Genomic DNA, 57,671 nt, shown 5'->3' on the forward strand with positions numbered 1-57,671 from the left:
CGTGATCGTCCTGAAAAACAGCTACATAGCCGATCACATTCAGACCGACATCAATGGTCTGGTGGCAGAGGACGAATACCAGTACCGAGCCATGCTCGAAAGCCTGTCAGCCCAACCAGAGGCTTATAAAAAGCTATCAGACAGTACGTTGCAGTATACACGAAGCCAGTATAAACGTACCGACCATGTATCTTCGCTTATTGATTTTTATACGCGAATGAATCAAAAGCTCCCTACATCAGCCGATAGGGCCTGCATGCCTGATCAGCCGTCTGAAGCAGCGCTGGATGGGATGGGAAACTGGAAACAGCGACTGGCTGACGCCCCCTGGTCGCTCTCGTCCGATGAGCTAAATTACGCGTTGCGCTGTGAAGGTGGCCTGATTCACTTTTATAAAGCTTATCCTGACGACGCTGCACTACGTACACGGATAACTCAACTGCTGGCCCTTGAAAACTCCCTGGCTTCATGAAATTGACTATCCGATTCTGGAGACAGCATACGCATCTTCAACCTGGCCAATCTGTTGCGTTACTCGCCACGGGGATCGCGCAGGCCGTTGTGCTGCATCTGCTGATCAACCAGCATCAAGAAAGTTATAAAGGTATATTTATCCGGGGCATTTCGCTGATTGTACTGCCTTTTGCAGCCGCTTTCATAGCCAGCCGGATGGCCGCCTATACGACCAGCCAGTTGCAGTTAAAGGTACTGGATACGTTTTCCGGCACCCGGACAAATGATCTGGAACAGGTGCACACCAACGTATTTGGCAAAGCGGTAATCATTGACATGGAACATCTGTTTCAGTTCTGGCGCGAGCTTTTCGTCAACGTTGGATTTAATATCCCTGTCCTTCTTTACCTTCTATGGGCTTTACTGACAAAGAATCGAGTCGCTGAAATTAGTGGCCTGGTTGGCATAGCCGTATGCCTATTTGGATTTGCCTATACGGTAAATCGGTGGGTAAAACGCTACCAGCGCATACACAGTGACGCTTTTCTTAACCTGCTCGACCGCCTGCAGAATTATGTAGATAACGTGTTGCAGTTTCGTCTGTACCACAGCGAATCGAAGTACATCGATAGCCTCCGGAGCAACCTCACGAGTTTCAGTCGATTAACCGCCCAATTGAGTCAATATCGTCAGATGTATGCCACAGCAGTAGCTTCGGTCTTACTGGCTACCATCTGGGGTGGCTTATGGTTCCTGCAAACCAAAGCCGACCTATCCACTGCGGATCTGGCTGTTGCCACCCTGATTCTGTTGGAAACCAAGCGAATCACGGCAGAAGTTCTTGCCATTTTATATACCTTTCAGAAGGCCAGCGAAAGTGCGGAACGAATCCGTTATTGGTCGGATATGCCCCCCTCAACTGCGCCAGCGCCCCCAAAGGCTATGCCATTTACCGCCACTCACATTCAAAATCTAACCTTTTCCTATCAGGATCAGGCGCATACCATTCAGTATCCGGACCTTGCGATTCAGCCCGGCGACAAGGTGTGGCTGCAAGGCCATAACGGACGCGGAAAATCCACACTCTGGAAAATCCTGACGGGCCTGTACACCAACTCCGAAACAACCGTCTGGCTCGATAAGGCTCCCCGGCAAAGTGATGGTCGTACCCCATTCTGGCGTCATGTGGCTGCGGTTACCGAACCGCCACGTTGCTACAGCGGCTCACTCTGGGAAATCATCGGTAACTTCTCGGCCAACAGGGAAGAGGTCGTATGCTGGCTTTCTGACCACAGGCTTTTAGATTTCTTTCACACGTACCCAAACCAGTTGGACACGTATTATGATTCGGTCACGCGCAATTTATCGGCGGGTCAGTTAAAATGGCTGCTACTGGTTCAGGCTCTTTTCCAAGCGCCCGACTTACTGATTTTAGATGAACCCTTCTCTTCTCTGGATGCCAGTCGGCAGCAGGTTGCCCTTTTTCTGCTGGAGCAACTACCCGCTCAAATGACGTTGATTGTCATAAGCCACCATAAAATCCCAATTGACTTCACGAAAACTATCCCGTTGTAACCATGCACTGTTTGCCTAATCCGTCCCAGCAAGTACTCGTAAAGGCTGCTCTATGTGCTGACCCCGTCGCGGGGTATGACGATTTTCTGGCCTGGCAGGCAACAACCGACTTTCAGGGTGTTTTGCCTAAATCGGTGATTCGGTTGTTGCCTCAGATCTGGCATACCTACAAAGCGCAGTTGAAAACCAATCCGTACCGAGATCGACTGGGTGGGCTTTACAAAAAAAGTTTGTACAATAATTCGCGGCTCTTTCAGCAACTGGGTCACCTCGTAGACGTTCTCGAACAAGGTCAATTTACCTATGCGTTTACCAAGGGCATTGCGCTCCATGCGTACGTATACCATGACCTCGGTTCTCGTCCGATGAATGATATCGACATTCTGATCGCCCCCAGCGACTTTAAACCGGCTCTCGATGCCCTGCTAGAACTCGGTTATGAACTCAAATACCCCAATTTATCCGTCGATACGTACATACGGGGGGAAATGCATGCCTGTACCCTAACGCATGATACCCTGAAAGACATCGACTTACATTATTACCCAGCTCCCTACCACACCACTCAGCTAACGAACGATATTTTTCTGAACGACGCCCAAATCCAGGCATTCAGAGGAATCCAGCTCCGGTTAGTATCTCCCCAAAAACTGGCGCTGTTTCTGTTGCTGAACTATCAGTTTCTGGATGAATGGCATTGGACCGTCGATTTTGTCCGGCTCTATCGATCCTACCCCATTTCACTGAACGACCTACGCCCGATAACCCAGCAAACCGGCCTCTACCAGGTCACCCAGGAACAGCTATCCTTTCTGTCAACTCTCTGCCCAATAGAGGTTTCAGAAATAGATTTTTACGCAAGTCAGCCGGTATCTTTAACCAATCGGTTTCTGGTTCAAACGAAAACCTTTCGTGATTTGAAATGGCGATTAGGGGTTATAACAAACGCTAGCGGCCTTTCCCACCAGCAATCCCTGTCGATGGCCTTTTTGTACGCTAGCGTCCGCTGGTATTATCGCTCCCTTCTGCGAACGCCCCCCGCTGAGTTGGCAGGGAAAACCGTTCGATTTTTCCGCGATGTTCTGAATCTTTCCTGACGCAGCCTTCTTTCAGGAGGCTACAACCCCAGGGAGTCAACCCGAGCCTATTAGCTCGTTCAGGTAGGCATAGTTTTCTGCCCCATTTGGGGTTAGATTTACCTGGACGACGGGCAACGTTCGAACCATAGTACGAATTGCCTGCACACACAGCTGGCTGGTAGCCCGGTGCTGTACCGCAAAGGCGATGGACGAGGCCAGATAGGCAAAGCCAACTTGTGGCCCCACATGGGTGTGCGACAAGGTTCGATTGTGAAGAGTCAGGCAGAAAATAGACCGGATCGATGCCTGAGGCACAAACCGATCCGGACAGTGGGTCAGGGTGCTGAAAAAATATTTTGAATCCCCTTTTTGTTGCAACTGGCTGGCTGACAGATAGGGCGATAGAAACGAGAGTGCCTCTTTACGAATGCGAAACGAGGGGTAAAATCCATACACAGTGGTTGGATCGTTGGCCTGCAGAAAGCAAAAATCATCTGTAACGAATTGTCCTCCCTGCATCACCCAGGTAGCTGCCGTGGTCGATTTACCCGTATTTTGCTTACCTGGCAGGAGTACAAATTGATCGTTTTTTCCAATTACCGCAGCGTGTAGTGGTGTATATCCCTGTCGATTTAATACCTGAATGAGGAGGTTAAGAAATGGATAGCTGTACGTAAATACATCATCTTCCCATGCTGGCTGGGCAAAAAATCGGGCCGAATCCGTAGTTTGCGAATAGGCCAGAAAAAAACCGGCTCCCAAAAACAACCAATCTTCCCCGCGCTGAGACCAGATAACCTCCTCCTGCGTAAAATGAGCCTGCCAGTAAATAGCCCGGTACTGTATATACTCGGCTTCTGCCCAGTCGACCCAGACCGTACGTACTGCCTGCCTGGAAGGCCGCTGTTGCCAGTGGATGCCCGCAACTAGGCGCTGCACGACCGATTGTGGTGCTCGTATAGCCAGTTGAATTTGCCCGGGAAGTACCCAGAAGCCCTCTGTCATTTATTTCTTGTTCGGCCAGCCCAGATCAGAAACATCATGAATTGGGTCTAGCTTGATTAAATCACTGACATCATCGAATTTTTCAAGAATGGGCATCTCCTGCATTGTTAATGAACTCAGGTCAGGCTGAACTGAAGGGAGCATGTCTGTTGGAATAAGGATATCCTCGGCAAGGAGCTGCGCCAAAAAATCGTCTACGTTCCGGCTCCATTCAGGATTAGCCCTGCTTACCAGAAAATCCTTTATATCTTCCGTTGAGCATCCGTTCTGGAATACCCGCAAAATAGCTGGTCCCGAGCCTTTCAGCGTGTAGTAGACCCCACTCTGCATATGAATCAGCACAATCTCTTCGTCGAAATCCTCAAAATCAAATGTCGTATTATTAAAAATAGCTACCATAAAAAGAGGCAAATGGAGTAGGGTATGTATGAACAAATGCCCCGAAACTAGCCATAAATCTGGACTTACCCAAAATCTATGACCCGTCAAGACCTATCCGGCTATGCGTCTGTACCTATGATCTGTATCCGATGATGGCTGTTGTCAATCCATCAGGTATGGAGATCAAATAATTTGATTAAGTTTACACAAAAAACCTAAGGATTTATACTCAATTTGTCCATATGAATGGCAGACATCTGGTTAGCCTTCTAACGACAATTTTATTCATAGCCGTCGTTCTCGAAGCTTGTACGAACCCAGATCCCAACTCCGGTATCGATCCCCTACTGAGTACGCCGACCCTGCCGGATATAACCACGGCACCCGTCAGCAACACCCTAACCAACGACACCGCGTTGCTCGGCCAGGCTTTGTTTTGGGACCCCATTTTATCGGGCAGCAAGGATGTGGCCTGCGCTACTTGTCATCATCCTCACAATGCCTATACGGATGGCTTAGACCTCTCCTTGGGAACGAATGCGACTGGCTTTGGCCAAAACCGACAGTTTCGGTCGCCCAACGACATACCCGTTAGCAAACGTAATGCACCTACCCTGCTCAATGCGGCCTTCAACGGCATGGACAGTAACGGCAATTATGACCCTTTAACAGCCCCTATGTTCTGGGACTCCCGTACGCAAAGCCTGGAAAACCAGGTAAAAGGCCCTTTATCGACCTTCGAGGAAATGCGTGGACACGCGTATAGTGAAACCCTCTCGCTCGACAGTCTGGTAGCGCGGCTGTCAGCCATTCCGGAATATCAGCAACTATTCCAGAAGGCTTTTGGCAATGGCCCAACCATTACCCCCTCCAAAATCGGCAAGGCAATTGCAACCTTTGAACGTACGTTAACGGCCATGAATTCGCCCTACGACCGCTACCTGAGAGGAGAGAAAACGGCTCTGAACGACCAGCAACTTCAGGGTATGCTCATTTTCAAGGACGAAGGCTGCCACCTGTGCCATGCAGGCCCCATGTTTTCGGACTACAAGCTGCACATATTATCGGTACCCGATAACCCCAAACTGGCCAGTACGGATGCAGGTGCGGGAGGTACGTATGCCTTTCGGACGCCCTCGCTGCGAAACGTTGGGCAGACGGCGCCGTATATGCACAATGGTGTCTTTCAGACCCTAAAGCAGGTGCTCAAATTTTATGATGACATCGGCGAGCCCATTTCCCAGAATCCGCATGTACCCGTACAACAATTAGACCCTAAAATACAGCGAATTGCTCTACGCGATGCCGAGCAGGATCAACTGATTGCCTTCCTGAACGCACTGTCCGATCCCGGATTCGACAAGTTCATCCCCACCCGCGTTCCCAGTGGCCTCCAGCCGGGTGGCACGATCAAATAACCCTCACGACTTTCTTCAGTAAACGATCCGTCTCGAATCTGGCTACCTCCCAACGACGCATCGATTCATAGGAATTTCTAGCCGCTTAGTTTATCATTTTTTCTGTTTCACCTAAACAAATCGGCACCATTCAAAAAAACTCATTTCCTTTGGGCATTCATTCGCTACGCCCATGAAACGGCTCATTTTCATTTACTTACTTATTTACTCAATCACCAGTCAGGGACAAACCGTAGTCGCGTCGGTGCAGGAAGCGCTGGCGTTGGCCCGACGAAACAACCCTGATCTGGTTAACGCTCGGCAGAATCGACTGGTACAAGGGCAACAGCCATCGGCAACTCGGGCTGCGCTGCTTCCTCAGGCGCGGTTTTTCACCAATTTCGATTATAATTTTTCGCTACCTGTTCAACTTATTCCGCTCGTTCTCCTTGGAGGGCCTGCGGGAGAGTACCGTAGTGTGCAGTTCGGACTACCCTATGTGCTCTCAGCGGGGGCAGAGGTAACAGTTCCCGTCGTCAATCGTCCTGCGCGTGCTGATCTTGGTATCACGGAACAAAACCTACGGATTACCGATCATCAGAATCTGGTTTTGCAGGATGAGGTGTCTACACAAACGGCGCGCGTTTACCATGCTACCCTCCTCACGAGTGCTGCCATTCGGCTCACCCAGCGCAACCTCTCAGCCGCTGACACACTCACCCAGATTGCCCGCGACCGACTCGACAAAGGGCTGATCGAACCCCTGGAATACAATCGCATCCGGTCGGTACAACTGACCACCGCCGATGTATTGTACCAGAATCAACTGGCCTACATCCGCAACCGGAATCAACTTAAGCTCATACTGGGATTGTCTCTTTCTGATAGCCTGATTTTGTCGGAAGATTTAGCCAATCGCCCAGCCAGTATACCCGTACCAGCTACAGCACTATCGTTTATGGAACGGCCTCAACTGACCTTACAACAGGCACGGGTCGAGTTATCAAAGTTGCAGCTCACCCGCGAAAAGCTGCAACGATGGCCAACGCTATCGGCTTATGGACGCTATACGCAACAGGCACAACGAAACGAGATCAATTTCCTGAACTTTAGCCAGCCCTGGTACGAGATCGGGGTAGCCGGGCTCCAGTTCAACTGGCCGATTTATTCGGGTGGACTGCGTACCAGCAACCTGACCCGTGCCCGCCTACAACTCAAAGCGGCTGAACTGGCTCTTGATTATGAGCGGAACAAACAGCAGACCGATAACGAAGACATTCGCAATAGCTATAACCAGGCCGCCCGTTCGCTGGACCTGAATCGACAAAACTATGAACTCAGTACTCAGAATGTGCAGATTGCCCTGATCAAATATCGTTCCGGCCTGTTCGCTTATGATCAGTATCTGAATGTGTTCAACGAAGCTCTGACTGCCCAGAACCGCTATCTGAACAACCTCTCGAACGTATTCATTAACCAAACCATCCTTCAAATACGAAGTGGACAATAAACGGGTTTACTACCTGCTCTTTTCAGGGTTTTCGGTCTGCCCTAGCCCCATTACTCGCTTAGCCCTGTAAACCCGAATCGGTGACTTGTAAACCACCCAAACCCCATGAAAACTACACGTTCCCTGTTGGTATCTTTCGTTATACTCACCGCCTGCAAACACGGTACGGATGGCCTCTCGCCCACCTATCGGGATTTGACCGAAGCGGTGTATGCGTCGGGCAATATCTACCCACGCAATGAATACACCGTTACGGCCGATGCGGCTGGTATTTTGCAGAAGAGGCTCGTCAATGAAGGCGATTCCATTCAGCAGAACCAACTCTTGTTCGTTCTCGAAAGCGCAACGGAAGATGCCCGTCAGCAGGCGGCTGCCAACGCGTACCGACAGGCTCGCGCCAACCTGGGGCCCAATTCGCCCGTACTGGCCGAACTGGAAGCACAGGTACGCAATGCCCGTACCCGGCTCACCAATGATTCGATCAACTACAACCGCTTTCGGGAATTATACAGCCAGAATGCGACTTCAAAAGCGGAACTCGAACGGGCTGAACTGAATTATACCCTATCAAAAAATAACTTTCGGGCTCAACTCAACACCTTACAGCGAAGCCGGGATCAAATTCAGCTCGATGTGGCCAATAACCGCAGTCAGCTGGTTTCGTCGGAAGAAGCTGGCCGGAATACCCGCATTCGGAGTCTGCTGAATGGGAAAGTGTACGAAGTCTACAAAGATCCGGGCGAGGTGGTTCGGGTTGGTGATCAGTTGGCGCTGGTTGGTAGTGGCAATCATTTGTACGCACAATTAGCCGTTGACGAGAGTGACTTCGGTCGGATGCGCATCGGGCAGGAGGTGATTCTAAAAGCAGATGTGTACCCCGACAAGGTATTCAAAGCCCGCGTCAGTAAAATTTACCCCAAACTCAACCGAAGTGACCAGTCGTTCCGGGTCGATGCAGAATTTATAGGGGATCGTCCAGATGCCTATTACGGCCTGACTCTCGAAGCAAATATCATCATCAGCCAGAACAAGCATGTACTGACCATTCCTAAGTCGTACGTGGTTGGTACCGACAGTGTATGGATCGAGCAGGATGGCAAAAAGCAAAAAATTAAATTCCAGAAGGGAGCCGAAAACTTCGATATGGTCGAGGTGAAAGGGGGGCTGACTGAACAATCAAAATTGATTACCAATGAGTGAAGCCGGGAAAGAGTGTAAGAGCGGACTCTCCTCTCGACAGCTTTTCACTCTTTCGCGCATTGACTCTTTCGCTCTTTACTTATGGACATTCGAATTGCTTCCCAGATTGCCCAGACTCACTTACTGGCCAAAAAACGACAAACGCTAGTTGCGATGCTGGGGGTGACCTTTGGCATTGCCATGTTCATTACAATGATTTCATTTATGCAGGGCGTGAATCAGTTTCTGGAAGATTCGGCCCTGGATGCCAGTCCGCACATACGGCTGTATAACGAGGTCAATACGCAGCGTCCGAGTCTGATTGATCAACTCTATCCGGGCAAATTCAATGTTGTCTATCACCAGAAACCGAAAGACGAACTGGCCCGGATAAAGAATGGAATGACCATTGCCGAGCGTATTGAAAAGGAACCGGGCGTGCTGGGTGTATCGCCCCAGGTGGCTACGCAGGCTTTTTACAACAACGGCCCCATTCAACTCTCCGGGACGATTTCGGGGGTAGAGATTGATCGTGAAAATCGATTGTACAAATTAAACACCCGGCTCAAATCGGGCAGTTTACGCGGACTGGAAAGCAACCCGGATGGGCTTATTATGGGGGCCGTACTGGCCCGAAAACTCAATGTCCGGGTTGGCGACAAGGTTACGGTCACCACACCCATTGGTAGCACGCGGGTGTTGCGGGTGGTCGGCACCTTTGGTTTTGGCGTCGGCACGGTCGATAACACCAAAAGTTACGCCAACCTGTCGACGGTACAGGAGATGCTCCAGAAAGACCCCAGTTACATCACCGACATCCATATCAAGATGGTCGATCCACTGCAGGCGATCCCGTTTGGGCAACGGTTACGGGCTACGTACGGCTACTATACCGAAGACTGGGCAACAGCGAACACGGCCATTCTGGCTGGAGAAAAAATACGCAACGTGATGACGTTCGTGGTGTCGATGACGTTGCTGGTAGTAGCCGGATTCGGCATTTACAACATCATGAACATGACGGTGATCAACAAAATCAAAGACATCGCTATCCTGAAAGCTACGGGTTTCGACGGGCGAGACATCATTGCCATCTTTTTGCTCCAGGCCGTGTTTATCGGATTGTCGGGTGGGTTGCTGGGGTTACTGATCGGATTCGGACTGAGCTATATGCTGTCCATTACCCCGTTCGATGCCGGTGATTTCCTGAGTCTTAAAACATTTCCGGTCATTTTCGACCCGAAGTACTACGTCATGGGCATTTTGTTTGGGGTCATCACAACGGTACTGGCCGGCTTCTTCCCTTCCCGAAAAGCGGCCCAAGTCGATCCCGTGGCGATATTAAGAGGCTAATTATAAAGCGAGAAAGAGTGAATGAGCGAAAGGGCGAAAAGCTGACGCGAAGAAATTCACTCTTTCGCCCATTCACTCTTTCATTCTTTAAGTATGAATACGGTTCTTTCGGCCCAGCACGTCAACAAATACTTCTACGATCCGGAGAAATTTCAGGTATTGAAAGAGGTGTCATTCTCGGTTCAACAGGGTGAATTTCTGTCGATTGTGGGTAAGTCGGGCTGTGGCAAATCGACCCTTCTTTACCTGTTGTCAACCATGGATACAGACTACGAAGGTCAGATCGAAATGGCAGGTACGACGCTAAAAGGTCGCAGTCAGGATTTTCTGTCGCACTTCCGGAACGAACACCTTGGGTTTGTATTCCAGTTTCACTTTTTGCTCCCCGAATTTTCGGCTTTACAGAATGTGATGCTTCCGGGCCTAAAACTGGGCAAATACCCTGAAAAGGAAGTAGAAGAACGGGCTATGGAAAAACTGCGTTTGATCGGTATGGCCGATTATGCCCGTAAACCCGCCAGTAAACTTTCGGGAGGACAGCAGCAACGGGTAGCCATTGCCAGGGCGCTCATCAATGATCCGACGATTATTATGGGCGACGAACCTACGGGAAATCTCGACCGGGCCAACACCGAAAACGTATTCGAGATTTTTAGCGGTCTGGCCCAGAAAGGCCAGACCATCATTGCCGTTACACACGACCCCGATTTTGCCGCCCGTACCGACCGCGTTATCGAGATGTCGGACGGAATGATCATCGCCACCCATGAAAATAAAGTTCAATAAATACGTCGAGATCCTCCTGCTTTGGGTGGCTTTGGCGGGGGTTGTAGCTCGTCAGTGGATTATTCCAGAAATTACCTGGCAGCTACAGATGGGGCTTTTCCTGCTCTCGTTTCTGGTATTTAACATCATCTGGGTATTTCATTACTTTTTCAACGAGTGGCTCAACCAACGGTTACCGTTTGAAAAAAATGTTCGCTGGCGAATTGCAATCCAGCTGATTGGTGGTTGGGGGATTGTTAAAACGATCCTTTTCATAACCGGCTATTTCATCGTCAGAAAAGTTATCGGCGACATCCTGCCTGAGATGAATCCGTTTAACCGCTTTTCGGCGATCATCATTGTTGTGACCATTTTTCTGGTCAATACCGTGATTATCCTGGGGTTTATTGCCAGTCATTTGCTAAAACGGTGGCAGGAAAACACCATTCGTACGGCTCAACTGGAGAAAGAAAAAGTTCAGGTTCAGCTCGATAGTCTGAAGAATCAGATCAGTCCGCATTTTCTGTTCAACAGCCTATCGTCGCTCGATAGTTTGATCGATGACAACCCGACCCTGGCCCGGCAGTTCTTGCAGCAATTGTCCAAGGTGTTCCGGTATGTTCTCCAGCACAAAGACAAGTCGCTGGTATCGATCGAAACCGAACTGGCATTCATAACAAATTATGTGTCCCTGCTAAAAACCCGCTTCGACGGGGCGTTCAGGCTGGATTGCCAACTTCCCGACGACACCCTGGACTATCAGATTGTACCCGTTACGCTCCAGATTCTGATCGAGAATGCCATCAAGCACAATACCATCGACGCGAATCGCCCGTTGACGGTTACGATTCGTGCGAATGATGGATACCTGCTTATATCAAATCCAATTCAGCGAAAGCGCCAGGTCGAAACCTCCAATAGGCAGGGGCTGGAAAATCTGAAACTACTCTATAGTTACCTGAGCCCGCATCCAATCGAAATTGACGACGACGGTACAATTTTTCAGGTGAGCGTGCCACTACTTTCGACTGAATAACGATATTTCGGCTTTCAGCCGCGTACTCCATCAACCATGACCATCCTGCTGATCGAAGACGAGCCTCTGATTGCCCGTCAGCTTCAAAAACTGGTACAGCAGCTAGAGCCAACTGCTACCATCGATGGGCCTCTATCGAGTGTGCAGGCCATTTGTGCTTATTTTCAGTCGAATCGGGTTTCGGGACGGCCCTCACCCGATCTGGTCATTTCCGATATACAGCTTTCTGATGGGGTCAGCTTTGAGGCATTTCGTCAGATTCAGCTCGACACGCCGGTTATATTCACAACCGCTTACGACGAATACGCCATACGGGCGTTTAAGCTAAATAGCCTCGACTACCTGCTAAAACCCATCGATCCCGATGACCTGCAGGCAGCCCTGTCGAAATTCCACCGCTGGGCCCTACAGGGGGCATCGGGATTTGAAGACCATTTCCGTCACTTTCTGAATCATCTGTCCGACCAATCCACAACCCCTACCTACAAACGCCGGTTTTCGGGACATTATATCCGGCAGATTGTTTCGGTACCCCAGCAGGAAGTAGCCTGTTTTTGCCGTAATGAACTAATTTACCTTTATACAACCGACGGCCGGAAATTAATAACGGATTACAAAACCCTGGACGAATTGGAGGAACTGGTGGATCCTTCCCAGTTTTTTCGGGCCAATCGCCAGTATCTACTAGCGCTGGAGGCTATAGCTGGCTATAAACCCCTCGATAGCCAGAAGCTACAGATTCTCCTGAAGAGCCCCAACGACAAACTGGAACTGCTTGTCAGTAAAGAGAAGTCTACCCTGTTTCGACATTGGCTCGACGAATAACTCAGCATTTGTCACCTTTTTATTCTTAAAATTTCACAAATTCATTCATTGCATTTGATTTATTAATAACTATACATTTAGTTTGGGTATTCTTTCTATTCTTGCTATTTAAATAGTCCGATTAACAACTTACGAAGCCATCCATTGTATGCAACGGATCTGCTTTAGGGCTGTCTTTCCTGGACAAGGGCGCTAAGTATTTATGACCATTCATCCTTGCTTTTGGCAGGTATATACCAAGACCATTGACATTTTTCTCATTTATCTGTAACTAACCAATTCGTAATTAGAGTACCCTATATAACCGTATGTTTATGCGAAACAACATTACCAAGCCAGTTCTGAGTCAGGCTGGATGGCCCCGTTTGGGATGGTCCCGTGCGGGTTTTCTGGCTGCTGCGCTGCTGGTCGGTAGCCTCACTTCATCATCGGCCCAGGATAAGCTTCCCGAAGGCGTTACCAAAGGCGCATCGGTAGAAGGCATTACCGAATACAACCTGAAAAACGGCCTGAAAGTCCTGCTCTTTCCCGACCCGTCGAAGCCCACCATTACCGTCAACATCACCTATCTGGTCGGTTCGCGGCATGAAGGGCTGGGCGAAACAGGGATGGCCCACCTGTTGGAACACATGGTGTTCAAAGGCTCAACCAAACACACCAACATACCGCAGGAGCTGACCTCACACGGCGCCCGTCCGAACGGGACCACCTGGCTCGACCGTACCAACTATTTCGAAACGTTTGCTGCTTCTGACGAAAACCTGAGATGGGCACTTGACCTGGAATCGGATCGGATGGTCAATTCCTTTATTAAAAAGGAAGACCTGGCTTCTGAATTCTCTGTTGTGCGAAATGAGTTCGAAATGCGCGAAAACTCGCCACAGAATGTGTTGAATGAACGGGTGGTTTCGTCGGCTTACCTCTGGCATAACTATGGCAAATCGACCATCGGAAACCGCTCTGATCTGGAGAAAGTCCCCATTGAGAACCTACAGGCTTTTTATAAAAAATACTACCAGCCCGATAATGCGGTGCTGGTAGTAGCCGGTAAAATCGACGAAGCCAAAACGCTGGCCCTGGTCAACGAGTACTTTAGCGCCATTCCTAAACCAACCCGGCAGTTGCAGCCAACCTATAGCGTTGAACCTACTCAGGATGGCGAACGCGATGTGGTGCTTCGGCGCGTGGGGGATACCAAGGTTGTTTCGGCCCTGTACCACATCATGCCAAGCTCACATCCCGACTATCCTGTAATGGATGTGCTGATCGACCTGTTGACCGACGAACCCAGTGGCCGTTTGTATAAATCCCTGATCGAAACCAAGAAAGCCTCTCAGGAATACGGCTATTCGTTCATGACCAAAGATCCGGGCTATGCCTATTTTGCGGCTGAAATGCTAAAGGATAAATCCATCGACGAAGCCAAAACGGCCTTGTTGGGAACTCTTGATTCAGTAGCGATCAAAACCCCAACCAAAGATGAGGTAGAGCGGTCGAAAGCGAAATTGCTGAAGGATGTCGAACTGAGCTTTAAAGATGTGGAACGGCTGGGCCGTACGCTGAGCGAATACATCGCTACCGGCGACTGGCGTCTGGGCTTCCTGTATCGGGATGCGCTCGAAAAAGTAACCCCAGCCGATGTGCAACGGGTAGCCAAATTCTATTTCAAGCCTTCGAACCGCACCGTCGGCCTGTTCATTCCTGAGCAAAACCCAGATCGGGTCGATGTTCCGGAAGCGCCGAATGTGGAAGCTATGGTGAAGAATTACAAGGGCCGGGCCGCTATTGCCAGTGGTGAAGCGTTCGACCCCTCTCCTGCCAACATCGATGGCCGTACCCGTCGGGTAGAACAACCCAACACCATTGAATTAGCCCTCCTGCCCAAAACAACCCGGGGCAACGAAGTAAACGCCCGGTTGACCTTGCGCTATGGGGATGTAAACAGCCTGAAAAACAAAAGTGCGATCTCGGTATTCACCGCTTCGATGCTCGATAAGGGCACGACGACCCGCTCCCGGCAGCAAATCAAGGATGAATTTGACAAGCTAAAAGCACAGGTCAATATTTTTGGGGGTGGGAATCAGGTAAATGCCATTATCAAAACCAACAAGGAGAATTTACCTGCTGTGATCCGCATTGTGAGCGACATGTTGAAGCACCCCGCATTCGACGCCAACGAATTCGAGAAACTTAAGCAGGAACAACTGGCTCAGATTGAAGCCCAGCGTTCAGAACCACAAGCGCTTGCCTTTACGGCCTTCCAGCGTCAGATGAACCCGTATCCGAAGGATGATGTGCGGTATACCTCAACCCCGGATGAAGATGTCGCTGACGTGAAAGCGCTGAAACTGGACGAACTGAAGCAATTCCATAAGGATTTCTACGGCGCCCAGAATGCAACTCTGGCGGTAGTCGGTGATTTTGATGAAGCCAGCGTTCGGAAAGCCGTTATGGACGAACTGGGCACCTGGAAGTCGAAAAAGCCATTCAGCCGCCTGGTAAGCCCCTTCAACGATATCAAACCTACGCCACAAAGCATCGAAGCCCCCGACAAAGCGAATGCCTTTATGGTAGCGGGTGTGAACCTACCCCTGCGCGACGATGACCCGGATTATCCGGCGCTGGTTTTAGGCAACTACATGCTGGGGGGGGGCTTCCTGAACTCGCGGTTGGCCGTACGCATCCGTCAGAAAGAGGGGATCAGCTATGGGGTCGGCTCACAGCTACAAGCCAATCCGTTCGATAAAACGGGGATGTTTATGACCTACGCCATCTATAATCCTGAAAATGCAGAACGACTGGAAAAAGCGTTTCGGGAAGAAATGGACAAGGTGGTGAAAGAAGGCTTCACGGCCGATGAGATCAAAGCCGCCCGGTCGGGACTTTTACAATCGCGGATGGTAGGCCGGGCGCAGGACCCAAGCCTATCGGCCACACTCAACAATTACCTGTATCTGAACCGGACAATGGCCTGGGATGCCGATTTCGAGAAGAAATTAGAAGCTCTTACGCCCGAGCAGGTTAACGCTGCGATGAAAAAACACATCGACCCGTCGAAAATATCGATCATCAAAGCTGGTGATTTTGCCAAAGCCGCTAAGAAAGCAGCCGAAAAGCAGCCTGCTTCGTCGGTAAGTGGCGGTAAAAACTAGTCAGAACCGGGATTTATATGATTTAACTGACTGACCTTGCTTATGCCTTCAGTGAAGGCTGATAGAAGAAATCAAAGTCAGTCAATCGAATCAAATAAATCCCGGTTCTTTTTTAGACTTTATAACTATAAATTTCGTTATTTACCTAAAAAATCCGTTACACCATGCAAAAGCGCTTTTTACTACTATACTTTGGGCTAATGGGACTGACAGGCTTTGCTCAGCCCCGCGTGGTCTTTGTCCGTGATAAAACGCAATTAGGCGTTTCATTAGCTAATCTAGAGCATACTTTTCCACCGGCTACAGATAAGCTTATTGTCCAGGGAGGGAAGTCGGTACAGGTCAAAGGTGCCTTTACGGGTCGAACCAAACTGTATTTCGATAGTTTAAATGCTCAGCACCAGCAGTTTTTTACCTTTATCGAGCGAAATAAAAAGCGACTACCTGCACTTGGTCTTTTATGTAAAATCCAGGAATTCATTCGGCCTGATGGGTCTTATGACTGGGTATTTTGCCAGATTGAAGGCCCGGTGCTGACGAGTGAGCAGGAAGCCAAATTCATGGAGCTTTTGACGGAATGGTATAGTCAGCATCCATTCTCCCTGAAAACCGAATTAGGCTTTCACCGGGCTAGTTTTACAACGCTAGGCCAACCTCCTCAAAAGCGCACAGTCCGACGAGGACCAGGTATCATCAGTACAATCGAAGCTGCAGAGAAAACGACCCGGCCCGATACCGTAACTATGCTAGCCTTTAACCAGTTGGATCTTAGCACCATTCCCGAAATCGTGTACCGTTTTCCAAAGCTAGAAGAACTCGATTTATCGCGAAACAACCTGCACGAACTTCCAGCCCGACTAACGGCCGACATTCCAACCCTCAAACGATTAAGCGTGCTGTACAATGCCATACCAAACGACAGCGTATTCGTCACGCGCAATAAGCATTTGCGGTCATTAAATATTCAGGGAAACAAGTTGACAAAAATCCCTGAATCCATCCGTCAGAATCGACGCCTGGAAAGCTTGTGGCTGGGATATAATAAACTGAATGCCCTAACCGATGCCGATATTAAAACCCTTCGGCGAATACGTAAACTGACAGACCTGAATCTGTATAGTGTGGGACTGAAGCAACTCCCCGGTTCGATTGGGAAACTCAAGCGGGTTAAAGTGCTGGATTTGTATTACAACAAATTCATTGAGCTACCTCCGCAGATCGGCAAAATGAAGCGCCTGGAACAGTTGGCCGTTGCGCACAATGAACTACGAAACCTACCCATCGCCCTCACTAAACTACGCCGTTTGCAGGTATTATACGCCCACCACAACCACCTAACCCAACTCCCCGACGAATTCAGCCGCCTTCGGCACCTACGGGTACTGGATGTAGGCTATAACTGGTATGTATCGGTGCCAGCCGTGGTCGGTACGCTCTCGGCCTTGCAGGAGCTGTCGTTGAACAACAATAACCTCCACGAATTTCCGTCTATGCTGCTTTCGCTCAAAGGGCTAAAAAAGGTTTTTATGGGTAGCAATCCCTTGTTCGGACAGGAAGCGATGAACAGTCCGTATGCCCCTCAAATCAAGCAGTTAGAAGCAAACAGCACGGAAGTATCGTATTGATTGTCAGGAAGAGGACGCTCCTTTTTTCAGATACCTAAACTGCTATTGTTCATACTAACTTCGTCACATTACAAACCAAATAATATTCTGCTTAGAATTTTCATAATCTATCTCAGAAATACTGAAAATTACATGATTTAACGGAGAGAATTTATCGTTCCGCTTGTTACAGGCATGGTAGTAGTCAATTGTATGCAAGCCGTTACATCTCCTCTTTCAAATGCATCAGATCGTTTTACGCTCTGGGCCAATCTAATCTCCGTTTATATTTTGTGGGGTTCTACGTATCTGTTCATTCATTTTATGACCGAACGGATGCCTCCCCTCTACATGGTTGCGGTTCGGTATCTGATTGCTGGCGGAATTCTGTACGGCTACGCGCGACTTACCGGCACACCCCGCCCAAGCCGTAAAGAATGGCAGTCGGCCGGACTGATCGGCATTCTACTTCTGACGGTTTCGAATGGGTGCCTGGCCATTGGTTTACAGTACATTCCGAGTGGTATGGCCGCCTTACTGGGTGGCTTATTGCCGGTTTACCTGCTTACCCTCAACTGGGTCTCGTTTGGCAAAAAACGGCCGAGCAACCTGGCTCTGGCTGGTCTGGTCGTTGGATTGATTGGTATTTTTCTCCTGGTTAAACCCGATAAACTCCAAAGTACAGCCGGGCTTGATGCCAAATTGATCGGGACAGGCTTCGTTGCATTTGGCAATCTTATCTGGGCTGTTGGTACTTTGCTGACCCCACGTCTCACTTTACCATCCGGTACTATTTCCAGTGGTATTCAGATGATTGTAGGCGGTGTTGCCAGTCTGCTACTAAGTCTGGTACTGGAGCCAGTTACGCCGTTGAGTATTCTGGATGCACCTACCAAAGCCATTGGCTCTATGATTTACCTGATCATTTTTGGTAGCATCATTGGCTTTTCGTCTTATTCGTGGCTAGCCCGAAACGCCCCCCCCCAACTCCTGGCTACCTATGCTTTCGTCAACCCCGTCGTCGCGATGTTCCTGGGCACCTTGTTCGCCGGAGAAATTTTCTCCAGCCAATCCCTGATCGGTGCCCTGGTAGCCATCGTCGGGGTAGTATTGATCACGCTCGGGAGAAAATGATGTTGAATGATAGAATACGCTATCGTATATCCAATTCTATCATTCAAGCATTCTACCATTCAACATTAAACCGGCGGCACGCCCACACTTGTCCAGCCGCCATCCACAATCAGGCTTTGTCCGGTAACGTGTCGGGATGCGGGTGATACCAGAAATAAAGCGGCATGGGTGATATCGTCGACGGTTGCCGGGCGTCCCATGGGTGTAATGCGTGACCAGATAGGAATGTACGTTGGGTCGTCCAGGGTTCGTTCGGTCAGGGTTGCGCCTGGTGCAATGGCATTGACAGTAATGCCCAGTGGCGAAAAATCGATGACCAATTGACGGGCAAGCATTTCCAGCCCCGCCTTCGTCATGCTGTAAACGGGTAGTCCCGGATGCCCCAGATGCCCCACCACCGACGACATAAACAAGACACTCCCCCCCTTTCCCTGCACCCGCATGTGTTGAGCAGCAATCTGGGCCAGAAAAAAGCTCCCCCGCAGGTTCAGATCCACTATTTTCTGGAATGACTCAGGTGTAGTGGTAAAAATATCGCCGAAAATGGTAATCCCTGCATTCGCAATCGCAATGTCCAGCGATCCAAACCGGGTAACCGCCCGATCGATCATCTGGCGAATAAATGCTACATCCGACGCATCACCGGGGCAGGCTTCGCAGATTCCGGCTTCGGGGCTTTGGCATTCTTGCTGAATACGCCGGGCAGCGTCCAGGGCTAATGGCTGGTCATAATCGTTGAGTACGACATTGGCTCCCTGCTGGACTAACGCTTTTGCGATGGCAAAGCCAATTCCAGTGCCAGCCCCCGTAATCACTACCGTCTGTCGGGCAAAATCTGTCATGCAATCAAAGTATTGGGTAAAGGAGAATTTCGAAGCGAAAATAGGACAAATTTCCCGCCTACAGGTAAGGTTAGCCCAGGTTTGCCATTAGCTTCTGAAAGCTTCTACCCAGAACCTAAGCCCTGCTGAACGAATCAGGGGTCAACTTTTACTTTACCCGATGACGAATAGGCTAGTTTTCCTCTCAGATCCAGTGACCGGATCTGCACCAGTTGGCTGAGGGATACGGTATGGTCGGTCGAAATGACCACGTCGTCCCCAGCGATAGGCAGACAATTGCAATTCCAGGTATCCGGGCTGGTCCAGTTCCCTGTTTTGACACTGGCAATCGTTCGTTCAATGACTCGATACAATTTCCCTTCTGCAAACGACAGTACATACAACTCTCCATTTGGGGCCTGACCGAATGATACAGGCATTACCGTTGGCAGATTGAGTTGTGTAATCTGCTGAAAGGTCCCGTCATTGTTTCGTTTTAGTGTCCAGTACGTTCCGCGCTGGTAGTCGCCATACACATACCACCCATATAGTTTGTCGAAAGCCGTACCACGGTATACATAACCGCCGGTAATGGAAGCGCCAGCCCCGTAGTTGTAGCCCGAGTAGTCGAGCAGGGGCATGTGAAACGTACCTGTACCAGAGCAGGTTGCATTATAGGCATGAGTTCCTTCGTAACAGGGCCAGCCGTAGTTTTGAGGGGCGGTAGCATTCGCCCCGGTAAAATTCAACTCCTCCCAACCATCCTGCCCGACATCCCCGATCCACATATCCCCCGTTAGGCGGTCAAAACTCCAGCGCCAGGGATTGCGGAGGCCAAGGGCATAAATTTCATCCGCTATCCCATCGTTCGGGTCCTTAAACGGATTCGTAGCTGGTATAGAATAAGGCGTCCCATGATCTACATCGATGCGAAATATTTTTCCGTAAGGCGTTTGCAGACTTTGCGACACACGATCAGGGTCACCAACCGAGCCACGAAGGCCCGGCCATGAGTCACCAGTGGTTATATAGAGATACCCATCAGGTCCAAACCCCAGGCAGCCCGAACGGTGTGCCCCCTGCGGATTCGGATAAGGCACGACCAGCAAAACAAATTCAGTTGAACTATCCGCCTGATCAGGATTGGCCGTACTGCGCGTAAACCGGGCATATACAGCCGAACGGTCACCCTTTCGGGTATAGTTGACGTAGATGTACCCATTAGTCGCATAATTTGGGTGCAGTGTGATGCCAAATATGCCTTCCCAGGTGGCATCGTGAATTTTTGCCCCCAGATCCAGATAGGGTGTTGCGAGCAAAACCCCGTTTCGAACGACGCGAATCTGTCCATCAGTCTGGGCGATCAGGAATTCTGTGGCACTTAGTGCTACCATATCGGTAGGTCGATTTAACCCAGTCGCTAACTCGGTCAGACGAATTCGGGGTACTTGTGCAATTAATTGGGTAATGCTAAGACCAGCTAATAAAAACAAGTATCGGACAATCATTCAGCTACGGAAATGGTTACCCAAAAAGTAACAATTACTATACCGTTGACACTGATGTACGAATTCCTGTTTTTTTACCTAAAGCCCTATTCAACTTTTAGTTTGATTTATCGGCCTAATTTATTGGATAGGAGCTAGTAGCGCATAGCATAAGAAATAAAAGGAATAAATTCAGCTTTTTTCATTTTTTGAATCGGCGTAAAATTTGTGGGGCAGGCGTACAAATGATTCATAAATTAAAAGTGGGTGTGTAGACGCAAATGCGTCTGCACACCCACTCCAAAAACGGCAGACTGAAAAACGGTCAATGAGAATCCCGCTTCACGACACTCCCAGAGGCACCCCGCAAAAAGTCGAAATCGGCTCCTTCATGCGCCTGGGTCACATGACGAATGTAGAGGTTCACATACCCCCGGTCGTACCCCAGGTTAAGCGGTTTGAAATGGACCATCCGGGCGGCCAGCTCTTCGTCGGATACATGCAGGTGCAAACGACGGTTGTGTACATCGAGGGTAATCAGGTCCCCATTTTGAACCAGAGCCAAGTTCCCGCCAACTGCCGACTCTGGTGAAACGTGTAGCACAACTGTACCGAAGCCCGTTCCACTCATACGTCCATCCGATATACGCACCATATCGTGTACCCCCTGCGCCAGAATCTTAGCCGGAAGCTGCATATTCCCGACTTCGGGCATCCCCGGATACCCTTTGGGCCCAACATTTTTCAGAACCAGCACACAGGAAGGGTCTACGTCCAGCTCTGGATCATCTATACGGGCTTTATAATCGTCGATATCGTCAAACACGACCGCCCGGCCCGTATGCTGCATCAGTTCGGGCGATGCGGCCGATGGCTTCAGTACAGCCCCATTCGGGCATAGATTCCCGCGCAGTACGGCTATACCCGATTCAGGTTTAAATGGCTGATCGACCGACGCAATTACGGCCGGATCGTAACATTGGGCTTCGGCGCAATTTTCGCCAATGGTTCGCCCATTGACGGTCATCGCATCGTTATTCAGATGGTTACGCAACTCCCGAATTACGGCAGGGAGCCCCCCCGCATAGAATAAATCCTCAACAAAATGCTCCCCTGAAGGCTGTAGATTGGTCAACAAGGGAATTTTAGCGGACAAGGTATCAAAATCATCCAGTGACAGATCGACTCCCACCCGCCCCGCAATGGCCGTCAGGTGCAGGATAAAGTTGGTAGAACCGCCAAGAGCCGCGTTGACCATGATGGCATTCTCGAACGCCTGACGCGTCAGAATCTGCGACGGAGTAATGTTTTGCCGAGCCAGTTCCACTGCCCGTACACCCGTCATATGGGCCAGTACTTTCCGGCGCGAATCGGCGGCCGGAATGGTGGCATTGTCGGGCAGGGCCAATCCCAAGGATTCGACCATGGCAGCCATCGTACTGGCGGTTCCCATGACAGCACAGTGCCCCGGCGAACGGGCCATACTGGCTTCAGAAGCTATAAAATCAGCCTGGCTCATCTCGCCCATTTTATAGGCTTCGGCAAACCGCCAGACATCACTGGTTCCGATTTTCTTCCCCCGAAAACGTCCGGCCAGCATCGGCCCACCCGACACAACCAGCGTGGGAATATCGACGCTACAAGCCCCCATGACCAGCGAAGGCGTCGTTTTGTCGCACCCGCACATCAGAATTACGGCATCCAGTGAATTCCCCCGAATGCTTTCTTCCACATCCATACTAGCCAGGTTACGAAACAGCATGGCCGTCGGTTTGATCTGGCATTCACCCAGCGACATCACCGGAAACTCCAGCGGAAAACCACCTGCTTCCCACACCCCTCGTTTTATGGCTTCGGCCAGTTCACGAAAATGAGCGTTACAGGGCGTCAGTTCCGACCAGGTATTACAAATGCCAATAACGGGCTTTCCTTCAAATTCATGATGGGGGAATCCCTGGTTTTTCATCCAGGCCCGGTAAATAAAGCCGTCTTTGCCGGTGCGGCCAAACCAATCTTGCGAGCGTAAAGGCATTTTTCAGTAAATCAGTTAGGTGTAGGTTTACGATATACGTAAACCTAAAGCAACGTATCAGTAAAGACAACAAAGGTCGAACTTTTACTTTTGATTTATCCACATTCCGGCTTTTGGATTAAATCCTACCTACTTGTATGCTCTCTGTTTTTGGTTTTGCCACCATTGGCATTTTTCTTACCCTGATTATTACCAAGCGGCTATCGGTCCTTACCGCCCTCGTACTTGTACCCGTAGGGATTGGTTTGTTGGCTGGTTTTTCCCCTAAAGAACTGGGGGAGATGATTCTGGCAGGTATAAAACAGGTAGCCCCAACGGGCATTCTGCTCATGTTTGCCGTACTCTATTTTGCTACCATGCTCGATGCGGGCCTGTTTGACCCGGTTATTGCCGGTATTATCCGATACGTTCAGGGCGACCCGCTAAAAGTGATTATCGGCACGGCTATCCTCACCATGATTGTCCACCTGGATGGCGATGGAACGGCTACCTTTATGATCGTGATGTCGGCCTTTTTACCGATCTACCGCCAGTTAAAGATTAATAAACTGATATTACCAGGTATTGTGGCCCTAAGCGTTGGTCCCCTGCATCTGGTGCCCTGGTCAGGTACATCGGCCCGGGCCATTTCGACCCTCAAAACCGATGCTACTCAACTTTTCAACCCGAATATTCCGGCCATACTGGCGGGTATCGTTTGGGTGCTGGCTGTAGCGTACTGGCTGGGTCTTCAGGAGCGTAAACGATTGGGCGTTAGTCAGCTTGAGTATAGTCACCATGAAAACCTGACCAACGAGCAGCATTCGCTTCGCCGACCCAGGTTATTCTGGCTCAATGCAGTCCTGACCATTGCCCTCATCACCACCCTCATGAAAGGCTGGGTGCCCGCCCCTGCCCTGTTTGTAGTGGCAGCTACGCTGGCTTTGCTGATTAATTACCCCAAACTACCCGACCAGCAGAAAGTGCTGCGTAGCCATGGGAACAATATTTTCATGGTATCGAGTATGATCTTTGCGGCTGGTGTGTTTTCGGGTATTCTGACAGGGTCTAAAATGATCGACGCGATGGCCACTTCGCTGGTCTCACTCATTCCAGAGCAACATGCCGCCTGGTTACCTACATTGACCGCCCTCACCAGTATGCCCGCGAGCCTGCTCTTTACCCCCGATGCTTATTATTTTGGCGTCGTTCCTATTTTAAGTCAGTCGGCCACCCAGTTCGGTATCGATCCTCTGGAGATTGGGCGGGCGGCTTTACTAGGTCAGATGACAGTAGGATTTCCGGTAAGCCCACTCACGGCCTCCACGTTTTTGCTGGTTGGCCTTGCCGAAGTCGATCTGGGTGAACATCAAAAGTTTACGATCAAATGGGCACTGGGTACTACGCTGGTCATGACCCTGGTTGCCCTGCTGACAGGCTCAATACACGTATAGTCATTTGATAGAACGCAGATTATTATGATGATTAGGATTTAGTAAGATCAGCGTAAATCTTAATCATCATAATAATCTGCGTTCCATAAGTATACAAGCTGACAACCGACTACTTCTTTATGAGAGAACGGATACGAATTGGATGCGGAGCCGGATTTTCTGGCGATCGGCTGGAACCTGGACTGATCTTAGCCGAGCGTGGAAACCTGGATTATCTGGTGCTGGAATGCCTGGCCGAGCGTACCATTGCGCTGGCCCAGAAACGAAAACGGCAAAACCCGTCAGCGGGTTATGACCCGTTGCTGGAACGACGAATAGAATTGCTCCTGCCCGTACTTCTCGCCAACAACGTACGGCTGATCACGAATATGGGAGCGGCAAACCCGCTGGCTGCTGCCCAAAAAGTCATCGAAATTGCCCGGCGGCTCAATCTGACGGTTACCGTAGCCGCGATTACGGGTGATGATGTATTTCATCAGTTGACAGGTGACGAAACAGCGCTGGAAACGGGGCAATCGCTGGCATCTTCAGGACCGTTGGTATCGGCTAATGCTTATCTGGGAGCCGATGCCATTTTGCCCGCACTGGCTACGGATGCTCAGGTCGTCATTACCGGGCGCGTAGCTGACCCTTCATTGTTCGTTGCCCCATTGGTTCATGAACTGGGCTGGTCGTTGGACAATTGGGAGCAGATCGGTCAGGGTACGGTGATTGGCCACCTGATGGAATGCGCAGGGCAACTAACGGGTGGTTATTTTGCCGATCCGGGCCGTAAAGAGGTCACAGATATGGCACACCTTGGGCACCCCTACGTCGATGTACTGGCCGATGGAACGGCTCTGTTTGGAAAAGTGGAAGGAACGGGTGGCACATTAAGTCTGGCTACAGCCAAAGAACAGTTGCTCTATGAGGTGATGGACCCCGGTCGCTATTTTACCCCGGATGTGATTGCCGATTTCACACAGGTACGTCTCCAGCAGGCCGGGCCCAACCAGGTTCAGGCAACGGGTGGGCGCGGGCAAACCCGACCGGAAACGTTGAAGGTCAGTGTTGGGTATGAAGCGGGTTTTATTGGCGAAGGCGAAATCTCCTACGCAGGTTCAAATGCCCTGGGCCGTGCCAAACTGGCGGGTTCAATCATACAGGAGCGTCTTCAGGAGCAATTCACCGACCTTCGTATCGACTACATTGGCAGCACATCCGTCCATCGAACCTCGTTTGGTCATTACCCCGATCCCTATGAAATTCGGCTGCGGGTGGCCGGCAGAGCTACGACATCGCAACAGGCTGCCCTGGTTGGCGAAGAGGTTGAAGCATTGTATACCAACGGGCCATCCGGAGGGGGTGGTGCCCGAAAATACATCCACGAGGTGGTTGGTATTATCTCTACGCTGATCGATCGTAATCAGGTAACTCCTACTATCACCCTTCTTCGCGTATGAAAATTAAACTATACGATATTGCCCACAGCCGCGCGGGCGATAAAGGGAATACTCTTACCCTGTCGCTTATCCCGTATAAGCCAGAACATTTTGCGCTGTTGCAGGAACAGGTAACTGCCAATGCGGTTAAAAACCATCTGAAGGAGATTGTGGCTGGTGAGGTAACCCGTTACGAGTTACTCAACCTGCCTGCTCTTCAATTTGTATGTCAGCAGGCACTGACGGGTGGGGTGACCACCTCCCTGACGATGGACACCCACGGCAAAAGCCTTAGCTTTGCGCTACTGGAAATGGAAGTCGACGTTCCATAGAAACTTATGTAACAGGTCACCTAAATCTCATCCGAGAGAATCTTTTTCCGGTGCAGTTCTCCCCAGTTACGCAACGACTCAATGACCCCTCCTAATGTCTGACTATGCGGAGTTAACGTATACGTAACTTTGACCGGATAGGTATCATACACCGTTCGCTTCACTAAGCCATTCATCTCCATATCCCGTAATTCTTTGGAGAGCATCCGATCGGTAATTCCGTGGACTTCTTTGGCGATTTCGCCAAATCGCTTCTCTCCGAATGTAAGCGCCACGATGATGGGCAGTTTCCATTTACCGTTCAATACATCCAGCGCATCCCGTATCGGGCGTAATAGGCTGACACATTCCTCGTGTTTTAGCTCAGTAGCTTCCATTGTAAATAATCTCGGCGGAAAAGAGACGTTTCGCATTCACTATACTCAAGTATAGGGCTATACCAGAGTATAGTACTTACAAATGTATAGTAAACGAAGTAATTTTGCATCATCAATCCGGGCAAAACTATCAGCTCGATTGCCAACGATGCCATGAATCTTCGTAGAGAAGTAATCAACACCTATACACCACCTGCTCAACCGGGCTTTTTAGGAGCTGGCCATATAGCCAGCCCGGTTATTCAGGTCGACTTTTCCGAGAGTGATCCATTCATTATGCTGATGGATGATCGACTCAACAAACAGGATGGAAAGCCCGTTGGCGGGCCACACCCACATGCAGGTTTTGAAACGGTCTCTTTGCTGCTGGAAGGCGAAATGGGCGACGAGGCTCATCGGTTGAAAGGTGGTGATCTGCAACTCATGACCGCCGGACGTGGTATCATCCACTCGGAAATCATCGATCGGAACACGTCGATGCGGCTGTTACAGCTCTGGCTGAACTTACCTAAAAAGGATCGCTGGACCGAACCACGGGTTCAGGACCTTCCATTTGAGAAAGCTCCCACGCATTCATTGAATGGGGTGACAGTCAGGGTTTACAGCGGTTCGCTGGCGGGTCTCAAATCGCCAATCCAGAACTATACTCCCCTGATTATCGCAGACATTCAGTTAGAATCTGGCGCTACAACTATCCAGCACATTCCGGCCTCCTACACGGCTTTTTTATACGTAATTGACGGAAGCATACAAGTAGGCCACAAAGCCAGCAACATCCAGCAGGATCAGGTAGCGTGGCTGAATCGATCGTCCGATAAGGTGCTCAGTGACCTTATACTTACTGGGGGTGAATCCGGAGGCCGGGTCATTCTGTATGCCGGAGAACCACAGGGCGATGCCATCGTATCGCACGGGCCCTTCATTGCTGATAACCAGGAGGATATCCGACAGCTTTATCAGGCCTATCGGCAAGGAACCCTAAAACACATTGCCACCGTACCGGCCTCCCAACGGATTTTATTTTAGACAATCTCATTTTTAGTCAGGCTGACCTGCCCGACGCAAGTGGTATTATCATCCAGAATGCTAATTTTTTCAACTCTATGACAACGACGAAATGGGTCCTCGACCCCACACACAGCGAATTAGGTTTCAAGATTAAACACCTGATGATCAGCAATATTTCCGGCTCTTTTCAACAATTTGAGGTGGAAGTCGAAACAGAAGGTGACGATTTCAGTACAGCGCAGATACGGGCCACCGCCGAAATCGCTTCTATCCATACCAATAATGAGCAACGCGATCATCACCTTCGCAACTCCGATTTCTTCGAAGCCGAGACCTATCCCCAGTTAAGTTTCCAATCCACAAGCATCGAGAAACTGGATGAGGACAACTTTTTGGTGTATGGCGACTTAACGATGAAAGGGGTTCGGAAGCCCGTCAAATTACAGGTTGAATACAGCGGCATTACCAAAGACCCTTGGGGCGGTGTGCGAGCGGGCTACACCATCACGGGTAAACTAAATCGCAGCGATTGGGGAATAAACTTCAATGGCGTCCTGGAAACGGGCGGACTCGCCCTTAGCGAAGAGGTTAAACTATTCAGTGAAATCCAGTTAGTTAAACAGGTCGAAGCAGTACTGGCTTAAACCAAAGGTCATGATAAGCCGCCTGCTCAGACTCCTGATTCGTTCGGAAGTCTGGGCAGGCGGCTTAGGGTATAGATATCTGGCTACCGAGTTCCTTATTTCCGGTCTGAGTGACCAAGGTCTTTTTCTGGATTGACCACATCCCGCACCAGTTGCTTCAATTCTTTAATATCGGGGAAACGGCCTTCTACTTTCCGGTCGAAAATAACTTGCTCGTTTACCCGAACCGAAAACCGACCACTGAATTCAGAGGGATGCAACAGAACCCCATGCACATCGTCGGTAAAGGTCGTCAGCAGTTCCTGAGCCATCCAGGCAGACCGCAGCAACCAGCCACATTTCGGGCAATATTCAAGCGTGATCGTCGGTTTCATTCCTTCGCACTTCGTTAAACAAAATATTGATCAGGCCAGACTTCCATACTTCCGATTGATCAATTCAGCGACCAATCCCGTCCAGCCGGTTTGGTGGCTGGCTCCTACACCCCGCCCATTATCGCCGTCGAAATATTCATAAAACAACACATAATCCCGGAAGTTTGGGTCCTGGTATTTTGGGTGTTGCCCAAACGTGGCTCGTTTACCGGCTGCATCGGTTGTAAATAGGCTGATGAGTCGGCTGGTGAGTTCGCGGGCAACGTCTTTAAGGGTAATCTGCTGGCCCGACCCGATCGGATATTCGACGGTAAAGCTATCGCCAAAATAGTCATAGAACCGATTCAGGCTTTCGATCAGCAGGTAATTGGTGGGCATCCAGACAGGACCACGCCAGTTACTATTGCCGCCAAACATGTTGCTGTCGCTTTCGGCAGGTGTGTAGGTCAGCCGAAAGGTAGTGTGATCCAGCGTAAACTCATAGGGATGATCACGGTACACTTTCGATACGGCCCGAATACCGTGCGGGCTCAGAAACTCCGTTTCATCCAACATTTTCGCCAGCAGGGCTTTCAGCCGGAAGCCCCGCAGTAAACTAAGCAATCGCTTTTCATCTTTCCCCTTTTCATCATAGCGGGAAACCTGATGATATAGATCGGGTCGGTGGCTCTGAAACCAGACCATTCGGTTCAGAAAAGCCGGATTGGCTTTCATTAAGGCATCATCCAGCACTTCCACGGCAAACATCGGAATGAGTCCTACCAGCGTCCGAACCCGCATCCGCTGAACGCTGCCATCACTCATCCGAAGCTGGTCGTAAAAGAAGGCATCTTCTTCGTCCCAAAGCCCTTCATTGTTTTGACCAATACTGGTCATGGCTCCGGCGATATACAGAAAATGGTCGAAAAATTTGGTCGCCAGTTCGTCATAGATCGACTCCTTGCGAGCGAGTTCAAGGGCAATCCGCATCATGTTCAGGGCATACATGGCCATCCAACTGGTGCCATCGGCCTGCTCCAGATGGCTCCCATCCGGAAAAACCGTATTCCGATCAAATACGCCAATGTTATCCAGCCCCAGAAACCCGCCTTCAAAAATATTGTTACCCACTTCATCCTTTCGGTTCACCCACCAGGTAAAGTTGAGCATCAGCTTATGAAAAATAGCCCTAAGAAAGGTCAGGTCCTCTTCGCCGGGTGGTTTTCGTTCCAGTTCGAGGTGATAAATACGCCAGGCAGCCCATGCCTGAACGGGTGGGTTCACATCAGAGAAGTTCCATTCATAAGCTGGTAACTGGCCATTCGGATGCATAAACCACTCGTTGGTGAGCATCATCAGTTGCTGCTTGGCGAACCCCGGATCAATAACCGATAGGGTAACACAATGAAAGGCCCAGTCCCAGGCGGCATACCAGGGGTACTCCCACTTATCGGGCATCGAAATCACACCGGCATTAATCAACTGCAACCAGGTATGATTGCGTCCCTTCAGCCGTTCGGGTGGTGGTGGCGGATGGTTTTCGTCGCCAGCCAGCCAGCGCGTTACGTCGTAGTAATAGTATTGCTTGCTCCAGAGCATACCTGCAAAAGCCTGACGCTGTACCAGTCGCTCATCAGGGGTCGCCCTAGCTGGATGAATAGAGTCATAGAACGCATCCGCTTCTCGTTTTCGGCTGGCTACAATCGCATCAAATCCATCGAAAGGTGCTGCCAACTCAACCCCCAATGGCCCAGGGGCCTCCAGCCGCATACGAACCGTTGCCGAACCCTTGGGGGCAATGGTCAGCTGATAATGAGCAGCCGCTTTGGTACCTGTATGTTCTGGATTGACCGTTGGGGTTCCATAGATCAGGTAGTCGTTGATCCCATCTTTTGGGTAAGCAGCCCCGTTGTGATTACTGTATAGACGGGCCTGATTGGTCTCATTGTCGCAAAACAGCCACTCGGGTTGCCCATCGGCATGCAGTACATACCGTCCCAGATCCGAGTCCTCCACCGACACACAGCTATTGGGCTGTAAAACCAGCGAAGGACGGTAATTGGGAACGCCATCGGAATCATCCCCAAAAATCCAGGTATTTCTGAACCACAACGTCGGTAATACGTGCAGTTCAGCCGCTTCGGCCCCTCGATTATAGATCGTCACCGTCATCAGTAGATCCGTGGGGCCTGCCTTGGCATACTCTACAAACACATCAAAATACCGATCATCATCGAAAATTACTGTATCAAGCAGTTCAAATTCTGGCTCCAGACGCGTCCGGCGACTGTTTTCGTCTACCAGTTGTTGGTAGGGGAACGCAGCCTGTGGGTATTTATAGAGCATCCGCTGGTACGAATGTGTGGGCGTATTATCCAGATAATAATACAGTTCCTTTACATCCTCACCATGATTGCCCTCACTATTGGTCAGCCCGAAATACCGCTCCTTCAGAATTGGGTCTTTCCCATTCCAGAGCGCAAGGGCCAGGCAAAGCTGTTGTTTATCATCAGAAATACCCGCAATCCCTTCTTCGCCCCAGCGATAGGTATAGCTGCGGGCCATGTCGTGGGTGGTATAATTCCAGGCATCACCGTTGGCACTGTAATCTTCCCGGACGGTACCCCACTGGCGATCAGAAACATAAGGGCCCCACTGCCGCCACGCAGGAGCTTCTAAACGATGTTGTTCGGTCGTCATTGAAAAATGTGAATGAGTGAATGAGTGAACGAGCGATACTTCAGGTAGTTTCGCGCTTTCACTCATTCACTCGTTCGCTCGTTAATTATTAGCCTCCTGTTGCGAATCCTTCAAATACCGTCATGCCCCCATCGATGAAGATACTGGCTCCTGTGATGTAGTCGGAGAGATCGGAAGCCAAAAAAACGGCCAGATTGCCAATGTCCTGAGGCTGTCCGATCCGGTTATAGGGAATTAAGGTCATCAGGCTGTTCAACGCCTGTGGTGTTTCCCAGGTGGCCCGGTTGATGGGCGTTTGGATGGCTCCCGGACAGATGCTGTTGACCCGGATTTTTCGGTCGCCGTATTCCTGTGCCAACGACTGCATAAGCATTTTGATACCGCCCTTCGAGGTTGCATAATTGACATGACCAGCCCAGGGGATCAGCTCATGAACCGAACTCATGCAGATAATCTTACCCGTTGCAACCGATACTTCAGGTCGGGGGCCGCGACGCAAAAACTCCCGAATGGCTTCACGGGCACATAGGAACTGCCCGGTCAGGTTCACATTGATCACGGTGTTCCACTGATCAAGGGTCATCTCATGAAATTTGGCATCCCGCTGCAATCCGGCATTATTGATCAGAATATCGACGGTACCATACGCCGATACGACATCGGCAAACATCTGGATCACCTGGGCCTCCTGACTAACATCGCACTGGGCCACCATCCCTTCGCCCCCGGCGTCAGTAATTTCTTTCAGAACCGCATCGGCCGCTGGTTTTGTGGCCTCGACCGGGTAATTAACCACTACTTTAGCCCCGGCGGCAGCCAAGGCTTTGGCAACCCCAGCTCCAATACCACTGCTGGCCCCCGTAATAATTGCGACCTGTCCTTTTAGTACTTGATCCATAAATGTATAAACCGTAAATGTTTAGCAAATAGCCATGTCGTTTAATCACTGTAATCGACATGACCAACTCAGTAACCTGAAACCCCTGACCTGGAAGACAGGTGGCCAAACTACAAACTATCACCGTCCGCTACCAGTTTGAGAAACTATATTAAATGAATTTAATGTATCGTGTATTTGAGATAGTGCCCATCGAGCGATTCGGCTGCTCAGGCTGCTCGAAGACTATCGGGCGCTAATTCAGCTACCGACTTATGCCCGCTCAAACAAAGCGTTAGCTCCAGATCGGCGAGTACATGCTGAAGTACGGTTTCAACCCCAGCCTGCCCGCCCAGCGCCAGCCCGTACACGTAAGGGCGGCCCAGACACACTGCGCGTGCTCCTAACGCGAGAGCCTTCACAACGTCGGCTCCGCCCCGAATTCCGCTATCAAGTAAAACGGGCAATCGGCCTTTCACGGCGTCTACGACACCGGGCAACGCTTCGATCGTACTGATGGTCCCATCCACCTGTCGACCTCCGTGATTAGAAACGATAAGGCCATCCATCCCATAGTCAATGGCTTTGCGGGCATCATCTGGATGTACGATTCCTTTCAGTACGATGGGTAGCCGGGTTTGCTGCCGTAGGAAAGATAGGTCGTCCCAGGTGATGGTTGGATTGGTATAAATGCTGGAAAACAGTGAGACGGCTCCTATGGCCCGACCTGAACGTAACTTGTCTATAAAAGACCCTCGGGGATACCGCCGGATAGCTCCCAAAAGATGCTGTAAGGTAGTTGACGTAATGGAAGGTCGTGTAGTAGCCGGAGACTGCTTGATAAAATCGTCGAGTAACTGCTGAAAAACAGGGTCAGACGTGTACTGCGCTAAGCCTTTTCCATGCAGGAAGGGCAAGTACCCAAGGGCCAGGTCACGGGTTCGCCATCCCAGCATAGTGGTATCGAGGGTCAGCACAATGGCCCCGCAGCCACAGGCTTCGGCCCGGTGCACAAAACTGGCGACCAACTCCCGTGAACGGCTCCAGTAGAGCTGAAACCAACGCAGATGATCGCCCATAACCGCCGAGCATTCCTCCATGGACACCGACGCCTGATTCGAAAATATAAAGGGGATGCGTAGTTGAGTGGCTGCCTTCGCTACCGCCAGATCTGCATCAGGATGGGCCATTTCCAGAACACCAATGGGAGCTAATACGATAGGTGTGGCCAATTTCTGGCCGAACAGTTCAACACTTAAATCCGGGTTTTCGACATTCCGAAGCATACGCGGCACCAGTTTCCATCGGTCAAAGCCTTTTCGATTGGCGTGGATAGTCTGCTCATGCCCCGCCCCACCCATGATGTACGCAACCGCTTCGGGCGATAGGCGTCGGCTGGCAGCCTGTTCGAGTTGGCTAAAATCAGGGGGGATTGCTGGGGTAATTCCAGCGAAGCCATTCAGGTAAATTTTGCGCTGCCAGTCGAGTGCTCGCATGGTTCCTAGAGATAAGTTGAACATAAATACAGCCTTTTCCCGAAAAGGTCAACCCACTGGCTCTAACCCAGGCATGGCTATTCAATTAAAAAAATGTACTTTTTTAATAGCAACTTTTAATACGAGTTACCTAACCGATATGAAATCAGAATCTTAAAAAAATACCAAAAATCACAAAATGGTACTATTTAGCTAAAAAGTAGGTTCATAAACGCCGAAAGTCCTATTCTTTAGAAATATTAGAAAAATACAATTTATACGTAATTACAAGGGACTTGTTGTACTTTTCCAACAATCACCCCATTTAACAAATAGCGATTTGTACAAAATAAAGAATATTCACCGAAATAGAACTGTATACGCCCACACCTATTGCATTAAACCCAGTTGACACCCCAATTTTGTAACGGTTAAAACAAAATTTCAAACCAATGAAAAAGTTCCGTTTATCAATTGCTGTACTCTTGTCAGTATGGAGTCTGGCAGGCATGGGAGATGTCAAAGCCGACAATGGTTCAGGAATGGGTGGTGTGAAAGTTGAGAAGTCCGAACAAAAGAAAGTACGTGTATATACAAAGCCTGGCGCTTCTGTTGACGTGGCCATCATCGATGCCGACGGCAACGTGTTGTACCAGGGTTTCATCGCTAAAAACGCTAAAGGTGCTACTTCGTTCAACCTGAACAACCTTCCCGATGGTCAGTATTATCTGACAGCCGGTAACAACGCCTGGTGGATGTCGCAGGGAATTACGATCAAATCGAACGCACTTTCGGTTGATGAGCGTAGCCTGAAACAAGTTGCTGAGCCAATCCTGACAGCTTACGAAAAAAACAAGTTTGAGGTCGTTCTGCCAGCCAAAAATGTAGAGGCCGCTTCAGTAGCTATTTACGACACGCAAAACGTTCTGGTTCAGACGGATTCGTTCAAAGGTGAAAGCCGCCGATTCGATTTGTCAAGCCTTCCCGATGGTGCTTATACGTTCGTGGTAGGCCCCAGTCAGAAGCAGTTTATTACTCGTGTTGATGTTCGGCACTAAGCTGTTCTCTTCACTTTATTGACCCACCCCGGTCAGTTCACTACAATCTCAACTTTACGGCCAGTCTTTTCGGACAAGCCTGACCGCATTACCGATTCCGCCCGCTGCCTCACTGGTAGCGGGCTTTTTTTATATCCAGACTAGTCCAGGCTGGTAGATTAAGTCCCGACAAATAGTCCAGCCTGGTTGATACACCGGGTTATCAGCGGCAAAGAAAAATTGACCGGAGAGTAAGCGAATCGACCGAAGGCTAAGCCTGACAGGCTGATTCAGGTAGTTGCCAGTACCTTGCAGCCAACAGTTTCGTCGGTACCTGTCGGGTTTGAAGCGAAAAAAATTAAACGAAAGGCCCGACAGCTGCCTAACCACCAACCGGAACTTTCGCCTTTCAAGCTTATTAACTAAACGTACTGATGGCCGCTTTTGATAAAGCCTACTCCCTCACCTTAAAAATTGAAGCCGGATACGCCAATGATCCAGACGATCCTGGTGGAGAAACGTTTGGAGGAATTTCCCGAATTGCCAACAGCGATTGGCCGGGCTGGGTGCTTATCGACCAGATCAAGAAGACCGCCAAACGTACTGACTATGATAAGGTGATGTTTGCCCATGCTGAACTGATGCGTTTGGTTCGATCGGTCTACAAAGCCCGGTACTGGGATGTTAACCGACTGGATTTCATCACCAATCAGGCTATTGCGAATGAGCTGTTTGATACCAGTGTCAACATGGGTATTACGGTGGGAGCTCAGTTTCTCCAACGAGCCTTGAACGTACTGAATCAGAATCAGCAGCTTTATCCCGACATTGCTGTTGACGGAGTGGTAGGGCCGCAAACGGTTATGCTTACGAATGCACATCCATATCCCGCGCTGATCCTAAAGGTGCTTAACATTTTGCAGGGGTATCGCTACATTGATCTGGCGGAGAAGGCTCCTGTCCAGGAAAAATACATGCGGGGCTGGCTGTCCAGAGTAGCGATCCAGAATTGACTAGCCAGGCCTCCATCCAGCGTTAAAAAACTGAATAACAGAAACTTAAATAGCGTATCCATCCGTACGATTACACTTTTCACCTAAAATATAGCCCTCCGTTTCTCAACTTCATAAGCGCCTTTTCTTTCATCTTGCATTCATAGACGATGTCCACTTCTTTTCCGTAGGTATTCGGGATTGAATACAGCCAATCGGCATGAGCCTCTCGTCGGGCTTTGGGCTCTTCATACTGCTGCCGGGAGTCGGAATAATGAAAAACGGGGCGCACATCCCAGGTGTTGTAGGCCGTCAGAAATGCTTCCGCTTCTGTCTGCGTTCCGGGGTTCAGTGAATGATGAAAATAGTCGAACACAATCGGGATACCCGTTTGCTCGTAGACCGACACCAGATCAGCAACGGTATATAGACTTACCCGATCATCATTTTCGACGGTCAGGCGGGCGCGTACGTTTTGGGAAAGCAACTGAAAATTCTGAGCAAATCGGCCTAATGTAGCCAGTTTGTCGCCATAGGTTCCCCCTACGTGAATGTTGATCTTATTCCAATGCGACGGTACGAGTCCCATCAGATCAAAAATTTCGGACTGATACTCCAGATCCACTATTGTATTTGCCAGTACACTCCCTTCTCCTGCCAGCTTATTGAACGGCCCCGGATGCATCGTTAGCCGAATCGGGCGACTGCCGATTTCTTCGAGTGTAGCCCGAATCTCCGGGAAATCGGGGAGGCTGGTCATGCGGTATTCTGAGGCCCAGGGAAACAAATCCGACGAAATGCGAAACAACCGAATCTCATTTTTCAGATTCCAGTCTACGATTTTGAGCAGGTCCTGAACGTTTTTTAACGCCAGTTCGGAGGCATAGGCAATCCCCCGCTGGGTGAAGGTTTTTTTGACCATTCCCCGATTGGTGGTGATCTTTTCCGCCTGTAAACTCAGATTGATACAGGCGTACCCAACGGTATGTGCTATTCCATTCATAATCCGTTAACGGATTATGTAGTGTTCGGGTTTAACCAAAGTGAAACGGGAGGTTGAATCTCGTTTATTTTGACCGTTCGTTCAAAAGTTAGGCTATAGTGCAGGGTCGTGTTTTATCTTAACCTGGCAAGTCAATTTGATTTGCATCGTAATGAGCCGATTCTTACTGAATCTGTTTATGGAAGACTTTACACCCAACCAAATCCTTGACATCACGCGTGGATACTGCGCTATGGCCCGTGCGTTGAATGAATACCAGGTACTCCACTGGCCCGAATTGTCACATGAGCAGCAGCTCGACCTCAACGCCTATCAAAATAGTCTGCTGAACCGATCTCAGGATTTGCAGAGTCATACGGCCCGCCCTGCTTTTACGAATGCAATTGCTATGGCGAACCAAATTCTGGAAGCCACCACAGAAGCCCAAACCAGTCTGGCGCGCATCGGCGATCCCGTAGTTGCCCTGAATGTCGGGGCTATAACCGTAGCTTTGGCGGCCTATGTAGCCCGCGCTAACCTACGAGGTATTCAAACCGCACTTCGTGAACTGGAAGACTTAGTGAAGTAAATGCGTTGCGAAAAGAACGGATTCCAACGTCCACTTTTTACCCCATCCGGTGGCTGATCAGCCGTTCGGTACCGAAGCCGCCCTATTTTAGTGGAGTGTTACCAAACAGCGGCAGGAACCCGATTCGAATCGGGTTCCTGCCGCTGTTTGGTAAACGAATCAACCGTACGTTCGTCGATTTACCTACAAAATTAAGCCAGAGGGGGACTTGACGCCGACGAGTTCGATTTCGAAAGTCAGATCATGACCAGCCAGAGGATGGTTTGCATCCAAAGTGACGTTCGTATCGGTGAGTTTACGAACAATGACCGGAATGGGCCGGGGATTCCCGTCCTCATGCATATTCAGGGTCATCCCTTCTTCAAGTGGAATATCGTCGGGAATATCCGTGCGGTTCAGCGTAAAAATCATTTCTTCGTTCGCTGCGCCATACGCATCTTCGACGGGTATGTTAATCGTTTTCTTTTCGCCCTGGTTCATGCCGGCAACGCCTTCGTCGAAGCCTTTAATCACCTGGCCACTGCCCACCGTAAATTCAAGGGGGGTTCGTCCTGCCGACGAATCGAAAATCGTTCCATCAGCTAACGTGCCAGTATAATGAACCTGAACAGTGTCGCCAGATTTTGCTTGTGCCATGATACAAATGGTTTGTTGTAATAATGCTACAAAAATACCGGAACTTCCGGCATGCGTTTACTTCATCACTAATTTTTAGCAACTCGCCAGACGATCGGAAAGTTTAAAAACAGGCTGAGGGTCATCACTTAAAAAACGCAGCTGCCTGATTTTAAGACCACTACACCTTTTAAACAATGACCCTCAGCTTGTTATGTATCAATTTACTGACTTACGGCGTCCATAAATTTTATTGTCGACAGCGACATTAAGGGCTGAATTGACTTGGCCTTGTCATTTTTGAAGACAAAGTAAACGTCGTGTATGCCCTCGGTATCCTTCAGCGTCATTTTAACCGATGGAATCGGCCGTCTGAATGGATTGGCGGGGGGCGGGGTAGCGCCCGCAGTGGCTGATGTACTTTTTGGCGCCCCGGCAGCCGGTTGATTTGCCGCTCCCGATTCCATTTGCGCCATCAGCTTCGCCATATCTACCTCAGGTGCCACTTCCAGCGTAGCTTCACCAATCATTGGGCCCGTGGGCGAATCAATGTGTACTTCAATCGTGCCGCCTGCGCTCCCTTCCCGGCGCTGAGCCGAGGCATTCAGGTCGAGTTTTTTGATCCCGGTCAGGTCAAGTTTTTGAAAACCGATGTATGAATTAGCGTACGGAATCACGTTCATTCCAGCCCCCATGCCCCGTGCTTTCAGCTCTGCTCCCTTCACAACGGCTGCACTCGAGGCATACACCTGAGCACTGCGAAGTACAATCAGGTTCTCAGAGGTTTGCGCCGGAATGCCTTTGCCCCCTCGGTCGGTGTAAGCGGCTCGCACCAATACGGACCCCTGCCCGTTGTCGCCTTCAGGCAATTTAACCACATAGGTTCCTTTCGTTGGCAACGTGCTGAACGTTTTCTCATTGCTGTTCAGGATATACTTCACAATGGTTTCGGCATCGGCTACCGACATAGCCGGGTGTCCGGGCATTGCCACATCACCCCAAACCCCTACACCACCATTGCGAATTTTCTTGACGAGTTTCTCGGTTGCATCGGCACTGCCCTTGTATTTGGTAGCAATGGCCGTAAACATCGGCCCTACTGATTTCGTAGCTACCTGATGACAAACTTTACAATCGCTCTGGGCGATAAGAGCTTGCGCCACAGCGTACTGTGTGGAGGCATCCACACTTCGCTGACCCTGAACCACCTCCGCATAATCGAACCCTTCGGAGGTATAATCAATACTCATAGCCACTCGGGCCGGTGTAATTTTACCATCCGTCAGGCTACCATCCTCTTTATCGTCGACATTAACCGCGTATTGAATGGGCTGGTTCGGGAAGAAGAACGTTTTGTTGCCGGTCAGATTTACAGCCACGGACGGTGGTTCATTGCCCGCAATAATTTTCACCGACTGGCTGTTAGAGGCTCCTTTTGGGTCAGTTACCGTAAGTTGGGCAGTATACACACCTGGCTTGTCGAAGGTTACGGCAGGATTGGCTTCATTAAACACTTTCGGAGCCACACCTGGTGCCGATACTTTCCACTGATATTTCAGTTTATCGCCATCATAGTCTTTCGTGCCATCGGCCAGCAGGGTTAACTTCAGCGGAACCGTTCCACCCTGTTTACTGGCCGATGCAAACACGATTGGCTTCCGGTTGCCCCCATTGTATTCGATCCGCACCAGTCGGGAGTTGTTACTTTTCCGGAACCAGTTGCTTCCATATTCCAGTACATACATATCCCCGTCCGGGCCAAACTTCATATCAATTGGTTCAACCGGGTGGTAACTAGGCAGGAAACGTTCCATCGATTTATAATTGCCCTCTGCATCCATCGTGATGGCCATAATCCAGCCTCTTGAGAAATCAGTGGCAATCCATTTGCCTTCGTAATAAGCCGGCCAGGGGCGCTTGGCTCCTTTGAAGTCGGCCTGGTGGTAGATCGGTCCCCCCGTTGCCGACCGAGACCCCGTGCCGACCAAAGGAAATTCTTCCGAAACGCCATACGGGTAATAGATGAACGAAGGAGCCACGGGGGGTAACTCCCGCAACCCTGTGTTATTGGGCGAAGTATTGACCAGATGATCGGGGTCTTTTTTCTCCAGTGGCTTCTTTTCGGCATAATCATATACCGGGAATGCCTGCCGATTGCCGACAAACCACGGCCAGCCGAAATTACCGGGTTTCCGGGCCTGGTTCAACTCATCATACCCCCTTGGACCAATTTCTGAGTCGGAGGTTGCATCCGGGCCAACTTCCCCCCAGTACACATAGCCCGTTTTGCTGTCGATCGAAATACGCCAGGCATTCCGGTGCCCCATCGAATAAATCTCAGGGCGGGCCTTAGCCGTTCCTTTCGGAAAAAGGTTTCCATCGGGAATGGTGTAGGTTCCATCGGGCTGAGGATGGATGCGCAGGATTTTCCCCCGCAGATCGTCGGTATTTCCGGCATGTCCCTGATCGTCCCAACTACTGCGGCCAGGACGCTCGTCGGTTTGAGCCGCCTGCTGGTTGCCCGTGTTGTTGCCAACGGTCAGATAGAGATTCCCGGTCCGGTCCCAGGTCATGCCGCCACCCGTATGGCAGCACACTTCGCGCTGCGTGGGCACTTCGAGCATTACTTTCTCCGACTTGTCGACCAGTTTACCATCCCGCAATTCCCAGCGGGTCAGGATATGTTTTTTCTCGGTTGGATGTGCGTAATACAGATACACCCAGTGATTCTGCTCAAAATTGGGATCGAGACTTAACCCCATCAGCCCCTCTTCAGCTTCCGTCACCCGCCCTTCGGCCGAGGTGTATTTGGTATTGACCGGGATGGTAGCAATCAGGTCGACCGTTTTGGTAATCGGGTCATATTTTTTGAAAGCCCCTTTCCGTTCGATGATATAGGCCGTCCCATCTTTGGCGACTTCAAACACCATGGGTTCATCAAGATCTTCGGCCAGAACAACGGGGGTAAATCGGCTCTCGTCGGGCTTCATGGTCCCTTCATCGACCACAAACGACGCCAGGCCCACCACCAGCAGACTATTCAACGCCACGGTATACGGCCGTTTCCAGCGTGTCAGCCAGGTTTTTCGGGTAAAATTAGATTGATTCATAACAAAGGGATTAAGCCTGTAGGTTCTTTAAATACGTATAGCTGGTTGTAATACTCTCAATGGGCTGAGCCGCCATATCCTGCTCTACAAAGAAATACTTTAAACCTGCTGTTTTGGCAGCCGCGAACGCGCTTTTGAAATCCACAACGCCGTTGCCTACTTCGGTAATCGTTTTCAGGTCGGACTTTATATCTTTGATATGCCAGAGTGGGAAACGACCGGGATGCTCTGCAAACAACTTGACGGGGTCTTTACCGGCTTTGACGGCCCAGGCCAGATCCAGTTCCATCTTCACCAGCTCTTTATCAGTTTGTGAAAGTATCAGCTCATACGGCGTTTTGCCCCCTTCTACAGGATCGAATTCGGTAGCATGGTTATGATAGGCAAAGCCAATACCTGCTTTTTTACAGGCTTCACCCGTTTTCTGAAATACCTCAATCGACTTCTGAATTTCGTCGAGGGTAGCCACGGGTGTACTGGCGCATACGAGGTACGACAAGCCCCCTTCACCCGCCTGATCGACCAGTTCCTTATAATTATCGCGCAGATTGAGCATGGGAGGCATCTTGGAAAAATCCATCGCTGGCCGTTGTGCGCCAGCTACTGGTCCGCCCCCCGGTGTTCCGGTAGTGCTGGCCGGTGGTGTGGGCCGTGGCCGGAAAGGTGCTCCACCGGCATGATGCCCACGCCATTTCATCCCCAAGTCCTCTACCACTTTTTTAAACTCCCTGGCCGTATAGCCATAATATCCACCTTTCAGGCTAAATGCCGATTCCACCTCTTTATAACCGATAGCGGCTACTTTTTCGAGCGTTCCTTTGGGATCTTCGCTCATTGGTCGAAACAGGGTAAACAACTGTAAACCAATGGGCCGGGAAGCCATTGGTCCCATAAGCGACGTAGCCTGAGACAGTTGTGGCAATACAAAGCTCCCTAAGGTCAACGCTCCCGCATCACGTAGGAACGAACGTCTGGTTTTCATAGGCTGGTTTGTTAGGTTTTCGACAGGAATTACGCTATCGAATCATGTAGAAATACAAATTATCAATCAAATCAACAGCAGTTTAGGCACTCTCGGAAATGCAATAGACCGGAAGCTCACAAACATCGGCAGACAGCCCGTTTCAACCGACGAATCTGCCCGGCAAATCCATATCCTCCAAATCAGGTCCTTCATTGGGCGAGTATCCTGCCGAAAAGCAACAATCTCCCGGATACTACCTCCGAAAGTACCTGAATTTTTCTGCAAAAAAATGGGGTCCGGTACGTACCGGACCCCAACCAATGCCCTAACAAGGGTATTATCTGCTGCTGCTTAATACGCCCGGGCAAAAACCACTCGCCCCTTCGACGGTTTTCCGGAATACACACAAACCCCTTCTTCTGGCTTCTGGTCGAAAGGAATGCAACGTATCGTCGCTTTGGTCGCTTCTTTGATGGCTTCCTCAGTTTCCGAAGTACCATCCCAGTGCGCCAGTACGAAACCATTCTCTATCTGCGTCTGGAACTCCTCAAACGTATCGACGGTAACGGTATGCTCCTCCCGAAACGCTTTAGCTTTGTTGTAAATCGTTTGTTGAATATCCTCCAGCAAGGCTTTAATTCGTTCGGTGAGCCCATAGAAGGGCACCGTTTCTTTCGTTTTCAGATCACGGCGGGCAATTTCAACGGTGCCATTTTCCAGATCACGGCCACCCATTGCCAGCCGTATAGGAACGCCACGGAGCTCATATTCAGCGAATTTCCAGCCAGGTTTATTGGCATCCGAATCATCGTATTTAACCGAAACCCCGGCTTTGCGAAGTTCCTGAACGAATGGTTTAATCTTAGCCGAAATCTGTTCAAGTTGTTCTTCCGTTCGGTAAATCGGCACAATAACCACTTGAATTGGCGCCAGTTTGGGAGGCAGCACCAACCCATCGTCGTCGGAATGAGCCATGATCAATGCCCCCATCAGCCGGGTCGAAACGCCCCAGGAAGTCCCCCATACATAATCCAACTGATTCTGTTTGTTGAGGAACTGTACATCGAACGCTTTCGCGAAATTCTGCCCTAAAAAGTGAGAAGTACCCGCCTGAAGGGCTTTGCCATCCTGCATCATCGCTTCAATACACAGGGTATCTTCCGCGCCGGCAAAACGCTCATTCGGTGTTTTAGAGCCTTTGATGACCGGCACGGCCATCCATTCTTCGGCAAACTGGGCGTACACATCGAGCATTTGCCGGGTTTCGGCCTGTGCTTCTTCGGCAGTGGCATGGGCTGTGTGGCCTTCCTGCCAGAGGAATTCGGCTGTTCGCAGGAAAATTCGTGTACGCATTTCCCAACGAACCACATTGGCCCACTGGTTGATAAGCAACGGCAGATCACGGTACGACTGAATCCAGTTTTTGTAGGTACTCCAGATAACCGTTTCTGAGGTGGGCCGTACAATAAGTTCTTCTTCCAGTTTCGCTTCCGGGTCTACAATTACCCCCGAGCCATCCTCGGCATTTTTCAACCGATAATGGGTCACAACAGCGCATTCTTTGGCAAAGCCCTCAACGTGCGATGCCTCCTTGCTCAGGTACGATTTTGGAATGAACAAAGGGAAATAGGCGTTGGTATGGCCCGTTTCCTTGAACATATCGTCCAGTGCCCGCTGCATTTTTTCCCAGATCGAAAATCCATATGGTTTGATAACCATACAGCCGCGAACCGCCGAATTTTCGGCCAGATCGGCTTTTTTAATTAACTCATTGTACCACTCGGAGTAGTTTTCACTACGGGACGGAATTGCTTTAGCCATACAATTGACGTTTGACGTTCGACCTCCGACAACTTAAGTTGACTTTTTAGCATGGCAAACCGCACGATAACTGTCTGCCCATCAGCCAACATCACTCGTCAGATGACAAACTTCAAACTAATTTTAGAAACGAATTAAACCTTAATTAACTATTTGGAGTCTAATAGGAAAGAAGTTGCAAAGATAAGTTTTTGCTCTATTTTTGTAATTAAACCAGTCAATCCTGTGTTATAGTATTGACGTGGTAGTAAGCATAAGCTTTTTTACGTTTAATTCCCTTGCCAAATGAAAACGCAACGACTATATTCTTATCTGACGTTGGCTGCGCTGCTGAGCATCTGGAGTTGTACCTCCAGTCGGCAAACAGCACAGAACGCCAGTGATGTAGATGATTTGTATGGCAGTGCCGGTGGTTCGCCAGTGTATGCCAGCAACCGTCAGTCCGATGATTTCAGTGCGCAGCCGTATAGCCGCTCACAACGTCAGCAGCGGTTGAACCGCAATGCGAATCCTGATTACAACGACGAACAGCAAGGCTTCAATTCCAACACGGATGACTATTACACGGAATTGAGCGCCCGTAAGCTGAACCGTGGCCTCTCCCCCGATCCGGGCTGGAACGACGACGGGACGAATGCCTATAACTCCGGTTTTGTTAATGGCTACAATGCCGCAACGACTTCGGCTTATAGCTGGAATCGCTGGGGATTCAACAACACTGGTTTTTATTCGGGTCTGGGTTTAGGCTTAGGCATGGGTGCTTTTGGTTATGGGTATCCGGGATTCAGTTTTGGATTCGGCAGTCCGTTTTACCGACCATATGCGTATAGCCCATTCTATTCGCCCTTCGGATATGGCAGTTACTATGATCCGTTTTACAGCTCGTTTGCCTACGGCTATGGTGGCTACTACAGTCCGTTCTATTCTTCGTATTACGGCTATGGCGGCTTCTACAACCCTATCTACGTAAACAACGTATACGTGTCGGGTGCGGATCCATATCGTAACCGGACTTACAACCGGACTTTTGAGCGGTCGTCTGGGCGTTATACCTCTTCCTTCGACAATTCGGCCCGTTCCTACAATTCCAATGGTGGTCGTGCGGCAGCAACGAATACCAGCCGGGGCGATGGTTACTATGCTCGTCCTAGCAACGGCAGCAGCCGGGGCAACTATTATTACGATAACAGTGCCAGCAGCAACGGTCGGGTAAGCGCTAACTCAGCCGCTCCATCCTACAACAGCAACTCCGGAAGTTCGGAATACTATTCTCGTCCACGCGAAAGCAGCCGGGGTAGCTATACGCCATCAGGTGGTAACTTTACAGGCGGCAACAATCGTAGCAGTTACCAAAGCCAGAGCTATAGCCAGCCAAGCTTCAATCAGCCAAGCCGAGGCAGCTATCAGCAATCGCAGCCCAGCTTCAGTCAGCCGAGCCACAACCAACCGAGCTTTAACAGTGCGCCAAGTCGCAGTTTCAGCTCGCCCAGCTTCAGCGCCCCCAGTGGTGGTGGCGGTGGTGGCTTCTCGGGTGGCGGTGGTCACTCAGGCGGCCGTGGCCCACGCTAATACACTTGCTTAAAATTTGATAAAAAATCCCCGCTAGTTAGGACAATTAGCGGGGATTTTCGTTTTAGTTACGATTAGTTTATCGTTTTTACCTAAAGCTTGTCCAATGAGGGTGCGAATCGCTGGTAGTTATCCCGTTTCACTTAAACGATCCTCTCTTGATCTGGCATTAAACCCTAAACTAATTTTATCCCGATTAAACGTTTATACGTTATGGTGTTCTAATGCGTATACCTATCGCATGATCCACCAACCGCTTTTATAAAGCTTTAAGAACATGACTAAACCGTTTTATTTTACAGTGGCCTTAGGGTTACTTTCGCATCTGGCCTTTAGCCAGGGAGCGTCGTATGAATATGCCGATGATGCATTTCGCTATTCCGATTTCAGTCAGAATGGTACCGCCCGATTTCGGGGTATTGGGGGGAATCATGCCGCTCTGGGTGGCGATGCGAGTAATTTGTCAGGCAACCCCGCAGGGCTGGCATTCTACAACCGCTCTGAGCTAAGTATCAGTCCGATGTTTACCTCGGCCAATAACCAGAATACATTTTTGGGGTCACAAATCAATAGTAGTGCCGGTAAGGTAAGTATTGGTCAGTTTGGGTTGATATTGCCCGGAAGCAGTAATGGGAGTCGTCGATGGCGACGTTCGGCCTTTGGGGTTAGCTATTCCCAGAATGTCAATTTTTTTGATTACGTCGATGCACGTGGGCTGAATAACAACCCGAACTCGTCCATTGCCCAAACGTATATCAATGCAGCTAATTCGGCAGCGTACAGCGAGAAAGAACTAAGCGACTCGTTTTATCCAAATAGTAAACAGGCCGATTTTCGGGAAGCGGCTGCCTATGGACTATACCTGATCAACCCAACCGACCTTGGCAACAATGGTTCAGGCCCTCCCTACACACGCTATGATGCAACCGTTCAGAAAGATCAGCGATCAACCATCAGCCGTTCGGGCACCAATTCGCAATGGACATTCTCGTATGCAGGCAATTTAGACGATAAGTTTTATATCGGTGGCTCCCTGGCTTTAACCCACCTCCGCTATTCGTCGGAAGTTGCTTTTCTGGAAACCCCGGTCAACGGAAAGGTTTTTACCAATTACGGCCAAACCAATCGACTCGATGTAAAAGGAAGCGGCATCAATGCATCGCTTGGGTTTATTTATAAGATTGTCCCTCAGTTTCAGGTAGGTGGTACGATTATCTCGCCAACGATCAGCAGTGCCAATGAAACATTTGGTCAAACCCTGAATGCCGTTGCAAAAGATCCAAAGTTGGTACTGACCACCAACTACGTAGATGTAGTCGACCCTTCCAATGATTTCAACTACACCCTGCAAACCCCATTACGGGCGTCGGGCGGAGCCACGTATTTTCTGGGAAATGGTAAGATCGGATTCCTGACGGCTACAGCCGAATATGTCAACTATCAGGGGATGCGGGTTCGTACAACGGCCTTTACCAATCAACAGGATAACACCGATTTCAAAAATGATGTGAAGCGATTCGTACAGGACACCTATCAAAATGTGTTCAACGTTCGGGGAGGTGCCGAAATCAGAGCGGGCATCTTACGCGTTCGGGCCGGTGTTGCCTACTTGCCCAGTGCGTATAAAATTGACCTGGATCGGGTCGCCAAAGCGGATCGTTCGAAGCTTATACTTTCGGCCGGATTAGGGGTTCGTAACGATCGCTTCTTTGCGGATCTATCGGGTTCATACCTGACCTACAAATCAGGCTATTCCCCTTTTGAATTGCCCAACAGTTCGGATACGCCAACCGTTGCCACCAACAATCGGTATACGAACCTCATGCTGTCGATGGGGGTATTTTTTTAACGTAATTGGGTGCGAGAAATGCGAAGTGAGCATGGCAGGTGCATACTGATAAATGCATCTGCCATGCTCACTTCGCATTTCTAATCTATGAAAAGACATGAGCCCTTGAAAGCGCTAAAGGGAGTTCCTGTCTTCTGATTCCGTGAGGGGCTGTTTCCCGTATTGAGACGGCAATACACCATATTTTTCCTGAAACACCTTCGCGAAATACGAAAGGTTATCGAAACCAACCGCGTAGGCTACCTGCGTTACACTATCGGTTTGCGCAGTGAGCAAACTCGCTGCCTGAGCCAGCCGAATGTCGCGGATAAAGTTGGTGGCCGTAGTGCTGGTGAGCGCCTTTAGCTTCCGGTGTACTTGTACGCGGCTCAGATTGACCGCTTCGGCCAGCGCTTCAACGTTAAACGTGGGGTCGTCGATATGTTGCAGCACCGCATCCGACAAACGATCCAGAAACTTCTGTTCAGTCGAAAGGGTGGCCGGAGGGACTGATGCTGGCTGCTGATTCGGTCGATTACTCGTAAACCATTCGAATAATCGCTCCCGTTGCCAAAGCCTATTTCGTACCCGAAGCAATAATTCCTGGCGATCGAACGGTTTGGTCAGGTAATCATCAGCCCCAATCGTCAGTCCTTCCAGGCGGCTTTCCATATCCGCTTTGGCGGTGAGCATCACGACCGGAATATGACTGGTGGCTTCCTGAGTTTTGAGTTGCTGACAAAATCCGTAGCCATCCAGCCGAGGCATCATCAGATCGCAGATGACCAGATCAGGTAGGGTTTCCAGAGCCCTGGTAAGCCCATCTTGCCCATCAACAGCTTCCAAAACAGTATACGTTTGTTCAAGTACCTGCCGAATATACAACCGCAAGTCATCATTATCCTCTACAATTAAAACGGTTTTACCCGACGAAGCTATTGGCGCAACCTCCCGTTCGGGTGTATTTGTGAGCATTTCCTGACGGGTCGATGCCGTATTCGTTTCAACAACGGGCGGATTAACGGACTGAGTGGGTGCATCTGCCAGATCAAGGGGTAGTTCTATGACAAATGTTGTACCCTGTCCCGGCAGACTGTCTACCCGTATCCGACCGTGCATGGCCGTAATCAGCTCTTTAACCAGTGCCAATCCAATACCTGTACCTTCGTAACCACGCTGCTGGCTATCATCAACCTGATAGAATCGGTCGAAGATATGCGGTAACTGCTCAGGAGCGATACCGACCCCGGTATCCTTCACCGAGATCGTGAGTCTGGGCTGAACAGTTTGGTAGCTAACCTCCATCTGCACACGCCCCCCGACAGGTGTAAATTTCAGGGCATTCGAAACAAGGTTTGTGACTACTTTTTCAAGTTTATCGGCATCATACAGCATCCACTGCCGCGCCTGATTTTGGGTCAAGGTCAAGGTAACGCCCCGGCTTTGCGCGAGTGACTCAAAGGAGGCCATCCATAGCTGCATGTCTTCGGGCAGATTACCAGGTTGCCGATCCAACTGCAACTGACCGGCATCCAGTTTAGCCAGATCGAGCAATTGCCCAATCAGCGACTGTAGCCGACTGGCATTCCGATACATAACCTGATACAGCACATCTGTCGGGTACCGTTGCCGAAGATCATTGATTGGCCCCAGCAACAGCGTAAGGGGCGTCCGAAACTCGTGGGATATATTGGTAAAAAAGCGGGTTTTAAGCGCATCCAGATCGGCCAGTCGGCCCGCTTCTTTTTGTTCATAGGCCACCTGCTGCTGCAATAGCAACCGCTGTGTCTGAAATCGGTTTAACTGCCAAGCTATCCCGATGGCACCTATTATGTAAATCAGATACGCCCACCAGGTTCGATACAAGGGCGGGGCAATACGAATCTGTAATTCCAGCGGTTTACTCCAATGTTCGCCATCCACAGACCCCATCATCTGAAGTTGGTAACTTCCATTGGGCAACTGAGCGTAGTTGGCAAACCGATTGGTGCCAGCCTCAACCCAGTCGTCGTCGATACCGATCAAACGGTATCGGTACTGGTTATTGGCCGAATTGGTATAGTCCATTACACCAAACTCGAACGTGAGCAGATTCTGATCGTACCGTAAATCAAGGTCCTTCGTGTAATCGATGCTCTGCTTCAGCAGATTATCCTTTCGGCCAACCTCAATCGGTTTATTATTGATCCGCAACCCAAGGATGTTTACGGTAGGTATTTTCTGGTTTTCCCGCACCAACGTCGATGGCTTGAACACATTCAGTCCATTAACCCCTCCAAACAGGAACTCTCCCGATGGCGACTTAACAAACGAACCCGTGTTAAATTCATCATCCTGAAGACCATCGGCCTGCGTATAGTTTCGAAAATGCCCCGTTTGGGAATTAAACTGCGACAGGCCCCGATTCGTACTAAGCCACAGATTATGGTAGGCATCGGTCAACAGCCCATACACCACTTTATTGGGTAGCCCTTCTGCTTCGGTATAATGCCGAAATTGCCCTGTTTGCTTATCCAGCCGCTCTAACCCGCCCCCTTTGGTACCGATCCAGAGGTACCGCTCGGGCTCATACGGATCATTGACCAGGCTCAAAACAAAATCATTGCTTAGACTTTGCCGATTCGTAATCGAGTTTCTGTAGTGGGTATATACAGGCTTTTCCGGAAGATGTTCAGCCTTGATAAGCCCTTGTTGCGTACCGATCCAGAACGTACCATCTGCCTCACGGAGCAAGGCATAGGTTTCTGTTTCAGGGCTACTTTTCGATAAGTACTGGAACGTCTGGAACGTTTCGGCCTTCGGATCAAACCGAAGTAATTTGCCATTCATAGCCCCAATCCATAAACAGCCGGAGGGATCTTCCACAGTTTGATTGCCCCACAACCCAAATTCAACCCCGGGTGGTAACGGATATTTATTCAGTAACTGCCAGGAACTGGAAAACTTGAACAAATGCTGGGTATGGGTCTGAAAATTCGCATTCGATACCCAGAACGTTCCGTGCCGATCCTGCATAAAATACCGCTGCCTTTGGTCGGCTTCCGAAAGTTTAGAATCCAGAAACGGGATTAATCGATTCGACTTCCGATCCAGTAATCCATAGGCAAATTGATAACGGGCATAGATTCGTCCCTGTTGATCGACATACAGATAGGACAGCGACGTGTGGGGAAGATACGAGTGAAACTGATTGATCCGGGGATTGAACTTCCGTATACCATAGCCACTGGTACCTACCCAGATGTTGCCTGTATGATCTTGCAGCACTTGCGTCACGGCATACAAATTCGGAGGAAACGTCATGAACGCATCCTGTATCGACAGGCTGTCTTTATGAAATAACGCATTCGGGGAGAGTAACCAAAGATAACTTACTGTACTGATAGCCAGAAGGTTTTTTGCAATCGGCTCGATCTGTACACCTGTGCTGCTCCTGTCTGCCAGGAAAATGGTTTTTCGATTTCCGTTATACCAACAGTCAATCTGGTGCTTGACACTCACAAACAGAATACCCGCCTGGGTATCCTCGTACATATCAAACACATCCGACGGCTCATCCGTGATACGCGTTTGCCGGGATAGTGTGGTTGGCTTTTTCCAGTTAAACGCATATACGCCATTGTCTAATACCGTAAGCGCTTCGCCCGATGGCTTGAAACTAAAGGCAAGATTAGGATGATTGGTCTGTTCCTGAACCGTAACAATCGAACTGATTTTCAGCTGGTTCGTAAAGTCGGCCTGTTCGGGAAACCTGGTTTGCAATGAGGCCGGTATACTTACTTTAAAGGGCTTTCCGGCATTGGTCCCTACCCATATGTTCCCTTCAGGGTCTTCGGCCAGTCCTCTGATTTCGTAATTCGTCCCGTTCGCCAGCGTCTGATCACGAATCGCTACATGATAAAATCGCTGGGTTCGATCATCGTATACATTAAGCCCTTTGTTTTGTGTACCGATCCAGAGCCGATGATGGCGATCGATCAATAAGGCCGAACAGGCATTGTCGGAAAGGCTGAAGGCGTCATAGGGGTCGTGGGTAAATACCTTGAAATTATAGCCGTCGTACCGATTCAGGCCATCTTTGGTTGCCACCCAGATAAAGCCTTTCTGATCCTGTTTCAGATCAAAAATCATTCCCTGCGATAACCCGTTGGAAATGGTCAGCTCCTGCCAGCCTTTGGATTGAGCCAGTAACGCATGAGATCTAATTACAAAAAGAAGAAGTTGACAAATAACGAAGAAACGCATACACGGCGAATTTCCACTAAAATTGGCAAAAAATATACCAGTATTTGAAAAAATAAACTTACTGGAAACCAATTCTAGCCTTCGCTATCTATACATAAACTTCCCCTGGAAGTCTGCTTTTAAAAGGGGGAAGTTAAAGCCATTCGCCCAGTCGTTGGAGCACTTCCTCTACGGTTGTCTCGCCCGTTATCGTAATGGTAGCCTGGCTGTAAACAGGTAGTCTTAATTCGTACCGTTTTTCTAAGATCAGCGGTAATTCGGGATTACTCGGATTATTCAATGGACGGTCTTCCTGTGCATGTGCCATAATCCGACTCACCAGAATCGACACCGGAACATCCAGAAAAATCGATATGCCTGTTGCATTGATATAGGCCATGTTGTCATGAAAGCAGGGCATACCACCACCCGTCGATACGACCTTACTACTACCAGGTTGTATCGTACGCAATACCCGTTTTTCAAGTTCCCGGAAATACGCTTCGCCCGATTGGGCAAAAATATCGGCAATCGCTCGTCCTTCCTCCCGAACAATCACTTTATCGGTATCCACAAAACGATAGTGGAGGGCATCAGCAATACGTTTCCCCAGCGTACTCTTACCAGACGATGGCATGCCAATTAAGAAGATGTTTTTCATGTATTGCAAAGAGCGAAAGAACGAAAGAGTGAATGAGTGAAAAATTGCTGATGCCGTTTTTTCACTCATTCACTCTTTCGCTCTTTCGCTCATTAATTTTCACTCAATCACAATTCGTTTTACCTCATCCGCATCCGGCGTTGAATTATAGTGCCATTTACCCCGAACAACGCCATTTTTCAGGAGCCATGTACCCGGATTCGACCGCATAATCGTTTTCAGCACCGTCGCATCTGCTTTATAATAGGGTACATTTTCTAACTGAAACTCTTTTCGGAAAGCTTTGATCTCATCGTCGCTGGTCGATGTAAGAATAAAAGGGGCTACAGACGTTCCCTTTAAGCCCTCCACCAGCGCCCGAATAGCCGGCAGGCTACCCGCATCGATGTCTTTTGTATTCTTGATGATGATGAAAAGCTTCTCCCCTTCGAAGGTTTGCTGGGTAAAATCACTGTCATCATTCCAGACCCGGTAATCCGTAATCTTAGGCTTGGCTTTTTCGTTGACCAGCACCATTTCCTTAAATTTGTAGCTCGGGTCGGTCGGGTATTTTTCAAATTCGGTCACCTCTCCGTTTTTCTCCATCAGGTATTTATACCGCAGTGGCTCCGACGGTTTCATCTGATCGGGAATGCTTTTGCCGACGGCATAGGGCAACATATCGATCGGAGGCAGGAATTGAACCGCATACATTCCCAGTCCCAGTGTAAATACAACGGTCAGGGCGACCAGCCAGCCCGTATTTCTGGAGCGTAGTCGGTTCCGGTGCCCCATAATGAACAGAATCAATACGGTCAGAACGACATCTTTTCCAAACGAAGTCCAGGGTTTCAGTTTGATAGCATCCCCAAAGCAGCCGCAATCCGTTACCCGATTGAAATAGGCCGAATAAAAGGTGAGAAACGTAAAGAAAATGATCAGAAAGAATAACAGCCAAACCGTGACCTTAGGCTTGTAAGAAGCAAGCAGAGCAACCCCTAATATTACCTCGGCGGCACAAAACAACACCGACATCACCAACGTAAACGGCACCAGGCCCATAAAGAAATCGTGCAGGAATGGCACATCCTGGGCGAAGACTTCAAAATATTCCTCAAACTTGATCTGCGTCCCGACCGGGTCGTTCAGTTTAATCAAGCCCGAAAAAATAAAAACAATCCCGACCAGAATTCGGGCAATACGGGCGGCAATCAACATCGGTGGTGTACCGGTCTTTAGTTTAGGCTGGGTCGTTGCTGTGTTCATACACGTATGCGGGTGGCCACCCGCTCTTCTTCTTACTGCGGGCTCCCCCCCGCATGACTTAGTTTGATCAGACAAAAAACGGCGTAATTGATCATATCCATATAATTGGCGTCAACGCCTTCCGAAACGAGTGTGTTTCCCTGATTATCTTCAATCTGCTTGGTTCGGAGCAATTTCATCAGGATAATGTCGGTCATGGAACTGACTCGCATCTCGCGCCAGGCTTCGCCGTAATCGTGATTTTTGGCAAACAGCAGATCAATAACCCGGCCAATTTGTTCGGTGTACAGCGTTTCAAGTTCGTCGGCAGGTATATCTGTTCGCTTGTCATCCGCTAACTGCAACTGAATCAGGGCCATAACGCAGTAATTGATGATACCGACAAATTCGGGCTCAATCCCCTCGCCTACCCGACTCACTCCGGTTTCCTGTAATGTACGAATTCGCTGCGCTTTGATATAAATCTGATCGGTAATACTGGAAAGCCGCAAAATGCGCCAGGCAGTACCATAATCTTTATTTTTTTTCAGGAACAGGTCTTTGCAGCGTTGAATAACCTGCCGATATTCGATTTCCGTAGTGGACATAAGAGTATAGTCATTCGCTGTCATTCCAGGTCATCTGTCGTGAAAACGAGGGTGACGGTCAATGACTAAGAATGACGATCAATAACTAGGAATGACAGTTTAATGCCGAAAGTTACGAAAAAAACGCTGAACTGCCGGGGCCGACTGGTCGATTTGACCCGACCCGCCATAATGGGAATACTCAACGCAACACCCGATTCTTTTTTTTCGGGCAGCCGTCTTGCCCCCGATCATCAAGCCTCTGCCATTGCCGTTGAACGAGCGCAGCAGATGCTCGACGATGGAGCCACCTTCCTGGATATTGGTGGGTACTCCACCCGTCCAGGGGCTGCCACGGTTAGCCCTACTGAAGAAGCGGACCGCGTTTTACCGCTTATTGAAGCCATCCTTTCTGAATTTCCGGATGCCCTCATCTCCATCGATACCTTTCGGGCATCGGTGGCCCGGCAGGCAGTCGAAGCCGGAGCCGTACTCATTAACGATGTATCTGGCGGTACCCTCGACCCGGCGATGTTCAGCACAGCGGCCGAATTGAGTCGTTCGGCATCGGTACCTTATATACTGATGCACATTCGGGGTACTCCCCAAACCATGCAGTCGCTGGCCACCTATCAGCACGTTACGACCGATGTACTGGATGAATTGGCCGTTCGGCTGGCCGAATTACGACTGCTGGGGCTGAAAGATGTTGTTCTGGACCCTGGATTTGGGTTTGCCAAGACAACCGAACAAAATTTTGAACTACTGGCTCAACTCGATGCGTTCAGCCTGTTCGAAGAGCCTGTTCTGGTAGGTCTTTCCCGCAAAACAACAATCTGGAAAACACTGAACATCAGCCCGGATAGAGCCTTAAACGGTACCACCACGCTAAACACCATAGCGTTGCTCAAAGGGGCATCCATTTTGCGGGTCCACGACGTACGTGAAGCGGTCGAAGTGGTGAAATTAACGCACCAATTAACTTTTTTTTAGCCATACACTTGCGTTTAGAAAAACAAAGTCCTACTTTTGCAATCCCAAACGACGACACCCCTGTTTGTTCAACGGGAATCGATTCGGTAGCTCAGCTGGTAGAGCAATACACTTTTAATGTATGGGTCCTGGGTTCGAATCCCAGCCGAATCACAAAAATACGGAAGCCGCTCAACTGAGCGGCTTTTTTTATTTTCCTATGCTCCTGCTGGCTTTGTCAGCCAGGGCTCCCTCCAGGGCTGGTTAGTACGACCTAGACCTATTTCGTTCATCAATTGATACGGAAAAGCACATGCCAATAAGCCACTTTGTTAAACCGGCATTCTGACAAATCGATTTAACGGACGACAAGTGCTGGTTTGCCCACAGAACATATTCACTTTTCAAGAAGATTTATAATCAAATTCACAATTCGGCCCATTTGCTATTAAATTCTGACAAAAGCTGTTTTTGCCAAATTTTTTTAGTAGTATATTGCATGACTTTGTCACAAACGCCCTTCAATTCGATTGCCTTCTCCTTGATTAATTCACAGGCCGGGCATCCTGTTAATTTAGAATTTCTTAATAAACGGCCTCGTTTTTTGCAATTCTGTTAAATAGCGTTTCAAAAAACGGCCATATCCAACGCTGTTACGACCATGTCTGATCAGGTTGACCAACTGGCGGGACTGTACCGCCCCGAGTTTGAACACGACAACTGCGGTATCGGCTTTGTGGCCCATATCAAAGGCCGCAAGTCACACCAGATTGTTTCGGATGCGCTCCAGATGCTTCGGCGGATGGAACACCGGGGCGCTGTAGGCTCTGAGCCCAATTCTGGTGATGGAGCTGGATTGCTGATCCAGATTCCACATGAATTTTTCGTCGACGAAACCCGTAAACTGGGTGTACATCTTCCACCTGCTCTTGAGTATGGTGTAGGCATGGTATATTTCCCAAAAGACGTGTGGCTTCGCGAAGAATGTCGTGCAATCCTGAATCGGAAAATGAAACGACTCGGCCTGGAACTGCTCTGCTATCGGGTTGTACCGGTCAACAACAGCGATCTGGGGAATGGCTCGCGCTCGGCAGAACCTCAGATGGAGCAGGTATTTATCAAACGTCCTTCCGACGTTACGAATGCCGATGATTTCGAGCGTAAACTGTATATTCTGCGGAATTACAGCACCCGGATCATCAATGAAACCATTGCGGGTGTCGACCATTTCTATTTTTCGTCGTTATCCTGCCGGACCATTACGTATAAGGGTCAGCTAACAACCTTACAACTGGAGCCGTACTTCCCCGATTTACAGAATGAGGAGGTTGTATCGGCTATCGGTGTCGTTCACTCTCGCTTTTCGACCAATACGTTCCCATCCTGGAAACTGGCTCAGCCCTTCCGTTACATTGCCCACAACGGGGAAATCAACACCGTAAAAGGCAACGTCAACTGGATGAAAGCGGCTGAAGGCCTGCTCGAATCTGCCAAGTTTACGAAAGAAGAGATGGACATGTTGCTGCCCATCTGTGATCCTAAACAATCGGATTCGGCCAACCTCGACAATGCCATTGAGTTGCTGGTGATGAGTGGCCGTTCGCTCCCCCATGTGATGATGATGCTTGTTCCTGAAGCCTGGGATGGCAACGAGCATATGGACCCTGTCCGGAAAGCATTCTACGAATTCCATGCTGCTCTGATTGAGCCCTGGGATGGTCCAGCCTCGATCTCCTTCACAGATGGCCGCATCGTAGGGGCTACGCTCGACCGGAATGGCCTTCGTCCATCGCGCTTCTGGGTCACCAACGAAGATGTCGTCATTATGGCATCGGAAGTGGGGGTGCTCGACATCGACCCGGCTACGGTCGTCTCTAAAGGTCGTTTGCAGCCTGGGAAAATGTTCCTGGTCGACATGGAGCAGGGTCGGATTGTATCGGACGAAGAAATTAAAGCCGACATCTGCTCCCGGCAACCTTATCAGCAATGGCTGGCCGACAATAAGATCAAAATCCAGGACCTTGAAGCCCCCATCCGGTCGTATAATCCGTATGATCCGGCCAAACTGCTTCGGATGCAACAGGCTTTTGGCTTTACATCTGAAGACCTGCGGATGATCCTGGCACCGATGGTCGAAACAGGCAAAGAAGCCCTGGGTTCGATGGGCGTTGATGTGCCGCTGGCCGTGCTTTCGGAACAAAGCCAGCACATGAGCCATTACTTCAAGCAGTTGTTCGCGCAGGTGACCAACCCGCCCATCGACTCAATCCGGGAGCGGGCGATCATGTCGCTCATCTCCTTTGTTGGCGCAACGTATAACCTTCTGAGTGAGTCTCCTGAACACTGCCACCAGGTTGAGCTGGAACAACCTGTACTGACGACTAAAGAATTTGATAAACTCCGTTTTATCGACCAACCGAAGTTTCAGGCGAAAACCATCAACTGCCTCTTTACGGTCGACGGTCTGGGGAAATCCCTCGAGCGGGCGCTGGAACGGATCTGTCGCTACGCCGAAGATGCCATTCAGGATGGGTATTCGATTCTAGTTCTCTCAGATCGGGCAATCGACTCCAACCATGCGCCCATTCCATCCCTGCTAGCTACCTCAGCCATTCACCATCATCTGATTCGTCAGGGGCTGCGGGGTAAAGTGGGCATCGTCGTCGAAGCGGGCGATGTGTGGGAAACTCACCACATTGCTACCCTTATCGGGTATGGTGCTTCGGGTGTTAACCCTTATATGGCTTTCGAAACCATTGCCAGCATGAAAGAAAAAGGCTTGCTGGGTGTTGACTATGACCTCGACAAGCTGTATAAAAATTATGTAAAGGCCGTCAATGGCGAACTCCTGAAAATCTTCTCGAAGATGGGGATCTCAACCCTGCAATCGTATCAGGGCGCTATGATCTTCGAATGTCTGGGCCTGAATCAGGAGGTTGTAAGCCGTTACTTCACCGGCACCGTATCGCGGATTGGCGGTATGGGTCTGGATGAAATCGCTCGCGAGATTCAGGTGCGCCATTCAGTAGCGTTCCCAACAACACCAATGGTAACTCCACGTCTGGAAGTAGGCGGTATTTATCAGTGG

Annotated in this window: 44 protein-coding genes and 1 tRNA gene (2 of these 45 cut by a window edge); 26 read left to right on the plus strand and 19 right to left on the minus strand. The window is 49.8% G+C overall.

Annotated features, from left to right (window positions below; translation table 11 throughout):
- The 3 genes in view from B153_RS0116900 to B153_RS0116910 are tightly spaced (at most 2 nt apart) and all read left to right on the plus strand, a layout consistent with a single transcriptional unit that may run on beyond the window.
- A protein-coding gene (locus B153_RS0116900; RefSeq protein ID WP_157634730.1) for a glycosyltransferase family protein crosses the window boundary here: on the plus strand, nucleotides 1-472 show its 3' portion. The gene continues 803 nt to the left of window position 1, outside the view; 472 of the gene's 1,275 nt are visible here — the last part of the coding sequence; its start codon lies off the left edge, out of view; its stop codon occupies nucleotides 470-472.
- Nucleotides 469-2,028: an ATP-binding cassette domain-containing protein gene (locus B153_RS0116905; RefSeq protein WP_020597919.1), complete on the plus strand. Its 1,560-nt coding sequence runs from the start codon at nucleotides 469-471 to the stop codon at nucleotides 2,026-2,028. The genes B153_RS0116900 and B153_RS0116905 overlap by 4 nt, the downstream gene beginning before the upstream one ends.
- Nucleotides 2,029-2,030: 2 nt before the next feature.
- Entirely contained in the window at nucleotides 2,031-3,125 is a 1,095-nt protein-coding gene (locus tag B153_RS0116910) for a nucleotidyltransferase family protein (RefSeq protein ID WP_020597920.1), read from the plus strand.
- Between the two features lie 36 nt (nucleotides 3,126-3,161).
- On the opposite strand, the gene B153_RS0116915 is transcribed toward B153_RS0116910, so the two are convergent.
- The gene (locus tag B153_RS0116915; RefSeq protein ID WP_020597921.1) at nucleotides 3,162-4,112 is read right to left on the minus strand and encodes a hypothetical protein; all 951 of its coding nucleotides are present in this window, start codon (nucleotides 4,110-4,112) and stop codon (nucleotides 3,162-3,164) included.
- The gene (locus B153_RS0116920) at nucleotides 4,113-4,511 is read right to left on the minus strand and encodes a PqqD family protein (protein WP_020597922.1); all 399 of its coding nucleotides are present in this window, start codon (nucleotides 4,509-4,511) and stop codon (nucleotides 4,113-4,115) included.
- A 224-nt stretch (nucleotides 4,512-4,735) separates the two neighbouring features.
- Between B153_RS0116920 and B153_RS0116925 the strand changes: the two genes are divergently transcribed.
- The 10 genes from B153_RS0116925 to B153_RS0116970 all read left to right on the plus strand — a co-directional run bounded on the left by B153_RS0116925 (nucleotide 4,736) and on the right by B153_RS0116970 (nucleotide 18,448).
- Nucleotides 4,736-5,911, plus strand: coding sequence for a cytochrome-c peroxidase (locus B153_RS0116925; protein WP_020597923.1), 1,176 nt, complete (start codon nucleotides 4,736-4,738; stop codon nucleotides 5,909-5,911).
- Nucleotides 5,912-6,083: 172 nt separating this feature from the next.
- The gene (locus B153_RS0116930; protein WP_020597924.1) at nucleotides 6,084-7,400 is read left to right on the plus strand and encodes a TolC family protein; all 1,317 of its coding nucleotides are present in this window, start codon (nucleotides 6,084-6,086) and stop codon (nucleotides 7,398-7,400) included.
- A 105-nt stretch (nucleotides 7,401-7,505) separates the two neighbouring features.
- Entirely contained in the window at nucleotides 7,506-8,600 is a 1,095-nt protein-coding gene (locus tag B153_RS0116935) for an efflux RND transporter periplasmic adaptor subunit (protein ID WP_020597925.1), read from the plus strand.
- Nucleotides 8,601-8,681: 81 nt separating this feature from the next.
- Nucleotides 8,682-9,932 carry an ABC transporter permease gene (locus B153_RS0116940; protein WP_020597926.1) on the plus strand — a complete coding sequence of 417 codons (1,251 nt, stop codon included), beginning with the start codon at nucleotides 8,682-8,684 and terminating at the stop codon, nucleotides 9,930-9,932.
- Between the two features lie 93 nt (nucleotides 9,933-10,025).
- Nucleotides 10,026-10,718, plus strand: a complete 693-nt coding sequence (locus B153_RS0116945; RefSeq protein WP_020597927.1) for an ABC transporter ATP-binding protein — start codon at nucleotides 10,026-10,028, stop codon at nucleotides 10,716-10,718.
- On the plus strand, nucleotides 10,699-11,733 hold the full coding sequence (locus B153_RS0116950) for a sensor histidine kinase (RefSeq protein WP_020597928.1): 1,035 nt from the start codon (nucleotides 10,699-10,701) through the stop codon (nucleotides 11,731-11,733). Before B153_RS0116945 ends, B153_RS0116950 begins: the two co-directional genes overlap by 20 nt.
- A gap of 36 nt (nucleotides 11,734-11,769) precedes the next feature.
- Entirely contained in the window at nucleotides 11,770-12,558 is a 789-nt protein-coding gene (locus B153_RS0116955; RefSeq protein ID WP_020597929.1) for a LytR/AlgR family response regulator transcription factor, read from the plus strand.
- A gap of 308 nt (nucleotides 12,559-12,866) precedes the next feature.
- The gene (locus B153_RS0116960; protein WP_020597930.1) at nucleotides 12,867-15,710 is read left to right on the plus strand and encodes a M16 family metallopeptidase; all 2,844 of its coding nucleotides are present in this window, start codon (nucleotides 12,867-12,869) and stop codon (nucleotides 15,708-15,710) included.
- A gap of 164 nt (nucleotides 15,711-15,874) precedes the next feature.
- Nucleotides 15,875-17,335 carry a leucine-rich repeat domain-containing protein gene (locus B153_RS0116965; protein WP_026262225.1) on the plus strand — a complete coding sequence of 487 codons (1,461 nt, stop codon included), beginning with the start codon at nucleotides 15,875-15,877 and terminating at the stop codon, nucleotides 17,333-17,335.
- A 192-nt stretch (nucleotides 17,336-17,527) separates the two neighbouring features.
- The gene (locus tag B153_RS0116970) at nucleotides 17,528-18,448 is read left to right on the plus strand and encodes an EamA family transporter (RefSeq protein WP_020597932.1); all 921 of its coding nucleotides are present in this window, start codon (nucleotides 17,528-17,530) and stop codon (nucleotides 18,446-18,448) included.
- 65 nt (nucleotides 18,449-18,513) lie between these two features.
- Here the strand turns inward: B153_RS0116970 and B153_RS0116975 are convergent, their stop codons facing one another.
- From B153_RS0116975 to B153_RS0116985, 3 genes are all read right to left on the minus strand, one after another.
- Complete coding sequence (locus tag B153_RS0116975; protein WP_020597933.1) at nucleotides 18,514-19,290, minus strand: SDR family NAD(P)-dependent oxidoreductase; 777 nt, start codon at nucleotides 19,288-19,290, stop codon at nucleotides 18,514-18,516.
- A 134-nt stretch (nucleotides 19,291-19,424) separates the two neighbouring features.
- Nucleotides 19,425-20,777, minus strand: a complete 1,353-nt coding sequence (locus B153_RS0116980) for a PQQ-dependent sugar dehydrogenase (RefSeq protein WP_020597934.1) — start codon at nucleotides 20,775-20,777, stop codon at nucleotides 19,425-19,427.
- Nucleotides 20,778-21,081: 304 nt separating this feature from the next.
- A complete protein-coding gene (locus B153_RS0116985) occupies nucleotides 21,082-22,788 on the minus strand; it encodes an IlvD/Edd family dehydratase (protein ID WP_020597935.1) in 1,707 nt (568 codons plus the stop codon).
- A 137-nt stretch (nucleotides 22,789-22,925) separates the two neighbouring features.
- Between B153_RS0116985 and B153_RS0116990 the strand changes: the two genes are divergently transcribed.
- From B153_RS0116990 to B153_RS0117000, 3 genes are all read left to right on the plus strand, one after another.
- A complete protein-coding gene (locus tag B153_RS0116990; RefSeq protein ID WP_020597936.1) occupies nucleotides 22,926-24,221 on the plus strand; it encodes a CitMHS family transporter in 1,296 nt (431 codons plus the stop codon).
- A 119-nt stretch (nucleotides 24,222-24,340) separates the two neighbouring features.
- On the plus strand, nucleotides 24,341-25,663 hold the full coding sequence (locus tag B153_RS0116995; protein ID WP_020597937.1) for an acyclic terpene utilization AtuA family protein: 1,323 nt from the start codon (nucleotides 24,341-24,343) through the stop codon (nucleotides 25,661-25,663).
- Complete coding sequence (locus tag B153_RS0117000) at nucleotides 25,660-25,974, plus strand: AtuA-related protein (RefSeq protein ID WP_020597938.1); 315 nt, start codon at nucleotides 25,660-25,662, stop codon at nucleotides 25,972-25,974. The genes B153_RS0116995 and B153_RS0117000 overlap by 4 nt, the downstream gene beginning before the upstream one ends.
- A gap of 20 nt (nucleotides 25,975-25,994) precedes the next feature.
- Here the strand turns inward: B153_RS0117000 and B153_RS0117005 are convergent, their stop codons facing one another.
- A complete protein-coding gene (locus B153_RS0117005; protein WP_020597939.1) occupies nucleotides 25,995-26,351 on the minus strand; it encodes a winged helix-turn-helix transcriptional regulator in 357 nt (118 codons plus the stop codon).
- A gap of 153 nt (nucleotides 26,352-26,504) precedes the next feature.
- Between B153_RS0117005 and B153_RS0117010 the strand changes: the two genes are divergently transcribed.
- Nucleotides 26,505-27,377 carry a pirin family protein gene (locus B153_RS0117010; RefSeq protein ID WP_020597940.1) on the plus strand — a complete coding sequence of 291 codons (873 nt, stop codon included), beginning with the start codon at nucleotides 26,505-26,507 and terminating at the stop codon, nucleotides 27,375-27,377.
- A 77-nt stretch (nucleotides 27,378-27,454) separates the two neighbouring features.
- Nucleotides 27,455-28,003, plus strand: a complete 549-nt coding sequence (locus B153_RS0117015) for a YceI family protein (RefSeq protein ID WP_020597941.1) — start codon at nucleotides 27,455-27,457, stop codon at nucleotides 28,001-28,003.
- 95 nt (nucleotides 28,004-28,098) lie between these two features.
- Here the strand turns inward: B153_RS0117015 and B153_RS0117020 are convergent, their stop codons facing one another.
- The 4 genes from B153_RS0117020 to B153_RS0117035 all read right to left on the minus strand — a co-directional run bounded on the left by B153_RS0117020 (nucleotide 28,099) and on the right by B153_RS0117035 (nucleotide 33,429).
- The gene (locus B153_RS0117020) at nucleotides 28,099-28,377 is read right to left on the minus strand and encodes an Rdx family protein (RefSeq protein ID WP_020597942.1); all 279 of its coding nucleotides are present in this window, start codon (nucleotides 28,375-28,377) and stop codon (nucleotides 28,099-28,101) included.
- Between the two features lie 30 nt (nucleotides 28,378-28,407).
- The gene (locus B153_RS0117025; RefSeq protein WP_020597943.1) at nucleotides 28,408-31,056 is read right to left on the minus strand and encodes an MGH1-like glycoside hydrolase domain-containing protein; all 2,649 of its coding nucleotides are present in this window, start codon (nucleotides 31,054-31,056) and stop codon (nucleotides 28,408-28,410) included.
- Between the two features lie 88 nt (nucleotides 31,057-31,144).
- The gene (locus tag B153_RS0117030; protein ID WP_020597944.1) at nucleotides 31,145-31,954 is read right to left on the minus strand and encodes a glucose 1-dehydrogenase; all 810 of its coding nucleotides are present in this window, start codon (nucleotides 31,952-31,954) and stop codon (nucleotides 31,145-31,147) included.
- Nucleotides 31,955-32,163: 209 nt separating this feature from the next.
- A complete protein-coding gene (locus B153_RS0117035) occupies nucleotides 32,164-33,429 on the minus strand; it encodes a lactate 2-monooxygenase (RefSeq protein ID WP_020597945.1) in 1,266 nt (421 codons plus the stop codon).
- A 431-nt stretch (nucleotides 33,430-33,860) separates the two neighbouring features.
- On the opposite strand from B153_RS0117035, the gene B153_RS0117040 reads away from it, so the two are divergent.
- Nucleotides 33,861-34,466, plus strand: coding sequence for a T9SS type A sorting domain-containing protein (locus tag B153_RS0117040; protein WP_020597946.1), 606 nt, complete (start codon nucleotides 33,861-33,863; stop codon nucleotides 34,464-34,466).
- 413 nt (nucleotides 34,467-34,879) lie between these two features.
- Entirely contained in the window at nucleotides 34,880-35,458 is a 579-nt protein-coding gene (locus tag B153_RS0117045; RefSeq protein WP_020597947.1) for a glycoside hydrolase family 108 protein, read from the plus strand.
- Between the two features lie 79 nt (nucleotides 35,459-35,537).
- On the opposite strand, the gene uvsE is transcribed toward B153_RS0117045, so the two are convergent.
- Entirely contained in the window at nucleotides 35,538-36,440 is a 903-nt protein-coding gene (gene uvsE / locus B153_RS0117050) for a UV DNA damage repair endonuclease UvsE (RefSeq protein ID WP_020597948.1), read from the minus strand.
- Between the two features lie 151 nt (nucleotides 36,441-36,591).
- Between uvsE and B153_RS0117055 the strand changes: the two genes are divergently transcribed.
- Nucleotides 36,592-37,008: a hypothetical protein gene (locus B153_RS0117055; RefSeq protein ID WP_020597949.1), complete on the plus strand. Its 417-nt coding sequence runs from the start codon at nucleotides 36,592-36,594 to the stop codon at nucleotides 37,006-37,008.
- Nucleotides 37,009-37,191: 183 nt separating this feature from the next.
- Here B153_RS0117055 and B153_RS0117060 read toward each other — a convergent pair whose 3' ends face one another.
- The 4 genes from B153_RS0117060 to proS form a co-directional block, all read right to left on the minus strand.
- Nucleotides 37,192-37,644, minus strand: a complete 453-nt coding sequence (locus B153_RS0117060) for an FKBP-type peptidyl-prolyl cis-trans isomerase (protein ID WP_020597950.1) — start codon at nucleotides 37,642-37,644, stop codon at nucleotides 37,192-37,194.
- Between the two features lie 203 nt (nucleotides 37,645-37,847).
- A complete protein-coding gene (locus tag B153_RS0117065) occupies nucleotides 37,848-40,733 on the minus strand; it encodes a PQQ-dependent sugar dehydrogenase (RefSeq protein ID WP_020597951.1) in 2,886 nt (961 codons plus the stop codon).
- Nucleotides 40,734-40,743: 10 nt separating this feature from the next.
- Nucleotides 40,744-41,715, minus strand: a complete 972-nt coding sequence (locus B153_RS0117070; protein WP_020597952.1) for a sugar phosphate isomerase/epimerase family protein — start codon at nucleotides 41,713-41,715, stop codon at nucleotides 40,744-40,746.
- A 333-nt stretch (nucleotides 41,716-42,048) separates the two neighbouring features.
- A complete protein-coding gene (proS, locus tag B153_RS0117075; RefSeq protein WP_020597953.1) occupies nucleotides 42,049-43,518 on the minus strand; it encodes a proline--tRNA ligase in 1,470 nt (489 codons plus the stop codon).
- A 285-nt stretch (nucleotides 43,519-43,803) separates the two neighbouring features.
- On the opposite strand from proS, the gene B153_RS0117080 reads away from it, so the two are divergent.
- Nucleotides 43,804-45,087: a pilus assembly protein gene (locus B153_RS0117080; protein ID WP_020597954.1), complete on the plus strand. Its 1,284-nt coding sequence runs from the start codon at nucleotides 43,804-43,806 to the stop codon at nucleotides 45,085-45,087.
- Nucleotides 45,088-45,364: 277 nt separating this feature from the next.
- Nucleotides 45,365-46,936, plus strand: a complete 1,572-nt coding sequence (locus B153_RS0117085; RefSeq protein ID WP_020597955.1) for a hypothetical protein — start codon at nucleotides 45,365-45,367, stop codon at nucleotides 46,934-46,936.
- A 114-nt stretch (nucleotides 46,937-47,050) separates the two neighbouring features.
- On the opposite strand, the gene B153_RS0117090 is transcribed toward B153_RS0117085, so the two are convergent.
- The 4 genes from B153_RS0117090 to B153_RS0117105 form a co-directional block, all read right to left on the minus strand.
- A complete protein-coding gene (locus B153_RS0117090; protein WP_020597956.1) occupies nucleotides 47,051-51,160 on the minus strand; it encodes a hybrid sensor histidine kinase/response regulator transcription factor in 4,110 nt (1,369 codons plus the stop codon).
- A 133-nt stretch (nucleotides 51,161-51,293) separates the two neighbouring features.
- Entirely contained in the window at nucleotides 51,294-51,800 is a 507-nt protein-coding gene (locus B153_RS0117095) for a shikimate kinase (protein WP_020597957.1), read from the minus strand.
- A 99-nt stretch (nucleotides 51,801-51,899) separates the two neighbouring features.
- Nucleotides 51,900-53,045 carry a BT_3928 family protein gene (locus B153_RS0117100; protein WP_026262228.1) on the minus strand — a complete coding sequence of 382 codons (1,146 nt, stop codon included), beginning with the start codon at nucleotides 53,043-53,045 and terminating at the stop codon, nucleotides 51,900-51,902.
- Between the two features lie 32 nt (nucleotides 53,046-53,077).
- Nucleotides 53,078-53,632, minus strand: a complete 555-nt coding sequence (locus B153_RS0117105) for a DUF1599 domain-containing protein (protein WP_020597959.1) — start codon at nucleotides 53,630-53,632, stop codon at nucleotides 53,078-53,080.
- A gap of 102 nt (nucleotides 53,633-53,734) precedes the next feature.
- On the opposite strand from B153_RS0117105, the gene folP reads away from it, so the two are divergent.
- The 3 genes from folP to gltB form a co-directional block, all read left to right on the plus strand.
- Entirely contained in the window at nucleotides 53,735-54,604 is an 870-nt protein-coding gene (gene folP, locus B153_RS0117110) for a dihydropteroate synthase (protein WP_020597960.1), read from the plus strand.
- 80 nt (nucleotides 54,605-54,684) lie between these two features.
- Nucleotides 54,685-54,757, plus strand: a tRNA-Lys gene (locus B153_RS0117115).
- A 487-nt stretch (nucleotides 54,758-55,244) separates the two neighbouring features.
- Nucleotides 55,245-57,671: the 5' portion of a glutamate synthase large subunit gene (gene gltB, locus B153_RS0117120; protein ID WP_020597961.1), read on the plus strand. It continues 2,148 nt past the right edge of the window; only the first 2,427 of its 4,575 coding nucleotides appear in the window; it begins with the start codon at nucleotides 55,245-55,247; its stop codon lies off the right edge, out of view.

Source organism: Spirosoma panaciterrae DSM 21099, from assembly GCF_000374025.1.
GTDB lineage: Bacteria > Bacteroidota > Bacteroidia > Cytophagales > Spirosomataceae > Spirosoma > Spirosoma panaciterrae.

What these genes read in the sequence shown, in the direction of transcription:
- B153_RS0116935 (WP_020597925.1), top strand. Translation starts at nt 7,506, where the DNA reads ATGAAAACTACACGTTCCCTGTTGGTATCTTTCGTTATACTCACCGCC.
- B153_RS0116945 (WP_020597927.1), top strand. Translation starts at nt 10,026, where the DNA reads ATGAATACGGTTCTTTCGGCCCAGCACGTCAACAAATACTTCTACGAT.
- B153_RS0116965 (WP_026262225.1), top strand. Translation starts at nt 15,875, where the DNA reads ATGCAAAAGCGCTTTTTACTACTATACTTTGGGCTAATGGGACTGACA.
- B153_RS0116990 (WP_020597936.1), top strand. Translation starts at nt 22,926, where the DNA reads ATGCTCTCTGTTTTTGGTTTTGCCACCATTGGCATTTTTCTTACCCTG.
- uvsE (WP_020597948.1), bottom strand. Translation starts at nt 36,440, where the DNA reads ATGAATGGAATAGCACATACCGTTGGGTACGCCTGTATCAATCTGAGT.
- B153_RS0117105 (WP_020597959.1), bottom strand. Translation starts at nt 53,632, where the DNA reads ATGTCCACTACGGAAATCGAATATCGGCAGGTTATTCAACGCTGCAAA.
- B153_RS0117030 (WP_020597944.1), bottom strand. Translation starts at nt 31,954, where the DNA reads ATGGATCAAGTACTAAAAGGACAGGTCGCAATTATTACGGGGGCCAGC.
- B153_RS0117070 (WP_020597952.1), bottom strand. Translation starts at nt 41,715, where the DNA reads ATGAAAACCAGACGTTCGTTCCTACGTGATGCGGGAGCGTTGACCTTA.
- B153_RS0116925 (WP_020597923.1), top strand. Translation starts at nt 4,736, where the DNA reads ATGAATGGCAGACATCTGGTTAGCCTTCTAACGACAATTTTATTCATA.
- B153_RS0117060 (WP_020597950.1), bottom strand. Translation starts at nt 37,644, where the DNA reads ATGGCACAAGCAAAATCTGGCGACACTGTTCAGGTTCATTATACTGGC.
- B153_RS0117015 (WP_020597941.1), top strand. Translation starts at nt 27,455, where the DNA reads ATGACAACGACGAAATGGGTCCTCGACCCCACACACAGCGAATTAGGT.
- B153_RS0117010 (WP_020597940.1), top strand. Translation starts at nt 26,505, where the DNA reads ATGAATCTTCGTAGAGAAGTAATCAACACCTATACACCACCTGCTCAA.
- B153_RS0116910 (WP_020597920.1), top strand. Translation starts at nt 2,031, where the DNA reads ATGCACTGTTTGCCTAATCCGTCCCAGCAAGTACTCGTAAAGGCTGCT.
- B153_RS0117055 (WP_020597949.1), top strand. Translation starts at nt 36,592, where the DNA reads ATGAGCCGATTCTTACTGAATCTGTTTATGGAAGACTTTACACCCAAC.
- B153_RS0117045 (WP_020597947.1), top strand. Translation starts at nt 34,880, where the DNA reads ATGGCCGCTTTTGATAAAGCCTACTCCCTCACCTTAAAAATTGAAGCC.
- B153_RS0116930 (WP_020597924.1), top strand. Translation starts at nt 6,084, where the DNA reads ATGAAACGGCTCATTTTCATTTACTTACTTATTTACTCAATCACCAGT.
- B153_RS0116960 (WP_020597930.1), top strand. Translation starts at nt 12,867, where the DNA reads ATGTTTATGCGAAACAACATTACCAAGCCAGTTCTGAGTCAGGCTGGA.
- B153_RS0116970 (WP_020597932.1), top strand. Translation starts at nt 17,528, where the DNA reads ATGCAAGCCGTTACATCTCCTCTTTCAAATGCATCAGATCGTTTTACG.
- B153_RS0117100 (WP_026262228.1), bottom strand. Translation starts at nt 53,045, where the DNA reads ATGAACACAGCAACGACCCAGCCTAAACTAAAGACCGGTACACCACCG.
- B153_RS0117065 (WP_020597951.1), bottom strand. Translation starts at nt 40,733, where the DNA reads ATGAATCAATCTAATTTTACCCGAAAAACCTGGCTGACACGCTGGAAA.
- B153_RS0116950 (WP_020597928.1), top strand. Translation starts at nt 10,699, where the DNA reads ATGAAAATAAAGTTCAATAAATACGTCGAGATCCTCCTGCTTTGGGTG.
- B153_RS0117085 (WP_020597955.1), top strand. Translation starts at nt 45,365, where the DNA reads ATGACTAAACCGTTTTATTTTACAGTGGCCTTAGGGTTACTTTCGCAT.
- B153_RS0116915 (WP_020597921.1), bottom strand. Translation starts at nt 4,112, where the DNA reads ATGACAGAGGGCTTCTGGGTACTTCCCGGGCAAATTCAACTGGCTATA.
- folP (WP_020597960.1), top strand. Translation starts at nt 53,735, where the DNA reads ATGCCGAAAGTTACGAAAAAAACGCTGAACTGCCGGGGCCGACTGGTC.
- proS (WP_020597953.1), bottom strand. Translation starts at nt 43,518, where the DNA reads ATGGCTAAAGCAATTCCGTCCCGTAGTGAAAACTACTCCGAGTGGTAC.
- B153_RS0116940 (WP_020597926.1), top strand. Translation starts at nt 8,682, where the DNA reads ATGGACATTCGAATTGCTTCCCAGATTGCCCAGACTCACTTACTGGCC.
- B153_RS0117090 (WP_020597956.1), bottom strand. Translation starts at nt 51,160, where the DNA reads ATGCGTTTCTTCGTTATTTGTCAACTTCTTCTTTTTGTAATTAGATCT.
- B153_RS0117025 (WP_020597943.1), bottom strand. Translation starts at nt 31,056, where the DNA reads ATGACGACCGAACAACATCGTTTAGAAGCTCCTGCGTGGCGGCAGTGG.
- B153_RS0117095 (WP_020597957.1), bottom strand. Translation starts at nt 51,800, where the DNA reads ATGAAAAACATCTTCTTAATTGGCATGCCATCGTCTGGTAAGAGTACG.
- B153_RS0117020 (WP_020597942.1), bottom strand. Translation starts at nt 28,377, where the DNA reads ATGAAACCGACGATCACGCTTGAATATTGCCCGAAATGTGGCTGGTTG.
- B153_RS0116920 (WP_020597922.1), bottom strand. Translation starts at nt 4,511, where the DNA reads ATGGTAGCTATTTTTAATAATACGACATTTGATTTTGAGGATTTCGAC.
- B153_RS0116980 (WP_020597934.1), bottom strand. Translation starts at nt 20,777, where the DNA reads ATGATTGTCCGATACTTGTTTTTATTAGCTGGTCTTAGCATTACCCAA.
- B153_RS0116955 (WP_020597929.1), top strand. Translation starts at nt 11,770, where the DNA reads ATGACCATCCTGCTGATCGAAGACGAGCCTCTGATTGCCCGTCAGCTT.
- B153_RS0117005 (WP_020597939.1), bottom strand. Translation starts at nt 26,351, where the DNA reads ATGGAAGCTACTGAGCTAAAACACGAGGAATGTGTCAGCCTATTACGC.
- B153_RS0117080 (WP_020597954.1), top strand. Translation starts at nt 43,804, where the DNA reads ATGAAAACGCAACGACTATATTCTTATCTGACGTTGGCTGCGCTGCTG.
- B153_RS0117040 (WP_020597946.1), top strand. Translation starts at nt 33,861, where the DNA reads ATGAAAAAGTTCCGTTTATCAATTGCTGTACTCTTGTCAGTATGGAGT.
- B153_RS0116985 (WP_020597935.1), bottom strand. Translation starts at nt 22,788, where the DNA reads ATGCCTTTACGCTCGCAAGATTGGTTTGGCCGCACCGGCAAAGACGGC.
- B153_RS0116995 (WP_020597937.1), top strand. Translation starts at nt 24,341, where the DNA reads ATGAGAGAACGGATACGAATTGGATGCGGAGCCGGATTTTCTGGCGAT.
- B153_RS0117000 (WP_020597938.1), top strand. Translation starts at nt 25,660, where the DNA reads ATGAAAATTAAACTATACGATATTGCCCACAGCCGCGCGGGCGATAAA.
- B153_RS0116905 (WP_020597919.1), top strand. Translation starts at nt 469, where the DNA reads ATGAAATTGACTATCCGATTCTGGAGACAGCATACGCATCTTCAACCT.
- B153_RS0117035 (WP_020597945.1), bottom strand. Translation starts at nt 33,429, where the DNA reads ATGCGAGCACTCGACTGGCAGCGCAAAATTTACCTGAATGGCTTCGCT.
- B153_RS0116975 (WP_020597933.1), bottom strand. Translation starts at nt 19,290, where the DNA reads ATGACAGATTTTGCCCGACAGACGGTAGTGATTACGGGGGCTGGCACT.